General features: G+C 72.9%; 57 protein-coding genes and 1 tRNA gene (2 of these 58 cut by a window edge). 32 read left to right on the top strand and 26 right to left on the bottom strand.

The window, feature by feature from the left end; genetic code table 11:
* Nucleotides 1-147, top strand: partial view of a complex I subunit 5 family protein gene (locus BM419_RS03860; protein WP_020093426.1) — the end only. The gene continues 1,608 nt to the left of window position 1, outside the view; the window shows 147 of its 1,755 coding nt (coding positions 1,609-1,755); the start codon falls outside the window, past its left edge; its stop codon occupies nucleotides 145-147.
* A gap of 111 nt (nucleotides 148-258) precedes the next feature.
* On the opposite strand, the gene BM419_RS03865 is transcribed toward BM419_RS03860, so the two are convergent.
* From BM419_RS03865 to BM419_RS03875, 3 genes are all read right to left on the bottom strand, one after another.
* A tRNA-Thr gene (locus BM419_RS03865) sits at nucleotides 259-334 on the bottom strand.
* A 109-nt stretch (nucleotides 335-443) separates the two neighbouring features.
* Nucleotides 444-1,583: a 3-dehydroquinate synthase gene (aroB, locus tag BM419_RS03870; RefSeq protein WP_020093427.1), complete on the bottom strand. Its 1,140-nt coding sequence runs from the start codon at nucleotides 1,581-1,583 to the stop codon at nucleotides 444-446.
* A gap of 19 nt (nucleotides 1,584-1,602) precedes the next feature.
* Nucleotides 1,603-2,226 carry a shikimate kinase gene (locus tag BM419_RS03875; RefSeq protein WP_020093428.1) on the bottom strand — a complete coding sequence of 208 codons (624 nt, stop codon included), beginning with the start codon at nucleotides 2,224-2,226 and terminating at the stop codon, nucleotides 1,603-1,605.
* A gap of 244 nt (nucleotides 2,227-2,470) precedes the next feature.
* Here BM419_RS03875 and BM419_RS03880 point away from each other — a divergent pair, with 244 nt between their 5' ends.
* The 3 genes from BM419_RS03880 to BM419_RS03890 all read left to right on the top strand — a co-directional run bounded on the left by BM419_RS03880 (nucleotide 2,471) and on the right by BM419_RS03890 (nucleotide 4,212).
* Entirely contained in the window at nucleotides 2,471-2,623 is a 153-nt protein-coding gene (locus BM419_RS03880; RefSeq protein WP_012317685.1) for a hypothetical protein, read from the top strand.
* A complete protein-coding gene (locus BM419_RS03885; RefSeq protein ID WP_020093429.1) occupies nucleotides 2,620-3,564 on the top strand; it encodes a site-specific tyrosine recombinase XerD in 945 nt (314 codons plus the stop codon). Before BM419_RS03880 ends, BM419_RS03885 begins: the two co-directional genes overlap by 4 nt.
* A gap of 129 nt (nucleotides 3,565-3,693) precedes the next feature.
* Nucleotides 3,694-4,212, top strand: a complete 519-nt coding sequence (locus BM419_RS03890; RefSeq protein ID WP_020093430.1) for a MarR family winged helix-turn-helix transcriptional regulator — start codon at nucleotides 3,694-3,696, stop codon at nucleotides 4,210-4,212.
* A gap of 63 nt (nucleotides 4,213-4,275) precedes the next feature.
* Here the strand turns inward: BM419_RS03890 and BM419_RS03895 are convergent, their stop codons facing one another.
* Both BM419_RS03895 and BM419_RS03900 read right to left on the bottom strand, forming a co-directional pair.
* The gene (locus BM419_RS03895) at nucleotides 4,276-4,641 is read right to left on the bottom strand and encodes a c-type cytochrome (protein ID WP_020093431.1); all 366 of its coding nucleotides are present in this window, start codon (nucleotides 4,639-4,641) and stop codon (nucleotides 4,276-4,278) included.
* Nucleotides 4,642-4,851: 210 nt separating this feature from the next.
* A complete protein-coding gene (locus BM419_RS03900; RefSeq protein WP_026604971.1) occupies nucleotides 4,852-5,868 on the bottom strand; it encodes an NAD-dependent epimerase in 1,017 nt (338 codons plus the stop codon).
* Nucleotides 5,869-6,057: 189 nt separating this feature from the next.
* On the opposite strand from BM419_RS03900, the gene BM419_RS03905 reads away from it, so the two are divergent.
* From BM419_RS03905 to xseA, 7 genes are all read left to right on the top strand, one after another.
* Nucleotides 6,058-6,288 (top strand): hypothetical protein, encoded by a 231-nt coding sequence (locus BM419_RS03905; protein WP_020093433.1) that lies wholly within the window; start codon nucleotides 6,058-6,060, stop codon nucleotides 6,286-6,288.
* A 148-nt stretch (nucleotides 6,289-6,436) separates the two neighbouring features.
* A complete protein-coding gene (locus BM419_RS03910; RefSeq protein WP_020093434.1) occupies nucleotides 6,437-6,700 on the top strand; it encodes a hypothetical protein in 264 nt (87 codons plus the stop codon).
* A gap of 104 nt (nucleotides 6,701-6,804) precedes the next feature.
* Entirely contained in the window at nucleotides 6,805-7,062 is a 258-nt protein-coding gene (locus BM419_RS03915; RefSeq protein WP_020093435.1) for a DUF6894 family protein, read from the top strand.
* 67 nt (nucleotides 7,063-7,129) lie between these two features.
* Entirely contained in the window at nucleotides 7,130-7,336 is a 207-nt protein-coding gene (locus tag BM419_RS03920; protein ID WP_020093436.1) for a ribosome modulation factor, read from the top strand.
* Nucleotides 7,336-8,652, top strand: coding sequence for an MFS transporter (locus BM419_RS03925; protein WP_020093437.1), 1,317 nt, complete (start codon nucleotides 7,336-7,338; stop codon nucleotides 8,650-8,652). Before BM419_RS03920 ends, BM419_RS03925 begins: the two co-directional genes overlap by 1 nt.
* A gap of 182 nt (nucleotides 8,653-8,834) precedes the next feature.
* The gene (locus BM419_RS03930) at nucleotides 8,835-10,307 is read left to right on the top strand and encodes an MDR family MFS transporter (protein ID WP_020093438.1); all 1,473 of its coding nucleotides are present in this window, start codon (nucleotides 8,835-8,837) and stop codon (nucleotides 10,305-10,307) included.
* A gap of 109 nt (nucleotides 10,308-10,416) precedes the next feature.
* Complete coding sequence (xseA, locus tag BM419_RS03935; RefSeq protein WP_020093439.1) at nucleotides 10,417-12,117, top strand: exodeoxyribonuclease VII large subunit; 1,701 nt, start codon at nucleotides 10,417-10,419, stop codon at nucleotides 12,115-12,117.
* 49 nt (nucleotides 12,118-12,166) lie between these two features.
* Here the strand turns inward: xseA and BM419_RS03940 are convergent, their stop codons facing one another.
* Nucleotides 12,167-12,919: a GNAT family N-acetyltransferase gene (locus tag BM419_RS03940; protein ID WP_091924984.1), complete on the bottom strand. Its 753-nt coding sequence runs from the start codon at nucleotides 12,917-12,919 to the stop codon at nucleotides 12,167-12,169.
* Between the two features lie 125 nt (nucleotides 12,920-13,044).
* Here BM419_RS03940 and BM419_RS03945 point away from each other — a divergent pair, with 125 nt between their 5' ends.
* Both BM419_RS03945 and BM419_RS03950 read left to right on the top strand, forming a co-directional pair.
* Nucleotides 13,045-14,472, top strand: a complete 1,428-nt coding sequence (locus BM419_RS03945) for an alpha/beta hydrolase (protein ID WP_026604972.1) — start codon at nucleotides 13,045-13,047, stop codon at nucleotides 14,470-14,472.
* Nucleotides 14,469-16,016 (top strand): GMC family oxidoreductase, encoded by a 1,548-nt coding sequence (locus BM419_RS03950; RefSeq protein ID WP_042670578.1) that lies wholly within the window; start codon nucleotides 14,469-14,471, stop codon nucleotides 16,014-16,016. The genes BM419_RS03945 and BM419_RS03950 overlap by 4 nt, the downstream gene beginning before the upstream one ends.
* A gap of 6 nt (nucleotides 16,017-16,022) precedes the next feature.
* On the opposite strand, the gene BM419_RS03955 is transcribed toward BM419_RS03950, so the two are convergent.
* Nucleotides 16,023-16,739 (bottom strand): GNAT family N-acetyltransferase, encoded by a 717-nt coding sequence (locus BM419_RS03955; protein ID WP_020093443.1) that lies wholly within the window; start codon nucleotides 16,737-16,739, stop codon nucleotides 16,023-16,025.
* Nucleotides 16,736-17,362 carry an FMN-binding negative transcriptional regulator gene (locus BM419_RS03960; protein ID WP_020093444.1) on the bottom strand — a complete coding sequence of 209 codons (627 nt, stop codon included), beginning with the start codon at nucleotides 17,360-17,362 and terminating at the stop codon, nucleotides 16,736-16,738. Before BM419_RS03960 ends, BM419_RS03955 begins: the two co-directional genes overlap by 4 nt.
* A 98-nt stretch (nucleotides 17,363-17,460) precedes the next feature.
* On the opposite strand from BM419_RS03960, the gene BM419_RS03965 reads away from it, so the two are divergent.
* Complete coding sequence (locus tag BM419_RS03965) at nucleotides 17,461-18,966, top strand: MocR-like pyridoxine biosynthesis transcription factor PdxR (protein WP_091924987.1); 1,506 nt, start codon at nucleotides 17,461-17,463, stop codon at nucleotides 18,964-18,966.
* Here BM419_RS03965 and BM419_RS03970 read toward each other — a convergent pair.
* The 9 genes from BM419_RS03970 to BM419_RS04010 all read right to left on the bottom strand — a co-directional run bounded on the left by BM419_RS03970 (nucleotide 18,938) and on the right by BM419_RS04010 (nucleotide 28,152).
* Nucleotides 18,938-20,212: a hypothetical protein gene (locus tag BM419_RS03970; RefSeq protein ID WP_026604973.1), complete on the bottom strand. Its 1,275-nt coding sequence runs from the start codon at nucleotides 20,210-20,212 to the stop codon at nucleotides 18,938-18,940. The genes BM419_RS03965 and BM419_RS03970 overlap by 29 nt on opposite strands.
* 88 nt (nucleotides 20,213-20,300) lie before the next feature.
* On the bottom strand, nucleotides 20,301-21,326 hold the full coding sequence (locus BM419_RS03975) for an ABC transporter ATP-binding protein (RefSeq protein WP_020093447.1): 1,026 nt from the start codon (nucleotides 21,324-21,326) through the stop codon (nucleotides 20,301-20,303).
* Nucleotides 21,327-21,334: 8 nt separating this feature from the next.
* Complete coding sequence (locus BM419_RS03980) at nucleotides 21,335-22,390, bottom strand: ABC transporter ATP-binding protein (RefSeq protein ID WP_020093448.1); 1,056 nt, start codon at nucleotides 22,388-22,390, stop codon at nucleotides 21,335-21,337.
* Entirely contained in the window at nucleotides 22,387-23,322 is a 936-nt protein-coding gene (locus BM419_RS03985) for an ABC transporter permease (RefSeq protein ID WP_020093449.1), read from the bottom strand. The genes BM419_RS03980 and BM419_RS03985 overlap by 4 nt, the downstream gene beginning before the upstream one ends.
* 14 nt (nucleotides 23,323-23,336) lie before the next feature.
* A complete protein-coding gene (locus BM419_RS03990; RefSeq protein ID WP_020093450.1) occupies nucleotides 23,337-24,290 on the bottom strand; it encodes an ABC transporter permease in 954 nt (317 codons plus the stop codon).
* A 160-nt stretch (nucleotides 24,291-24,450) separates the two neighbouring features.
* Nucleotides 24,451-26,073, bottom strand: coding sequence for an ABC transporter substrate-binding protein (locus BM419_RS03995; RefSeq protein ID WP_020093451.1), 1,623 nt, complete (start codon nucleotides 26,071-26,073; stop codon nucleotides 24,451-24,453).
* A gap of 107 nt (nucleotides 26,074-26,180) precedes the next feature.
* Complete coding sequence (gene hpxZ, locus BM419_RS04000) at nucleotides 26,181-26,564, bottom strand: oxalurate catabolism protein HpxZ (protein WP_020093452.1); 384 nt, start codon at nucleotides 26,562-26,564, stop codon at nucleotides 26,181-26,183.
* Nucleotides 26,561-27,961, bottom strand: coding sequence for an AtzE family amidohydrolase (locus tag BM419_RS04005; RefSeq protein WP_020093453.1), 1,401 nt, complete (start codon nucleotides 27,959-27,961; stop codon nucleotides 26,561-26,563). Before BM419_RS04005 ends, hpxZ begins: the two co-directional genes overlap by 4 nt.
* Nucleotides 27,958-28,152 (bottom strand): DUF4089 domain-containing protein, encoded by a 195-nt coding sequence (locus BM419_RS04010; protein ID WP_020093454.1) that lies wholly within the window; start codon nucleotides 28,150-28,152, stop codon nucleotides 27,958-27,960. Before BM419_RS04010 ends, BM419_RS04005 begins: the two co-directional genes overlap by 4 nt.
* 767 nt (nucleotides 28,153-28,919) lie before the next feature.
* Here BM419_RS04010 and BM419_RS04015 point away from each other — a divergent pair.
* Nucleotides 28,920-29,300 (top strand): DUF6481 family protein, encoded by a 381-nt coding sequence (locus BM419_RS04015; protein ID WP_020093455.1) that lies wholly within the window; start codon nucleotides 28,920-28,922, stop codon nucleotides 29,298-29,300.
* Nucleotides 29,301-29,880: 580 nt separating this feature from the next.
* Nucleotides 29,881-30,168 (top strand): hypothetical protein, encoded by a 288-nt coding sequence (locus tag BM419_RS04025; protein ID WP_020093457.1) that lies wholly within the window; start codon nucleotides 29,881-29,883, stop codon nucleotides 30,166-30,168.
* Nucleotides 30,169-30,182: 14 nt separating this feature from the next.
* Here the strand turns inward: BM419_RS04025 and BM419_RS04030 are convergent, their stop codons facing one another.
* The 4 genes from BM419_RS04030 to BM419_RS04045 form a co-directional block, all read right to left on the bottom strand.
* Nucleotides 30,183-30,389 carry a hypothetical protein gene (locus tag BM419_RS04030; protein WP_020093458.1) on the bottom strand — a complete coding sequence of 69 codons (207 nt, stop codon included), beginning with the start codon at nucleotides 30,387-30,389 and terminating at the stop codon, nucleotides 30,183-30,185.
* 189 nt (nucleotides 30,390-30,578) lie between these two features.
* Nucleotides 30,579-31,244 (bottom strand): HAD family hydrolase, encoded by a 666-nt coding sequence (locus tag BM419_RS04035; protein ID WP_020093459.1) that lies wholly within the window; start codon nucleotides 31,242-31,244, stop codon nucleotides 30,579-30,581.
* A 154-nt stretch (nucleotides 31,245-31,398) separates the two neighbouring features.
* Entirely contained in the window at nucleotides 31,399-31,821 is a 423-nt protein-coding gene (locus BM419_RS04040; RefSeq protein WP_020093460.1) for a DUF2934 domain-containing protein, read from the bottom strand.
* Between the two features lie 109 nt (nucleotides 31,822-31,930).
* On the bottom strand, nucleotides 31,931-32,398 hold the full coding sequence (locus BM419_RS04045; protein ID WP_042675064.1) for a hypothetical protein: 468 nt from the start codon (nucleotides 32,396-32,398) through the stop codon (nucleotides 31,931-31,933).
* Between the two features lie 190 nt (nucleotides 32,399-32,588).
* Here BM419_RS04045 and BM419_RS04050 point away from each other — a divergent pair, with 190 nt between their 5' ends.
* From BM419_RS04050 to BM419_RS04100, 11 genes are all read left to right on the top strand, one after another.
* Nucleotides 32,589-33,155: a NifU family protein gene (locus BM419_RS04050; RefSeq protein WP_020093462.1), complete on the top strand. Its 567-nt coding sequence runs from the start codon at nucleotides 32,589-32,591 to the stop codon at nucleotides 33,153-33,155.
* Between the two features lie 288 nt (nucleotides 33,156-33,443).
* Nucleotides 33,444-34,118 (top strand): tRNA (adenosine(37)-N6)-threonylcarbamoyltransferase complex dimerization subunit type 1 TsaB, encoded by a 675-nt coding sequence (tsaB, locus tag BM419_RS04055; RefSeq protein ID WP_026604975.1) that lies wholly within the window; start codon nucleotides 33,444-33,446, stop codon nucleotides 34,116-34,118.
* Nucleotides 34,115-34,630: a GNAT family N-acetyltransferase gene (locus tag BM419_RS04060; RefSeq protein WP_012317649.1), complete on the top strand. Its 516-nt coding sequence runs from the start codon at nucleotides 34,115-34,117 to the stop codon at nucleotides 34,628-34,630. The genes tsaB and BM419_RS04060 overlap by 4 nt, the downstream gene beginning before the upstream one ends.
* A 4-nt stretch (nucleotides 34,631-34,634) precedes the next feature.
* A complete protein-coding gene (locus tag BM419_RS04065) occupies nucleotides 34,635-35,501 on the top strand; it encodes a lysophospholipid acyltransferase family protein (protein WP_020093464.1) in 867 nt (288 codons plus the stop codon).
* A gap of 343 nt (nucleotides 35,502-35,844) precedes the next feature.
* Complete coding sequence (locus BM419_RS04070; protein ID WP_026604976.1) at nucleotides 35,845-37,581, top strand: L-lactate permease; 1,737 nt, start codon at nucleotides 35,845-35,847, stop codon at nucleotides 37,579-37,581.
* A gap of 155 nt (nucleotides 37,582-37,736) precedes the next feature.
* Nucleotides 37,737-39,074, top strand: a complete 1,338-nt coding sequence (gene miaB / locus BM419_RS04075) for a tRNA (N6-isopentenyl adenosine(37)-C2)-methylthiotransferase MiaB (RefSeq protein ID WP_091924989.1) — start codon at nucleotides 37,737-37,739, stop codon at nucleotides 39,072-39,074.
* Between the two features lie 127 nt (nucleotides 39,075-39,201).
* A complete protein-coding gene (locus BM419_RS04080; RefSeq protein WP_244435166.1) occupies nucleotides 39,202-40,218 on the top strand; it encodes a PhoH family protein in 1,017 nt (338 codons plus the stop codon).
* Between the two features lie 2 nt (nucleotides 40,219-40,220).
* Nucleotides 40,221-40,700 (top strand): rRNA maturation RNase YbeY, encoded by a 480-nt coding sequence (gene ybeY, locus BM419_RS04085; RefSeq protein WP_026604977.1) that lies wholly within the window; start codon nucleotides 40,221-40,223, stop codon nucleotides 40,698-40,700.
* A 36-nt stretch (nucleotides 40,701-40,736) separates the two neighbouring features.
* Nucleotides 40,737-41,870 carry a hemolysin family protein gene (locus BM419_RS04090; RefSeq protein ID WP_020093469.1) on the top strand — a complete coding sequence of 378 codons (1,134 nt, stop codon included), beginning with the start codon at nucleotides 40,737-40,739 and terminating at the stop codon, nucleotides 41,868-41,870.
* A gap of 88 nt (nucleotides 41,871-41,958) precedes the next feature.
* Nucleotides 41,959-43,590, top strand: coding sequence for an apolipoprotein N-acyltransferase (lnt, locus tag BM419_RS04095; protein ID WP_106735920.1), 1,632 nt, complete (start codon nucleotides 41,959-41,961; stop codon nucleotides 43,588-43,590).
* Nucleotides 43,587-44,831 (top strand): MFS transporter, encoded by a 1,245-nt coding sequence (locus BM419_RS04100; RefSeq protein WP_020093471.1) that lies wholly within the window; start codon nucleotides 43,587-43,589, stop codon nucleotides 44,829-44,831. Before lnt ends, BM419_RS04100 begins: the two co-directional genes overlap by 4 nt.
* Here BM419_RS04100 and BM419_RS04105 read toward each other — a convergent pair.
* Nucleotides 44,783-45,259 carry a cupin domain-containing protein gene (locus tag BM419_RS04105; protein WP_020093472.1) on the bottom strand — a complete coding sequence of 159 codons (477 nt, stop codon included), beginning with the start codon at nucleotides 45,257-45,259 and terminating at the stop codon, nucleotides 44,783-44,785. The two genes, BM419_RS04100 and BM419_RS04105, sit on opposite strands and share 49 nt — an antisense overlap.
* Before the next feature lie 85 nt (nucleotides 45,260-45,344).
* A complete protein-coding gene (locus tag BM419_RS04110) occupies nucleotides 45,345-46,934 on the bottom strand; it encodes a catalase (protein ID WP_020093473.1) in 1,590 nt (529 codons plus the stop codon).
* Between the two features lie 136 nt (nucleotides 46,935-47,070).
* On the opposite strand from BM419_RS04110, the gene BM419_RS04115 reads away from it, so the two are divergent.
* The 5 genes from BM419_RS04115 (at nucleotide 47,071) to ilvA (ending at nucleotide 52,718) form a co-directional block, all read left to right on the top strand.
* Complete coding sequence (locus tag BM419_RS04115) at nucleotides 47,071-48,006, top strand: LysR substrate-binding domain-containing protein (protein ID WP_020093474.1); 936 nt, start codon at nucleotides 47,071-47,073, stop codon at nucleotides 48,004-48,006.
* Nucleotides 48,007-48,096: 90 nt separating this feature from the next.
* Nucleotides 48,097-49,587: an argininosuccinate lyase gene (locus BM419_RS04120; protein ID WP_020093475.1), complete on the top strand. Its 1,491-nt coding sequence runs from the start codon at nucleotides 48,097-48,099 to the stop codon at nucleotides 49,585-49,587.
* Nucleotides 49,588-49,697: 110 nt separating this feature from the next.
* A complete protein-coding gene (locus BM419_RS04125; RefSeq protein ID WP_020093476.1) occupies nucleotides 49,698-50,756 on the top strand; it encodes an AbrB family transcriptional regulator in 1,059 nt (352 codons plus the stop codon).
* Complete coding sequence (locus BM419_RS04130; RefSeq protein WP_020093477.1) at nucleotides 50,753-51,100, top strand: diacylglycerol kinase; 348 nt, start codon at nucleotides 50,753-50,755, stop codon at nucleotides 51,098-51,100. The genes BM419_RS04125 and BM419_RS04130 overlap by 4 nt, the downstream gene beginning before the upstream one ends.
* A gap of 25 nt (nucleotides 51,101-51,125) precedes the next feature.
* Complete coding sequence (ilvA, locus tag BM419_RS04135) at nucleotides 51,126-52,718, top strand: threonine ammonia-lyase, biosynthetic (protein WP_267965802.1); 1,593 nt, start codon at nucleotides 51,126-51,128, stop codon at nucleotides 52,716-52,718.
* 35 nt (nucleotides 52,719-52,753) lie between these two features.
* Here ilvA and BM419_RS04140 read toward each other — a convergent pair whose 3' ends face one another.
* From BM419_RS04140 to BM419_RS04150, 3 genes are all read right to left on the bottom strand, one after another.
* On the bottom strand, nucleotides 52,754-53,413 hold the full coding sequence (locus BM419_RS04140; RefSeq protein WP_020093479.1) for an MgtC/SapB family protein: 660 nt from the start codon (nucleotides 53,411-53,413) through the stop codon (nucleotides 52,754-52,756).
* A gap of 82 nt (nucleotides 53,414-53,495) precedes the next feature.
* Complete coding sequence (locus tag BM419_RS04145) at nucleotides 53,496-54,434, bottom strand: EcsC family protein (RefSeq protein WP_020093480.1); 939 nt, start codon at nucleotides 54,432-54,434, stop codon at nucleotides 53,496-53,498.
* Between the two features lie 25 nt (nucleotides 54,435-54,459).
* Nucleotides 54,460-54,908, bottom strand: the 3' end of a protein-coding gene (locus tag BM419_RS04150) for an AmpG family muropeptide MFS transporter (protein WP_020093481.1). 937 nt of this gene lie beyond the right edge of the window; only the last 449 of its 1,386 coding nucleotides appear in the window; its start codon lies beyond the right edge, outside the window; the stop codon is at nucleotides 54,460-54,462.

The following is a 54,908-nucleotide window of genomic DNA, read 5'->3' on the forward strand; positions in this document are numbered from 1 at the left end:
CCTGCGTTCGTGGTCCGGCCGGTCAGCGCGACGCAATCGGCGCCGACCCGCGTGCTGGAAATGCTCCATAGCGGCTTGATCGGCGATTACGCCGCCTGGCTCGCCGTGGGCGTGGCGGCGATCGCGGCCGTGCTGGCCATAGCCTGAGCGCGCCGGTCGCCGCGCGCCTCAGCCGAGGGGCTCACGCGGGCTCGAGCCGGCACAGGCCATCGGCCAGCGGCTCGCTCGAGTATGCTTTCGGGAAACGCCTGGGGGAAATGGTGCCGCAAGAGGGATTCGAACCCCCGACCCCCTCATTACGAATGAGGTGCTCTACCAGCTGAGCTATTGCGGCCCTGGCCCCGACGGGACCGTCGGCGGCGCGCGGTGACCGGCGCCGGACGTGGCAGGCTCATAGCGGCCCGGCCTGCGTTAGGCAAGGCCACAGCCGGCGCTCGCGGGCGTCAGGCGGCTTGGTCCGACGCCAATTCATCCTGCAGGAACGCCGCCACCTCCGCCCGGTCCACGCCGGGGGCGATGAAGCTCTGGCCGATCCCCCGAGCGAGGATGAAGGTCAGCGCGCCGTCGCGGACCTTCTTGTCCTGGGTCATCGCGTCGAGGAGCGCCTCGGCGTCGCCGCACCCGCCTGGAACGGCCTGCAGACGGGTCGGCAGGCCGGCGAGCGCGAGATGGTTGGCGACCCGGCCCGCATCCTGTCCCGCGCAGAGCCCGAGGCGTGCCGAGAAGCGGAAGGCGAGCGCCATCCCGATCGCGACGCCCTCGCCATGGACCAGGCGGGCGGAATCGTAGCCGGTCAGGCGCTCCAGGGCGTGGCCGAAGGTGTGACCGAGATTGAGCAGCGCACGCTCGCCGTCCTCCCGCTCGTCGCGGGTGACCACCGCGGCCTTGGCCCGGCAGCAGGCGGCGACCGCCTGCTCGCGCTCCGGGCCGCCGGCGAAGATCCCGCGCCAGTTCGCCTCGCACCAGTCGAAGAAGCCCGGATCGGCGATCAGCCCGTACTTGGCGACCTCGGCGTAGCCGGCGCGCATCTCGCGCTCGGACAGGGTGTCGAGGGCGGCCGTGTCGGCCAGGACGAGGCGCGGCTGGTGGAAGGCGCCGATCAGGTTCTTGCCCAGCGGCGCGTTGATGCCGGTCTTGCCGCCGACCGAGGAATCGACCTGCGCGAGCAGGCTCGTCGGCACCTGCACGAAGCGCACGCCGCGCCGCAGGGTGGCAGCCGCGAAGCCCGCGAGGTCGCCGACCACGCCGCCGCCCAGCGCCACGACGAGGTCGCCGCGCTCGACCTTGAGGGCGAGCAGACCGTCGCAGACCTCCGCGTAGCCCGCGTAGGATTTGGAGGCCTCGCCCGGCGCCACCGTCACCACGCCCGCCTGGAGGCCGGCGCGCTCCAGGCTGGTCCGCAGCCGCGCGGCGTAGAGCGCGCCGACCGTCGCGTCCGTCACGATCGCCGCCCGGCGGGCCCCGAGCGCGGCGACCGCGGTGCCGGCGGTGTCGATCAGCCCGCGCCCGATCTGGATGTCGTAGGCGCGGCCGGCGTCGAGGGGCACGTGGACGGTCAGGAGGTCCGGACGGGGCTCGGTCATGGATCGGTTCGCTCGGGTCTCACTGGGCGGCCACGGGGATGGATCCTTCGCCGCTGAGATGGGCATCCAGCGCCTCCAGCACGTCCTGGACGACCCGGTCGTGCGAGACCTCCCGCGAGATGACCATCACGTCGGCGGCGGCGTAGACCGGGTGGCGCACGGCCATCAGGTCGCGCATCGTCGCCTCGGGATCCTCGGTCTGCAGCAGCGGGCGGTTGCCGCGCTTGCGGACCCGCCGCATCAGCACGTCCAGATCGGCCTTCAGCCAGACGGAGACCGCCGATTCAGCGATGCGCGCGCGGGTCGCCTCGCGCAGGTAGGCGCCGCCGCCCGTCGCCAGGACCAGCGGGCCGGCCCGCAGCAGGCGCGAGATCACCCGCTCCTCGCCGTCGCGGAAGCTCGGCTCGCCGTAGATCGCGAAGATGTCGGGGATCGTCAGGCCGGCCGCGGCCTCGATCTCGATGTCGGCATCCTTGAAGATCAGCCCGAGGCGGCTCGCCAGACGTCGGCCGACGGTGCTCTTGCCCGCTCCCATGAGGCCCACGAGCACGATCGAGCGCAGGCCGAGCGCGCGGCGCAGACGCGCCTCGATCGGTTCCCCCGCCTCCTCCCCGCTCATGGCCTCCTGCATCGACTCCTGCATCGCATCCGTGCGGCGTCCCCGCCTCTCCACCGGCCCCCGCGCGCCTGTCGCCCGGGCAGCCTCACATCCTGCGGCAGGCTCTTAGCGCGATTCAAGCGGCCTGCGAAACGCATCCCTGTGTCGTCGTGGGCCTTGTCAGCGCCTCGTTCACGTGGTCGAACCCGGGCATCGGCGGCGGCTCGGAGAAGGCCTTCGCCCGCCCCCTCCCCGCCGCCAGCGCCCGTCTGCCCGAGGTTCGACCGACGTGCCGACCCTGTTCCGTTTCTTTGCCACCCTCGCGATCCTGGCGGGTCTGGTCTACGCGGCCATGTTCGCGCTCGCGCATTTCGTCCAGCCGACGCCGCGGGAGATGAGCGTGACCATCCCCGCCTCGAAGCTGCAGCCGGGCAACCGTTGAGCGGGCCGGAGGGCAGCGGCGACGCCGCCCGGGCGCCCCGCCCCGAGGTCGCCGAGTACCTCGACATGCTGGCCGCCGAGCGCGGTGCCGGGCTGAACACCCTGAGCGCCTACCGCCGGGACCTGGACGATTACCTCGACTATCTCGCGCGCTCGGGCACGGCGCTCGGCGACGTGGAGGCCGGCACGCTGCGGGCCTTCCTGATCGACCTCGAGACCCGGGGCCTGAAGGCGTCCTCGGCGGCGCGGCGCCTGTCCTGCGTGCGCGGTTTCCACAAGTTCCTCTACGCCGAAGGCGGCGCCGAGAGCGATCCGAGCGTCGCGGTGTCCGGTCCGCGCCGCGGGCGCGCGCTCCCCAAGGTCCTGTCCATCGCGGAGGTCGACCGGCTGCTCGCCACGGCGCAGGCGGCCGCCAGCGCCGATCAGGCCCCCGGCCCAGCCCGGCGGGCACGCCGGATGGCGTGCCTGCTCGAGCTGCTCTACGCCACGGGCCTGCGCGTCTCGGAACTGGTCGCCCTGCCCCGCGCGGCGGGCGCGACGCGCGAGCGCTACCTCATCGTCAAGGGCAAGGGCGGCCGCGAGCGCCTCGTGCCCCTGACCGATGCGGCCCGCACCGCGATGGCGGCGCATCTTCCGGCCGTGCCGGAGGACAACCCGTGGCTGTTTCCCGCCGACAGCGACAGCGGCTATCTCACCCGTCAGGCCTTCGCCCGCGATCTCAAGGTGCTGGCCCCGGCGGCGGGGCTCCACCCGGATCGGGTGAGCCCCCACGTGCTCCGCCACGCCTTCGCGAGTCACCTCCTGCAGAACGGCGCCGACCTGCGCATCGTCCAGGAGCTGCTCGGCCACGCCGACATCTCGACGACGCAGATCTACACGCACGTCCTCGACGAGCGCCTGAAGGCGATGGTCCGCGATCTGCATCCGCTGATGGATGGCTGAGCGCTGCCGGGCGGATGGTGTGGCAACTCTCGGTCGGTCGCCCCAATTGTATACGTTTAGCGAACTGCCTAGAAGTAGCCCCTCGCCATACCGGTACGCGAGCCAGCCTTTACCAGAGAGAGTTTTCCTATGTCAGGCCCCACGGCCTCGCAGATCGGCATCGAGCCGGATCGAGCGGGGCACACGCGTGCCGACCAGCTTTCGCAGCGGGAGCGGCAGCGCCTCGACAACCAGCTGTGCTTCGCGGTCTACGCCGCCGCGCACGCCTTCGGCCGCGCCTACCGCAACCTCCTGGGTCGCCACGAACTGACCTATCCGCAATACCTCGTCCTGCTGGTCTTGTGGGAGCAGGACGGATTGTCGGTCAAGGAGATCGGGAACCGCCTGTTCCTGGATTCGGGTACGCTGACGCCGCTCCTGAAGCGCCTGGAAGCCTCCGGGCGCGTGCGCCGCGCCCGCGACCGGGTCGACGAGCGTCAGGTCAGCATCTTCCTCACCGCCGCCGGCGAGGCCCTGCGCGAGGAACTCGCCTGCCTGCCCGACGAGGCGGGGGGCATGACCGGTCTCGATATCCAGGGCCGCAAGGACCTGCTTCAGGATCTCGTCACGCTCAGGCTGAGCCTGCAGGCCGGCCTCACGCCCGACTAGGACGCGGCCGGAGCCCCGGGAGCGGCCGGGCGGCCGCTCCCGGTTCGTGCCGATCTTCGCCTCTCAGGACTGCGTCTTGAGGTAGGCGATGACGTCGTTGATCTTCTTGTCGTCGGGGTAGCCCTGGAAGATCATCTTGGTGCCGGGCACCTTCGCCTTCGGGTTCTTCAGCCACTCGTGCAGGTTGGCCTCGTCCCAGGTGATGCCGGAGTTCTTCAGGGCGGCGGAGTAGTTGTAGCCCTCGTAGGTGCCCGCCTTGCGGCCGACGACGCCCTTCAGGTCGGGACCCACGCCGTTCTTCTGGAAGTTGTGGCACGCCTTGCAGGGGGCGAACGCCTTCTCGCCGGCCGCGGCGTCGCCGGCGTCCTGGGCCTGCGCGGCGAGAGGCATCACGACGGCAAGGACGGCGCCGAAAACGAGTGAACGCATGGATTTCCTCCTGTTGGCCGCCGCTTGGGCAGCGATGCGGGCAGAGCTTGCCTGCCTGGAACAGCTCTAAATGAATGTGCCCGGCGCGCGCAACGGCCCAGTCTGGGATAGCCGTCATCCGGGGCCGGTTGGCGGCTGCTGCGGGCCGCCGCCCCACTCAACACCGCGTGAACGGATTGGCTCCGTGCGACGGCGCGCGGCGCCGTTCCCTCAGATCCCGTGATAGGTCCGATACCAGTCGACGAAGCGCCCGATCCCGGTCTTCAGGGGCGTGGCGGGCCGGAAGCCGGCGTCCCGCACGAGGTCGTCGATGTCGGCGTAGGTCGCCGGGACGTCCCCGGGCTGCATCGGCAGGAGGATCTTCTCCGCCTTGCGGCCCAGGGCGTCCTCGAGGAGCGCGATCATATCCAGGAGCGCCACCGGCTCGTTGTTGCCGATGTTGTAGATCCTGTAGGGGGCGGAGCTGGTCCCGGGATCCGGCGCCGCGCCGCTCCACGCGGGGTCGGGCGCGGCCGGCCGGTCGGCCAGGGCCCGGATCCCCGCGACGATGTCGTCGATGTAGGTGAAGTCCCGGAGCATCCGCCCTTCGTTGAACACGCGGATCGGTTCGCCCGCCAGGATCGCGCGGGTGAACAGGTACAGCGCCATGTCGGGCCGGCCCCAGGGGCCGTAGACGGTGAAGAAGCGCAGGCCCGTCGTCGGCAGGCCGTAGAGATGGCTGTAGCTGTGCGCCATCAGCTCGTTCGCCTTCTTGGTCGCGGCGTAGAGGCTGAGCGGATGGTCGACGTTCTGGTGCACCGAGAACGGCATCGCGGTGACGCCGCCGTAGACGGAGCTGGAGGACGCGTAGAGGAGGTGTCCCACGCCGCCGTGGCGGCAGGCCTCGAGGATGTTCAGGAAGCCGACGAGGTTGCTCGCCGCGTAGGCGTGCGGATCGGTGAGCGAGTAGCGCACGCCGGCCTGGGCCGCGAGGTGGATCACCGTGCGGAACGCGTGGCGGCGGAACAGCGCGTCGAGGCCGTCGCGGTCGGCGAGGTCGAGGCGCGCGAAGCTGTAGCCCGGGAAATCCGCGAGGCGTTGCAGCCGGGCTTCCTTGAGGCGCACGTCGTAATAGGCGTTGACGCTGTCCAGCCCGACGACCTGCCGGCCGTCCTCGAGGAGGCGCAGGGCGAGCTGGTTCCCGATGAAGCCGGCCACGCCGGTGATCAGAACAGGTGGCAGGGACATGCGCGCGGACCGACGGGCTGACTGGCCGCCCGGGGGGCGAGCTGTAGCATGGGGTATGGGCGCGACAAATCGGTGCCCGACATGAGCCTGCCGACATGAGCCTGCCGACATGAGCCTGCCGACATGAGCCTGCCGACGCTCCGAGCGGCCTGTCGTGCGGGCGCGTGACGCGCTAGGCTCGCGGCTGCCGTGCAGCCCGATCCGAGACCGCTCCCCGACAGCCTGACCCGCCTGCTCACCGTGCCGGAGCAGCGCCCGGTCCGGGCGCGTCCCGAGCCTTCGCGGAGGGAGCGGGCTTCGGAGCCGCGCTCCGCACACGCGGCGCTGGAAGCGGCGATCCTCCGCGGCTTCGTGTTCGGTCTCTCGGGGCTCGTCTGGCTCGTCGTGCTGGCGCTGTCGGTCCGGCATATCGCGCACTGACCGTGCCCCGAGTCCCCCGCAGTCCCGGCGTGACGCTGTGGATATCGGTGGTGCGCCTGTTCGCCCGCGTCCTCAATCAGTACGCGAACAGCCAAGTTCGCTATTGAGGCGGCCAGACCGGGGGCGGCTCGACGGCGAGGATGGGACGATGTCTCTGACAGGGCGTTTCTGGTTCCGGAAGACCTGGACAGGGCGGCTGGTGCTCCTGGTCGAGGAGGAGCGCCCCCGCTGGTTCGGCCGCGGCTCCGGCAAGCCGCGCTGGCGCAACGCCAAGCTCCTCGATTTCGCCGAGCCCGAGCTGCGGCCGCTCATGGCGATGGAGAAGCAGCACCGCGCGGGCGGTTCCACCGGCCAGGTGCGGGCGCTGCGCCCGGTCCCGACCGCGCCGGCCGCGCGCGCCGCGCACGGCTGAGGGCCGAGGCAGGGGGGCGCGCCGCATCTGGTCCGACGCGCGGCCATCACCACCTGTCGTGGGTCGCTCCGCCCGGGGCGGCACCCCTGCAATCGGTGAAGACCATGCCGCGCTACTTCTTCCACACGCAGATCGGCGAGGACGTCATCTCCGACCCGACCGGGATCGAGCTTCGGGATCCGGACGCGGCCTGGGAGGCGGCGCGGGAGACGATCCGCGCCGCCCTGCGCCAGCCGCAGGATCAGGCCCGGCTGATGACGGCGTGCCTCGTGGTCACGGACGACGACGGCGAGGTCGTGCTGGAATTCCCGTTCAGCGAGGCCGTGGCGCTGCCCGCCGACGCGGACCCGACGCGTCACTGAGATCGGCGACGCGCGCGCTCCGCGCCCTACATCGCGCCGCAGCCCACCGGAACGGAGCTGCGCCCGTATGGATACGCCACCGAACGACCTCGATGCCCGCGCCCTCGGCCGGGCCGCGCCCGCCAAAGGGCTCGCCCGGGAAGCCTGCCCCTACGCGGAGGGGACGGAGGCGCGCGCGCTCTGGCTGGCCGGTTACGACGCGGCCCTGGCGGAGGGCGAGACGCCCGTGACCGGCGGTCTCGCCAAGCACCCGGTCGACGGGTCGGCCCGCTGATGGACGCCCGGACCGCACCGCATCCCGGCGCGCATCATTCGACTCTCGACCGCAAGTCGGTCGGGGCCGTCGTCCTGGGCAACGCCCTCGAATTCTACGACTTCACCGTCTACGCCTTCTTCGCCAAGCCGATCGGCGAGGCCTTCTTCCCGGCGAACGACCCGACCCACAGCCTGCTGGCATCGCTCGCCCTGTTCGGCATCGGCTACGTCATGCGGCCCATCGGCGGTGTGCTGATCGGCGCCTTCGCGGACCGGGCCGGCCGCAAGCCCGCGATGCTGATCACCATCGCGCTGATGGCCGTCGGCATGCTCATGCTGGCCGCCTGCCCCTCCTACGCGACGATCGGCGGCTGGGCGCAGGTCATCGTCATCGCCGGACGCCTCGTGCAGGGCCTCGCCCTCGGCGGCGAGGTCGGTCCCTCGACCGCCTTCCTGCTGGAGGCCGCGCCCCCGGACCGGCGCGGCTTCGTGACGAGCTGGCAGATCGCCAGCCAGGGCTGCGCCGCCCTGTTCGCCGGGATCATCGCGACCGCCCTGGCGCTCGCGGTCGGCGACCAAGCGATGGCGCAGTGGGGCTGGCGGCTGATGTTCGCCCTCGGCCTGTGCGTCGTACCGGTCGGCCTCATCATCCGCAGCCACCTGCCCGAGACCGCCGGCGCCGAGGAGGATCCGCACGCGGCGGCCTCGACGATGGCGGTGGTCGGCCGGCTCCTGCGCGAGCACGGCCGCCTGCTGGGCCTGACCTTCCTGGTCATCGCGGCCTCGACCGTGTCGAACGCGGTCGGCACCAACATGCCGGTCTTCGCAGGCGCGACCCTCGGCCTGAGCGAGACCGCCGCCACGGCGGTGCCGATCGCCCTCGGGCTCGCCTCGGTGATCTTCCCGCTGCTCGGCGGCTGGCTGGCCGACCGGTACGGGCGGCGACCGGTGATGATCTGGCCGCGGGCGCTGATCCTGATCCTGGCGGTCCCGGCCTTCGCCTGGGTGGTGCGGGCGCCGAGCGCTGCCAGCGTCTACGCGGTCACCTTCCTGCTCTCGGCGCTGTCGTCCATCAACGCGGCGGCCGTGATCGTCGGCATTCCCGAGGCCCTGCCGCGGGCGGTGCGCAGCGCCGGGTTGTCGATCGTCTACGCGGTCTCCGTCTCGGTGTTCGGCGGCAGCACGAACTACGTGGTGAACTGGCTGATCGCCGCGACCGGCGACCGGCTCGCGCCGGCCTACTACCTCGCCGCGTTCAGCCTCGTCGGGACGATCGCCGCGTTCCTGCTGCCCGAGACCCGCGGAAGGGACCTCGACGCCGACGCGGAGGCCTGAGTCGGTCGCGCCGGGGCGTTCCGCATTATGTATGCACGTGCTGCATCAGGGCGGGTCATCCATGCGCCCATCGCGGGGCCGACACCGAGCGGATGTGCGCCCGCGCACGGATCTCGCCGCGGAGAGGCCGGTTGCCCGAGCCAACGCTAGGTGTGCAGGCGCGGCGGGCCTAGATCGGCCCGATGCCCAAGTCCCTCGAGACGCGCCGCCCGCTGGTCCTCGCCGCGGTGATGGCGTCGATGTTCATGATCGCCATCGAGGCGACGATCGTCTCGACGGCGATGCCGCAGATCGCCGGTCATCTCGGCGACCTTCACCTCTACGCCTGGGTGTTCGCGTCCTTCCTGCTGACGCAGACGGCCACCACGGTGGTGTTCGGCAAGCTCTCGGACCTCTACGGACGCCGGCCAGTCCTGCTGTTCGGCATCGCGGTGTTCCTGGCGGGCTCCCTCCTGTGCGGGCTCGCGTGGTCGATGCCCTCGCTGATCCTGTTCCGCCTCATCCAGGGCGTCGGCGCCGGGGCGATCCAGCCGGTGAGCCTGACCGTCATCGGCGACCTTTACGCGGTGCGGGAACGCGGCAAGGTCCAGGGCTACCTCGCGAGTGTCTGGGGGATCTCGTCGGTGGCCGGCCCGCTGGTCGGCGGCCTGATCATCGGCCACCTGAGCTGGCCCTGGATCTTCTGGATCAACCTGCCGATCGGCGTGATCGCGGCCGGCCTGTTCCTGTGCTTCCTCCACGAGGGCGTCGAGCGCCGCCCGCGCCAGATCGACGCGATCGGTGCGGCCCTGTTCACCGCCGCCATCGCGGCGCTGATGATCGCGCTGACCGAGGCGGGCGAGTCGGCCGAAGCCGCCCTGTGGCCGGCGGTGGCCTTCGTGGTGGCCGCGACTCTGTTCGTCGTCCAGGAGCGGCGCGCGCCGGACCCGATGCTCGACATCCGCCTGTGGTTGCAGCGCCCCATCGCGACCGCCAACACCGCGACGCTGCTCTCCGGCATGACGGTGATCGGGCTCACGGCGTTCCTGCCGATGTACGTGCAGGGCGTCATGCGGCAGTCGCCCCTGATCGCCGGACTGACCCTGACCCTGATGGTGCTCGGCTGGCCGATCGGCGCCACGACGGCGGCGCGCAGCTTCGTGCGGTTCGGCCTGCGCCCGATCCTGCTGGTCGGCGCGACGCTCCTGCCCCTCGGCGCGGTCGCCTTCGTGGCTCTCGGGCCCGATACCTCCCCGGCGGTGGCGGCCTGCGGCTCGGTCGTGATGGGGCTCGGCATGGGCTTCCTGTCCACGGCCGCCATCGTGATCATCCAGGACAGCGTCGCCTGGGCGCAGCGCGGGGCGGCGACGGCCTCCAACATCTTCTCGCGCAACCTCGGCTCGACCCTCGGCGCGACCGTCCTCGGGGCGGTGCTGAATTACCGGCTCGCGAACCCGTCGAGCGGCCCGGCGGTGAACTCCGATCAGCTGCGGCGCCTGCTCGACGATCCGGCAAGTCTCGGGGCCGGCGGCGAGGCGATCCGGGCCGGCTTGGAGCACGCCCTGCACGGCACGTTCTGGACGGTGTTCGCCGTGGCGGGGCTGACCCTGCTCCTGTCGCTGCTGGTCCCGCCGGTGGCGATCTCCGACCGGCCGCGCGAGCTCGCCGTCGAGTAGGGGGCGGCATTCGCCGAGGGAGAGGCGCCGCAGGCGCGGCGCCGGCCGAGCGATCCCGTCTCCACAGCGGGCCTTTGACTGTCCCGCCGGAGGCCCCTAGCGTCGGCTCATGCCCCTCGTGCCGCCCCCGCGCCCCGCAGCCCAGCAAGCGGCGGACATCCCGCCGACCAGCGTGCTCAACGCCAACCAGCCGGAATGGTCGGTCGGCGAGCTCGCGGGCGCCCTGAAGCGCACCCTCGAGGACGCCTTCGGGCACGTCCGGCTGCGCGGGGAGATCTCGGGGTATCGCGGCCAGCACGGCTCGGGCCACGCCTATTTCTCCCTGAAGGACGGGCAGGCGCGGATCGACGCGGTGGTCTGGAAGGGCGTGTTCGGACGCCTGCGCCAGCGGCCGCAGGAGGGGTTGGAAGTCGTCGCCACCGGCCGCATCACGACCTTCGCGGGCAAGTCCTCGTACCAGATCGTCATCGAGAGCCTGGAGCCCGCGGGGCTCGGCGCCTGGATGGCGCTCCTGGAGGAGCGCAAGAAGCAGCTCGCGGCCGAGGGCCTCTTCGCGCCGGACCACAAGCGGCCGATCCCCTACCTGCCGCGGGTCGTCGGCGTCGTCACCTCGCCGACCGGCGCGGTGATCCGCGACATCCTCCACCGGCTGGAGGACCGCTTTCCCCGTCCGGTCCTCGTCTGGCCGGTGCGGGTCCAGGGCGACGGCGCGGCCGAGGAGGTCGCGGCCGCGATCCGCGGCTTCAACGCCCTCCCGGCCGGGGGGCCGATCCCGCGCCCGGACGTGCTCATCGTGGCCCGCGGCGGCGGCTCGATCGAGGATCTCTGGGCCTTCAACGAGGAATGCGTCGTCCGCGCCGCCTTCGCGAGCGCGATCCCGCTGATCTCGGCGGTGGGGCACGAGACCGACACCACGCTGATCGACTACGTCTCGGACCGCCGCGCGCCGACCCCGACGGGCGCCGCCGAGATGGCGGTGCCGGTCCGCGCCGACCTGATCGCCACGGTGGCGGACCTGTCGGCCCGCGGCCGGGGGGCGGTCGGGCGCCGGATCGACCGCGACCGGTCGGACCTGCGCGCCCTCGGACGCGCCCTTCCGAGCGCCGACGCCCTGCTGGCGGCCAAGCGCCAGCGGCTCGACCTCGCCGAGGCGCGCCTCGCCCCGGCGCTGGCGGCGGGCGCGAGCCGCCACCGCGCGCGGCTCCAGCTGCTCCTCGACCGGATGGCCCGCCGCTCGCCCGACGTGGCCCTCGCCAACGCCCGCGCCCGGCTGGCGCGGATCGACCACCGGCCGCTCCACGCCCTGCGCAACGACGTCCAGCGCAAGGGCGAGGCCCTGGTCCAGCTCGGGCGCCGCCTCGTCGTCGCACGCGAGGCCAGCCTGGAACGGGCCCGGGCGCTGCAGGCGCGCCGCACCGACCGGCTCCTCGCCTTGTCGGAGCGCCTCGCCCAGGCGGGCGCGCGCGGGATCGAGCGTCGTCGCGACCGGCTCGACGGTCTGGCGGGCCTGCTCGGCTCACTCAGCTACCGCGCGGTGCTCGACCGGGGCTACGTGCTGGTACGCGACGCCGCGGGGCTGCCCGTCCGCCGCGCCGCGGAGGCGGCGGCCGCCCAGCGCCTCAGCCTGCAATTCGCCGACGGGACCGTGACGGCCGTGCCCGATGGGACTGCCGATCCGTCCCTGTCGGCCGCTCCATCCCCGTCCGCGAAGCCCGCCCGGCGCGGCGGCGCGGCCGCGCCGGCGACGGCCGGCAAACGGACCGGCGCGAGCCCCGCCCCGACGCGGCAGGGCTCGCTGTTCGACGCCTGAAACGGTCGCCGCGGCCGGATGTAAGGGCCGGCCCGCGACCCCCCGCGTCTCAGCCGGGCTCCGGTCCGACCCGGTAGTGATAGCGGTACAGTTCGCGCTCGAATCCGAGTGCTCTGTAGAGCGCCCGCGCCGGCGTGTTCGCGGCCACGACCTGCAGGCAGGCGGCCCGGGCGCCCTCCCCGCGGCCCCAACGCAGCAGCGCGCCGACCGCGCGCCGGGCATGGCCGCGGCCGCGCAGGGGTTCGGGCGTCGCCGCCGCCTCGATGACCATCAGCTCCCGGTCGAGCACCCCGAAGGCGATGGCGCCGATGCCCCCCGCGGCCGCTGCCGCCGCGAAGGCCCGCGGCAGGGCCAGGGCGGCGACGGTGTCGCGGAACACCCGCGCGGCCGCTTCATCCGCGCGGTTCACCGCGTCGCGCAGGGCCAGCCAGTCCGGCCCGGGCGCCGCGGCGACCGCCACGGCCGGATCGGGCGCAATCGGCAGGTCGTCGAGACTGCGGATCAGCGTGCAGGTCTCGTCGACCACATCGTAATCGCCGCCGGCGAGGAGCGGCTCCATCTGCGGGGCGATGGCCGGCACGCGGAAGATCGGGCGCTGCCCCAGGCGGCCGTAGATCGCGCGCGCCGCCGCGATGGCCGGTCCGGGCGCGCCGCTCCCGCGCATGGGGTTCACGGAATTCTGCCGCTTCGAGCGGCCGCCGGCGGCGCGCAGCAGGTAGCCGTGGACCAGGAGCTCGCGCGGGCTCGGCCAGGCGTTGAGGCAGGCCTCCTCCACGCGCCAGGCCTGTTCGAGATCCGCCATCGCCGCCTCCTCCGATGCTCCTGATCGCACGCGGCCACGACTCGGCCAATGAGTCCGAGACAAGACTTCGGCCATGCGGCGTCGCGTACGCTTGAAGCATTCCGGCGCCGCGCGATGTCTCGCCGATGTCCGAGCCCGAAGTCCTGTTCTGCCTGCACTTTCTGGGCGGAAGTGCCCGAAGCTGGGAGCGTCTCGCGCGCGCCCTCGACGGGACGCCGTTGACTTGCGTGCCCGTAGACTTGCCGGGCTTCGGCGATGCCGCCGGCACGCCGGGCTACTCCGTCGCCGCCATGGCCGATCACGTGGCCGAGGCCATCCGCGCGCGGGCTCCGGCGCGCTACGCGATTGCCGGCCACAGCATGGGGGCCAAGGTTGCGCTGGCGCTCGCGCGCCGGGCCGAGGATGGCGAGGCGGGGCTGGCGGGGCTCACCGACCTCGTCCTGGTCTCCGGTTCGCCGCCGAGCCCGGAGCCGATCCCGGAGGACCGGCGCGCCGACATGCTCGCTTGGATCGACGCGGATCCCGAGACCCGGCGCCGCGAGGCCGAGGCCTTCGTGCGCGCCAACGTGGGCGACGGCCTGGATCCCGAGAGCGAGGCGCGGGCGGTGGCCGATGTCCTGCGGGCCGAGCCGGCCGCCTGGAAAGCCTGGCTCGAGGAGGGCGCCAACGAGGATTGGTGCCGCCGGGTCGGCGTCCTGCGCACCCCGGCGCTGGTCCTCGCGGGGTCCGAGGATGCCGACCTCGGGCCTGACGCGCAGCGGGCCCTCACGGCGCCCCACCTCGCGCACCATCGTCTCGTCACCGTGGACGGCGTCGGCCACCTCCTGCCGCTGGAGCGGCCCGCGGCCCTGGCCGACCACCTGCGCGCCCATCTCGGTGACCGGCCCCGGCCGCCCGTCGAGGCCGGCCCGGCGGTGCCGCCGGACTACGCGGCGCTGATCGCCTCCGAGCGCGTGAACAGCCGCCTCCGTGAGGCGCTCGCGGAACGCGCCGCGCCGGGCGATCCCGCCTATCGGCCGGCGGCCCTCGACCCGGTGGAACTCGCGATCCTGCGGGCCGCCCTCGCCCGCGTCGTGCCGGTGCCGCACCTCGATCTGGCCGGCCGCCTCGACCGGCGGCTTTCCTCCGGCGACGGGGACGGCTGGCGCTTCTCGGCCCTGCCGCCGGACGCGGAGGCCTACCGCGCCGCCCTTCGGACGCTCGACGCCGCCGCCCGCATCGCCCGCAACCGCCCGTTCGTGACCCTCGACGCGGCCGAGCAGGACGGGCTGCTCACCCTGTGCGCGCGCGCCGCGCTGCAGGTTCCGGAGAGCCTCGGCGGCCGCCTCGACGCCGACCGGATGCGGTTCTGGTTCGAGGATCTCCGCGCCGACGCGGTCCGCCTCTGGCTCGGCCATCCGGCGGCCCTGGCGCGGATCGGCTTCTCGGGAATCGGTGCCGGCGGCGACCGGCCGGGCGAGATCGCGGACGGCCTGCCGGGCTTCCACGCCGTCGGACTCGACGCGCCGGAACCCTGGGAGCCGCGGGCGCTGCGGACGGAGGCGGGACGATGAACCTCGCGGGGATGCGGACCTACCGCGCGGACGAGGCCGTCGACGCGGTCGTGGTGGGGACGGGCGCCGGCGGCGCGCCGCTCATCGCGCGCCTCGCCGCGGCGGGGCTGAAGGTCGTGGCCTTGGAGGCCGGACCGAACTTCACCCCGGAGCGCTTCGCCTTCGACGAGACGCTGGCCGACGAGATCTACTGGACCGAGGAGCGGCTGAGCGGCGGCTCGACCCCGGAGGCCTTCGGGGCGAACAACAGCGGGACCGGCGTCGGCGGCTCGACGCTGCACTGGGGCGCCTTCGTGCCCCGGGCCGACGCCCGCGACCTCCGATTACACACGGAGAGCGGCGAAGGGGTCGACTGGCCACTGTCCTACGAGGACCTGCTCCCGTTCTACGAGCGGGTCGAGCGCTTCCTCGGCGTCTCCGGCGCGCAGAGCTATCCGTGGGATGCCGGCCGCCGTTATCCCCTGCCCCCCGTCCCGCGGAACGGGCCGGCGCAGATCATGGCGCGGGCCTGCGAGGCCCGCGGCATCCGGTGGGCGGACGCGCCCGCCGCCGTGGTCTCGCGGGACTTCCAGTCCGAGGACGGGCCCCGCCGCAACGCCTGCATCAATTGCGGCTTCTGCCACCAGGGCTGCCGCACGGGCGCCAAGGCCAGCATGGACGTGACCTACCTACCCTACGCGGTCGCCCGCGGCGCCGAGATCCGGGCCGAGGCCTTCGTCCACGGCCTGGAGCGGGGCGCCGACGGCCGGATCACCGGCGTGGTCTACCGGCAGGACGGCGCGGAGCGGCGGCAGCGCTGCGGCGCCGTCTTCCTCTGCGCCGGAGCGGTCGAGACGCCGCGCCTGCTGCTCCATCTCGGCCTGGCCAATTCCAGCGGCCAGATCGGGCGCAACTACATGGGGCACGTGGCGACCCAGGTCTGGGGCACCTTCGACCACGAGGTGCGCATGAACCGGGGCTATCCGTCCTCGCTGATCACCGAGGACTTCATCCGCGCCGGCGCCGACTTCGCCGGCGGCTACCTGATCCAGAGCCTCGGCGTGGTGCCGTTGACCTTCGGCAACTCGGCGGCGCGGGGGCGCGGCCTGTGGGGGCAGCCGCTGCTCGACTACCTCGACCGCTACAACCACTTCGCCGGCATCGGCATCAACGGCGAGACGCTGCCCTGCGACGCAAACGTGCTGACCCTCGCCGACGAGACCGACGCGCACGGGATGCGCAAGGCCCATATCAGCTTCGGCTACAGCACCAACGAGAACCGCCTCAACGCGCACGCCACCAAGGTCATGCGCGATCTCTGGGAGGAGGCGGGGGCCGACGACGTCTGGGTGCTGGAGCGCGTCGCCCACACGCTCGGGACCTGCCGGATGGGCCGCGACGGGACGAGCGCCGTCGTCGACCCGCACGGCCGCAGCTTCGACATCGACAACCTGTGGATTTGCGACGGCTCGACCTTCCCGAGCTCGCTCGCGGCGAACCCGGCCCTGACCATCATGGCGCTCAGCCTGCGCAGCGCGGAGGCGTTCCTGGCCGGCGGCCCCTGAGCCGGCTCAGCCCGCGGCGGCGCGCAGGTCCGCGAGCCCGCGCCGCTGCCGGCCCGCCCCGTCGAAGTTCGACGGGTCCAGCCACGCCGCGAAGCCGGCGCGCACCCGCGGCCACTCGGTATCGGTGATGGAGAACCATGCCGTGTCGCGGGAGCGGCCCTTCACCACCACGGCGTTGCGGAAGATGCCCTCGAAGGTGAAGCCGAGCCGCAGCGCCGCCGCCCGGGACGGGGCATTGAGGCTGTCGCATTTCCACTCGTAGCGCCGGTAGCCGAGCTCGTCGAAGGCCCGGGCCATCATCAGCGCCATGGCCTCCGTGGCGGCGGGCGCCCGCTGCAGCCGGGGGCCGAAGTGGAGGTGGCCGATCTCGATCACGCCGTTGGCGGGATCGATCCGGAGATACGAGGCGATCCCGAGGGCGTCGCCGCTCGCGTGATCCAGGATCGCGTGGAACAGCGGGTCCTCGCTCGTCTGCTGCCGCGCGAGGCGCGCCAGGTAGGCCTCCGCGCTCTCCGGCATTTCGTCGCCGAGATAGGTCCAACCGCGCGTGTCGGGGGCGGCCCTGTAGGTGGCGTAGAGTGCGTCCGCGTGCGCCGCGGCGTCGAGCGGCACGAGCCGGCAGAAGCGGCCCTCCAGGGGCGTGCGCGGCGGCCGCGGGCGCGGGCTCCAGTCCGGCAGCGCCGGGCCGACGGGCTGGCCGAAGCCGTTGAGGCGCGCGCTCACAGCCCGCTCCGCTCGGCGACCAGCCCGGCGAGACCCGCCTCGCCCTCGGCGCGCAGCCCCGCGATGACCCCGTGCCGGTCGGCCTCGGGCCTGTTCTGGCTCATCTTCCACTTCCCCTCGACCCGCGTGATCGGAATCTCGATGCCGATGATGCCCCGAACCTGCGCGGCGACGAACGGCGCCGGCGCGTCCGCGACCGCCCACGGCTCGGCCCGGGACGCCTCGCGCAGGGCGGTGAGGTCGGCGATCTGGCGCCCGAGCCAGTCGGCATCCTCGATCATCCGCGGCCGGCCCCAGGCATGGACGGTGGCGTAGTTCCACGTCGGGACCACCCGGCCGTGCTCGCGCTTGCTCGCGTACCAGCTCGGCGTGACGTAGCCCTGCGGCCCCTGGAACACGATCAGGCACTCCTCCGCCGCGGCGAGATCCTGACCCTGCGGGTTGGCGCGGGCGAGATGCGCCCGCAGCACCCCGTGGGGACCGTCGTCGTCCAAGAGGAACGGGATCGGGTTGGCGGTCAGGCCACCCGCGCCGGCGGTCACCAGCAGGCCGAGGGGGTTGGCGCGGATCAGCGCGTGCTGCGCGGCGCGTGAATCGTCCCGGAAATGGGGCGGCTGGTACATGGGCCTGTCCTGCGGCGATGTTGCGGATCCGGGCTTGACCGTTCGGCGGTCCAGGCGAAAGGTCCAATTCTCGCGCTGTGACTGGACCAGTTTTCCGCATGGCCCGGGCTCCCCTGCCCCTGACGCTCACCCTCGACACCGCGGCCGCGGCGCCGCTGCACGCGCAGCTCCGAGAGGGCCTGCGCGCCGCGATCCTCGAGCGCCGGCTGCCGCGCGGGGCCCGGCTCCCGGCCTCGCGGGTCCTGGCCGCCGACCTCGGCTGCGCGCGCGGGACCGTCGTCCTGGCGCTGGAGCAGCTGACCGCGGAGGGCTACCTGACGGCGCGGCCGGGCTCCGCGACGCGCGTCGCCGCGACCCTGCCGGACGACGCGCTGCCCGCGCCCGGCCTGCTCCGACGCCCGGGGGACGAGCCGGCCCCGACCCTGTCCCGTCGGGGCACCCGCCTCGTGTCCGCGCCGCCGCGGCGCTACATGGCGGGTGCGGGCGTGCCCGACGCCTTCGCGCTGGGCCGGCCGGCGCAGGACGCTTTCCCCTTCGAGGTCTGGGGTCGCCTGCTCCAGGCCGAGTGGCGCCACGGCCCGACCGAGCGGCCGGACCCGCGCGGCTCGCCGGCCCTGCGCGCCGCCATCGCCGCCTACCTGGCCCAGGCGCGCGGCGTCGCCTGCGAGGCCGACGACGTCATCGTCACCGCGGGTATCCGACAGAGCCTGCGCCTGCTCGCCGAACTGCTCCTCGATCCCGGCGAGACCGCCCTGGTCGAGGAGCCCGGCTTCCCGGGCATCGCGCAGGCCCTCGCCGGCGCCGGCCTGAACCCGATTCCCGTCCCGGTCGGTCCCGGGGGCCTGTCGGTGGCCCTGGCCGCCGCGGGGGCGCCCGGCGCGCGGCTCGCGGTGGTGACGCCGGCCCACCATTACCCCCTCGGGCACGCCATGAGCCTGGAGAACCGCCTGGACCTCCTGGCCTGGGCCGAGGCGGGCTCGGGCTGGATAGTGGAGGACGATTACGACGGTGCCTACCGCTATGCCGGGCGCCCGCTCGCGCCGCTTTGCGCCCTCGATCGCGGCGGCCGGGTGATCTACGTCGGCAGCTTCTCGAAGCTGCTGCTGCCCGCCCTCGGCCTGAGCTACCTTGTGCTGCCCCGCGGCCTCGTCGCGCCGGTCAATCAGGCGCTGGCCGAGACCGGTCCCGCCCCGCCCGGGATCGGCCAGTGGGCGCTGGCGCGCTTCATCGAGGACGGCCACCTCGCCGGCCATCTGCGCCGGACGCGCCGCCTCTACGCCCTGCGCCAGGAGGCGCTGATCGAGGCCGCGCGCCGCCACGCCGGGGACGTCGCGGCGATCGCCGCCATGGAGGGCGGGATGCACGTCATCGCCCGGCCGGGGCCGGCCTGGGGCCCGGCCCTCACCGACGTGGCCGCCGCGGCGGCGCTCGGCCGCGCGGGGATCTCGGCGGTCGCGCTCTCGGCCTACCACGCCGGACCGGCGGAGCCGGGCCTGCTCCTCGGCTACGCCGCCGTGCCCGAGCGGGCGATCGAGCCGGCGGTGCGGCGCATGGCGGAGGTCCTGCGGGCGGCGGTCAGTGGAGGATCGCGCCCGTCTCCATGAACCGGTTCAGCCGCTCGATCAGCGGCGCGACCATCACCCGCTCGTACTGCGGCAGCAATCCGCGCCGCGCGTGGGCCACGTTGGCCTCGGCCTGCTCGCGGGCGAGGCGGTGCCAGCGCGCCCGGTCGTCCCGGCACGCGGCCCAGGCGCGCTCGATCGACCGGAACACGAGCGGCAGCCGCTCGGCCGGGTCGGACACGAGGTCGTAGTGGTGGTCGATCAGGCCGCCGAAGGTCTCGAAGCCCAGCTCGGACAGCCGCGCGACGGCGCGCGGCGCGCCCACCGTCACGAAGGGCAGGCCCGTCGCCGCCGCCTTGATCGACTTCTCGGTGATCCGCTCGACGCCCGGCTCGAAGAAGTCGGTCTCCGAGATGACGGTCAGGTCGCACGCCGCGTAGGCCTGCGTGTCGAGGGTCATGACCATGTCGGTGCCCTGATCGGCATCGATCCGCCGCGCCCGGCGCGGGATCCAGCTGCCGACATCGGCGAGCAGCGGCCCGAAGGCCGCCTCGATCTCCGGCGGGGCGTGGAAGACGTCGATGCCGCCCGCCTTCGGGTTGTCCTCGCCGATGCCGTGGAAGGAGATCAGCCCGTCGCGGTCCAGCCCGCTGAGCTGGAACCAGCGGTAGAGCAGCACCCGGTGCCAGCGCAGGGCCGCGTTCTGGCAGAGGAACCGGGCCGGGCCGGCGGCGCGGGCGAAGGGCGCGTAGCCGGTGCGGTCGAGGGGGTGCTGTGGGAAGAGCCGCGGACCCTCGGCGTCGTCCAGCCAGAGGGCGACCTGGAGCGGGAAGAACTCGAAGGTCCAGAACCGCAGGCCCTCGCCGTAGAGCCGCTCGTAGTCGAGCCGCAGCAGCCGGTTCTGCGTGACCAGGATCACCCGCTCGCGCGGGATCCCGCGTTCTTCGAGGTTCCGGTGCAGCGCTTCGAAGGTCGGCGCGTGCAGGCCCGGCCCCTCGTTCGAGAGGTCGAGGAGCAGCGCGGCGCGCCCGGCGCGGAGGTTCTCGGCGTCCCCCGGTTCGAGGAGGTCGAGGCGCCCGTTCGCCTCCGGGAAGCCCAGACGCACGAAATCGAGGACCGGCAGGCAGAGGACGTGGTTCGCCGGGCCGGGTTGGGCGGTCACGGTGACCCGCTTGCCCAGCCAGCCGAGGGCCGCCGGCAGGAAGTGCCCGGCCTCGCCCCGGGGCACGAGCAGGATCTCGGACGGGACTGGCCCGGATAGGACTGGCCCGGATTGGACTTGGCTCATCGTGACGCCCGCGCGGCCGGTTCGGACGCGGTCCGCCGCCGCGGGACCGCGCCGAGCCGGATAAAGCCTCGGCGCGGGGGCGTCGAGGTCAGGCCGGGACCGGCTCGGCGGCGCGCACCGGGGTCGGGCCGGCCCGGTAGGCCGCCGAGGCCTCCTCGGTCCGCCAGCAGGCGACGCGGTGGCCGGGGACGATCTCGGCGACCGGCGGCATCTCCCGGCGGCAGCTTTCCTCGGCCAGGAAGCAGCGCGGCGCGAACGGGCAGCCCGGCGGGCGGTTGGCGAGGTCGGGCGGGCTGCCGGGGATGGTCTGGAGCCGGGAGCCCTTGGCGAGCGCCCCCTCGGCCCGGCTGCGCAGCAGGCCGATCGTGTAGGGGTGGTGCGGGTTCAGCACCACCTGATGCGCCGTGCCGGTCTCGACGATCTTGCCCGCGTACATCACGGCGATCCGGTCGGCGACCTCGACCGCCGCGCCGAGATCGTGGGTGACGATCACGATCGACAGGCCGAGGTCGCGCTGCAGCTCGCGGAGCAGCAGCAGGACCTGGATCTGCACCGTGGCGTCGAGCGCCGTGGTCGGCTCGTCGGCGAGCAGGACCTGCGGCCGGCAGGCCAGCGCCAGCGCGATCATGGCGCGCTGGCGCATGCCGCCCGACATCTCGTGCGGGTAGTTGTCGAGCCGCCGCTCCGGGCTCGGGATCCGCACCCGCTCGAACAGGGCGAGCGCCCGCTTCCGCGCCGCGTCCTTGGAGATCGTCTCGTGGCGCAGAATCGCCTCGGTGATCTGCCGGCCGACCGTGTAGACCGGGTCGAAGGCGAGCAGCGGCTCCTGGAAGATCATCGAGACGTCGCCGCCGCGGAAATCGGCGAGCTGGCGCCGGGTCAGCGCCTGCACGTCCTTGCCGGCGGCCCGGATGCCGCCCTCGATCCGGCTGCGCCCCTCCGGGAACAGCCGCAGGATCGCCCGCAGGGTCACGCTCTTGCCGGAGCCGGATTCGCCGATGAGCGCCAGCGCCTGACCGCGCTCCAGGCTCAGGTCGACGCCGTCGACGACCTGCACCTTGCCGAAGGCGACGCGCAGGTTCTCGAGGGCGACCGCGGGTTCTGAACCGGACATCGGGGTGCTCATGCTGCCAGCGCGCCCGCGGGCGCCGCGGAATGGCCGGAACCCGGCTGGCGGGCGAGGCAGGCGACGCGGTGCAGCGGCCGGATCGTGTCGAGGGGCGGCTTCGTCCGGCCGCAGACGTCCTCCGCCAGGGCGCAGCGCGGGTGGAAGCGGCAGCCCGGGGGCGGGTCGATCGGGTTCGGCGGGTCGCCCGCGAGTAGCGCCGCCTGGGTGCGGTTGTCGGGATCGAGCGACGGCATCGAGGCGAGCAGCGCCTCGGTGTAGGGGTGCGCCGGCGCGTCGAGCACCGTGTCGGACGGGCCGATCTCGGAGACCCGGCCGAGATACATCACCATCACCCGGTCGGAGATGAAGCGCACGACGTTCAGGTCGTGGCTGATGAAGATGTAGGTCAGGCCGAACTCGGCCTTGAGGTCGAGGAGAAGGTTCAGGACCTGCGCCTCGACCGACTTGTCGAGCGCCGAGACCGCCTCGTCGAGGAGCACCAGCCGCGGCTCCAGGGCGAGCGAGCGGGCGATGTTCACCCGCTGGCGCTGGCCGCCGGAGATCTCGTGCGGGTAGCGGCCGGCGAAGCGCTTCGGCTCCAGCCCGACCCGGGCGAGCAGCCCGCGGGCGCGCTCCACCGCCTCGCGGGCGGGCACGCCGTTGACCTTCGGGCCGAAGGCGATCGACTGCTCGACGGTCATGCGCGGGTTGAGGGACGCGTAGCTGTCCTGGAACACCATCTGGGCCTGGCGGCGGTAGGACCGCCAGGGCATGGCGCGCTCGCCGACCGGCTGGCCGTCGTACAGCATCGTGCCGGAATCGCGCTCGATCAGGCCCATGAGCAGCTTGGCGGTCGTCGACTTCCCGCAGCCGGATTCGCCGACGATGCCGAGCGTCTCGCCCTTCAGGACATCGAAGTCGACGCCGTCGACCGCGCGGACGACCTGCTTCTTGCCCCCGGCCTTGCGGACCGGGAAGTGCTTGACGAGGCCCGAGACCGACAGGAGCGGCTGAGCGGGTCCGCCGCGGTCGCGGGCGAACGGGTCGGGGGCGTCCGGGATGACGCTCACTGGCGAATCTCCATGGCGGACCGGAGCCCGTCCGAGAACAGGTTGAAGGCGATCGAGACGATGAAGATGCAGACGCCCGGGAGGGCGGCCACGACCGGATTGACGTAGATCGCGGTGCGCAGGGTGTTGAGCATCAGGCCCCATTCGGGCTCGGGCGGGCGCACGCCGAGGCCGAGGAACGAGAGGCCGGAGGCCAGGATCATCGAGACCGAGATCAGGCTGGTCGCGTAGACGAAGATCGGCCCGACGACGTTGCCGAGCACCTGCACGCGCATGATCGTCAGGGCCGAGGCGCCCGACAGCTTGGCGGCGTCGATGTAGTCGCGCTTGCGGATGCCCGTGGTGACGCTCTCGGCGACGCGCGCGATCTGGGGCACGAACACGCAGGTCAGCGACACGATCGAGTTGAAGATGCCGGCGCCGAGCGCCCCGGACAGCGCGATCGCCAGCAGCACCGACGGGAAGGCGAAGAACACGTCGATGGTGCGCATCAGGATCGTGTTGGTCCAGCCGCCGACGTAGCCGGCGAGGATCCCGATCGCGGAGCCGATCACGAAGGCGATCAGCACCGGCGTGACGCCGATGAACAGCGACAGCCGCGAGCCCAGCATCAGCCGGCTGATCATGTCGCGGCCGAGCTCGTCGGATCCGAGCCAGTAGGTGGCGTCGCCGACGTGCCTGAGGCGGCGCAGCATGGAGCCCTTGTAGGGGTCCATCGGGGTGATCCAGGGCGAGAGGATCGCGATCAGCACGACGATCAGGATCACGGCGCCCGCGCCCATGGCGACGGGGTCGCGCACGAGCCGGTGGCCGACATGGCCCCAGAAGCCCCGCGACGGGGCGAAGGCGGCCTCGGGCCCGTGGGTCACGTCCTCGGCGGCGAGGACGCCGCCGTCGAGGGCCACGGAGGCCGCGGTGACGGGAACGGTCATCGTCGGGCTCCGGCTCAAGCGCGCTCGATGCGCGGGTCGAGGGCGGTCTGCATCACGTCCACCAGCAGGTTGAGGAGCACGAAGAACATCGCCAGCACGAGGATCGAGCCCTGGAGCAGGGGCAGGTCGCGCTGGAAGATCGCGGCGTTGAGAAGGAAGCCGGTGCCCGGCCACGCGAACACGGTCTCGACCAGGATCGAGCCGCCGAGCAGGTAGCCGAGCTGCAGGCCCATGATGGCGAGCGCGGTCGGGGCGGCGTTGCGCACGACGTGGCGGAACACGCCGCGCTCGTCCATGCCCTTGGCGCGCAGGGCCTCGACGAAGTCCTGGGACAGGATGTCGGCCACCAGCGCCCGGACCGTGCGGGCGATGATGCCCATCGGGATCACCGACATCGTGATCGCCGGCAGGATCAGGTAGCGCAGGTGCTCGAAGTCGGGCCGCCAGTTTCCGGAGCCGTCGGGCCCGGCCCCGGTGGGCGGCAGCCAGCCGAGATTGGCCGAGAACACGATCACCAGGACCATGCCGAGCCAGTAGTGCGGCACGCTCACGCCGAAGACCGACACGGCCGAGGCGGCCCGGTCGGCCAGCGAGTTGCGGTGATAGCCCGCCACGAAGCCGAACAGGGTGCCGAAGGTGAAGCCGATCACGGTCGCCACCGAGGCGAGGATCAGGGAGTTCACCACGGCGCGGCTGACCTCGCCGAGCACCGGGCGGCCGGTGGCGATGGAGGTGCCGAGATCGCCGTGCAGCACGTGCCAGAGCCAGATCAGGTACTGGACCGGCAGCGGCTTATCGAAGCCGTAGGCCGACCGCATCTCGTCGATGGTGGCCTGGGTGGCGTCGGCGGGCAGGACCGCGCTCAGGGGATCGCCCGGCGCGAGGTGGACGAGGAGGAAGCAGACGACGCTGACCCCGAACGCCACGGGCGTCACGTAGACCAGTCGTTTGAGGATGTAGAGCAGCATTCAAGGGCCTGTTGTCTACTCAGCCGAGACTATTCCCCTCCCCCTTGTGGGGAGGGGTCAGGGGTGGGGGTGGTTCAGGAGGCACCGCAACGCCCTATCCTGCACCACCCCCACCTCCGGCTCCTCCCCACGAGGGGGAGGAGAGAGGCGCCCCGTTACGCTACCGCCCCGCGGTCGCCATCGTAATCTTCGAGAAGTCCTGGAACCAGTTCTGCGCCTGGACGAAGCCCTTCACCTTGGGGCTCATCGCGCGCGGATTGACGTCGTGCGTGATCATGATGAACAGCGCGTCGTCGACGTACTTCTCGTGGACCTTCTCCAGGACCTTCGTCTGCTCGGCCTTGTCGAAGGTGTTGCGGACCTGATCGAACAGCTTGTCCATCGCCGGATCGCAGTAATAGCCCCAGTTCGTGCCGTTCGGCGGGGCGAAGTTGCACTGCAGGTGGCGGATGAAGCCGGTGAAGGGGTCCTGGATGAAGTACGAGTAGTTGATCGCCGAGACGCCGCGGGAGATGTCGGCCTTGGCCCCGGCCCGCCAGATGTTGATCAGCGTGTTCCACTCCACGACCTCGTAATCGACCTGGATGCCCACGTCGGCGAGGTTCTGCTGGACGAACTCGTTCATCGGCAGCGGCTGCATCTGGCCTGAGCCCGAGGCCGAGATCGCGACCTTGAGCTTCAGTGGCTTGGCCGCGCTGTAACCCGCCTCGGCCAGCAGCTTCTTGGCGGCCTCCGGGTCGTACTTGATGTCGAAGGTCGGGTGGCCGAACCACTGGTGACCGGGCGGCATGAAGCCCTTGGCGGGGATCGCGAGGCCGCCGAGCAGCTCCTTCAGACCCTCGCGGTCGATGGCGAGGTTCGCGGCCTTGCGCACGCGGATGTCGTTCCAGGGCGAGCCCTCGACCCGCGACAGGTGCCACGTCCAGTTATGCGGGTAGGCGTTGGTGACGATGGTGAAGCCGGCGCTCTTCAGCGAGGCCACGGAATCCGGCGCGGGCGCCTCGATCCAGTCGACCTGTCCGGAGCGGAGGGCGGCGGTCCGGGCGTTGGCCTCCGGCAGCGGGATCAGCACGAGCTTGTCGAGCTTCGGCACGCGGTCCTTGTCCCAGTACTCCTTGAACGGGACCATCTCGGCGCGCTCGCGCGGGGCGAACAGGGTCAGCTTCCACGGGCCGGTGCCCGAGGGCTGCTTGGCGAAGGCGTCCCAGGACTTGCCGAGCTTCTCCCACTGGGCCGGCGACGACATCATGATCCAGGCGATCTGGTAGGGCAGCGTCGCGTCGGGGGCCTTGGTGGTGATCTCGACGGTCAGCGGGTCGACCGCCCGGTAGCTCGCGACCGCCGGGATGCGGGTCTTGCCCTGCGCGGACTGGCGCGGGTCGTATTGCGGCGCGTCGGCCTTCAGGAGCTTGTCGAGGTTCCAGACTACCGCGTCGGCGGTGAAGTCCGAGCCGTCGTGGAATTTCACGCCCGGCCGGAGCTTGAAGGTCCACTTGGTCTTGTCGGTGGCGTCGACGCCCCAGCTGGTCGCGAGTCCCGGCACGAGGTCGGAGGCCAGCTCGGCGCTCGACAGGTCCCAGTTGATGAGGCCGTCATAGACCGTGTAGCCCATGAACCGCATGCCCTCGCCGCCGTTGTCGGTCTGGCCGGTGGTCAGCGGGATGTCGGAGGCGGTCATGCCGATCCGCAGCGTCCCCTGCGCGAGGGCAGCGGTGCTCGCGGAGAGCGCCAGGGCACCGGCCAGCGCGCCACGGGCGCCGAGTTTTCTCAGACGGGACAGCATCTTGGGTCGGGTACTCGCGTTGGTCCGCGCCAGACGGCGCGGAATACGCTCGACCGTATGCAAGCCCGCGGCCACACGCCCCCGCCGGGGCGCGGGCCGCTCCGCGGCTAGTCCGCGTCGATCAGGCTCACGTGGGCTGCGACCACCCGCCAGCCCTCCGGGAAGCGCGCCCAGGTCTGGCTCTGGCGACCGATCTTCCCCGGTGCGCTGGCGCGGGTGAACAGCGTCATCGCGGTGGCGAAGTCGCGCCCGTAGGTGGTGATCTGCGTCCGCGCCAGGGTCCGCTCCAGGCCCACCGGGGAGCGGGCCCGGCGGAAGGCGCGGATCGCGTCCATGCCGTAGAGGTTCTCGCCGATCCCGTAGCGGATGGTCAGCGGATCGTCCCGGAACAGCGCCTCCAGGGTCGGGACGTCGTTGGTGGTGAGCGCCGTCTCGTAGGCCCGGAACGCGGCCGCGACCTCGGCCTTCACGGCGGGATCGTCGATGATCATCGGGCAAGCTCCGCGATGGGCGCCGTGCTGACGCCGGTCCGTTCGAGATAGCGCGCCGCGCGCAGGACGAGATCCTCGCGCCAGGGTGCGGCGATGATCTGGACGCCGAGCGGCAGACCGGCGTCGAGCCGGACCGGCGCCGCCACGACCGGGAGGCCGATGAAGCTGACCGGCTGCGTGAACACGCCGATATTGGCGCGCACCGGCAGCGTCACGCCGTCGAGGACGAAGTGGGTCTGGCCGCCCCTCGGCGCGCGGCAGGGCGTGGCCGGGGCCAGGATCACGTCGACGGTCTCGAACAGCTTCAGCACCCGCGCCCGGTACCAGCGGCGGAACCGCTGCGCCCGCTCCACGTGGGGCGCCGGGATCATTGCCCCGGCGATCAGCCGGTCGCGCACCGCCGGGTCGAAATCCTGCGGCCGGGTGCGGAGACGGTCGAGGTGGAGCGTGGCGCCCTCCGCGGCGGTGATCAGGTAGGCGGCCGCGCGGGCGCGGTGCGCCTCCGGCAGCTCGACGGTGCGCCGCGCGCCGAGCGCCTCGGCGGCGCGCGCCACCGCCGCGAAGGCTTCCGGATCGCCGTTGCGGGCGAAATGGCCGCCGGCCACCGCGACGCGCAGGCCGTCGATCCCCGCCTCGAGCCGCGGCAGGACCGGCTCCGCCGGGCGGAGCGTCGCCACCGGATCGTCCGGATCGGGGCCCTGCATGGCGTCGTAGGCGAGCGCGAGATCGGTCACGCTCCGGGCCATCGGGCCGAGATGGTCGAGGCTGCCCACGAAGGGGAAGCTCCCCGCGCGGGTCAGCCGGCCGTAGGTCGGCTTGAGACCGTAGCAGCCGCAGAACGCGGCGGGGACGCGGATCGAGCCGTTCGTGTCCGAGCCCAGCGTGAGCGGCACCATCCCGGCGGCGATGGCCGCGCCCGAGCCGCCCGACGAGCCGCCGGTCATGTGATCCAGGGCGTGCGGGTTGTGGGCGTCGCCGTCGTGGATGTTCTCGCCGGTGAAGTCGTAGGCGTACTCACCCATGTTGAGGGCGCCGACGAGGATCGCCCCCGCGGCCTCCAGGCGCCGGACCAGGGCGCCGTCCCGCTCGGCCGGCGGCCGCTCCCGGTTGATCTTCGATCCGGCGCGGGTCGGCAGGCCGTCGATGTCGATCAGGTTCTTCACCGCGAACGGCACGCCGGCCAGCGGGCCCGGCAACGCCCCCTCGCGGCGCGCCGCGTCCTGCGCGTCGGCCCGGGCCAGGGCGCGGGCGGACAGCACGTCGGTGAAGGCGCCGACCCGGTCGTCGAGGCGCCCGATCCGGTCGAGCGCCGCCGTGACGGCCTGCCGCGCGGTGGTCCGGCCATCGGCGATCGCTGCGGCGATCGCCGTTGCCGTCGAGGGATCGCTCGCGCTCACGCTTCGAACCTCGGGGCCGCGTCGATCTCGTCGGCGAGCGGGAAAGCCTCCACCAGCTCGGCCGCCGCGGCCAGGACGCGCAGATTCGCGGTCACCGGGGCGATCCACGCGGGGTCGAGGGTGAGGCCGAGCAGGGCCGCCGCGGCCGCGGCGTAGCTCTCGGGATCGTACGGGGGGCGGGTCTCGGACATGGAACTCCTCAGGCCGATCGCGCGGGACGCGATCGATCGCGGCAAGCAGGCCCTGTGCCGCGAGCCCGCGCGCAGTGCCGCGAACCGGCGCGCCTGCGTGCCTAGATCATAGGCAGACAGGGACGTGCTGGCGATGGATTCGATGCGCTCCGATCCGCGTGCACAAGAATTAGGCGGCGGCGGGAGGACCTTTTCTGGGCACGCCCGTGCGCCGGAGCGGAATCGCGACCCCTCGCGGGATCGAAGGTTCGGCAACGGATACGCTGTCGATTTTGCAGGTCTGCCTTGTGATGGAAGTATAGGTCCGTCCAGCGGACAGCTGCGCGACGGGCGCCGGGCGAACACGAATCTTGTCTTCGCCCGGCGCGCGACCCATCTAGGGCTGGCAGGCAAGTCCAGGGGATGGATGCGCGCCCACCTGTCGAGCACCGAAGCCTCTGCCGGCCGCCGGCCTGAGGTATTTCCGCACCGCGGGTCGAAACTCTTACAGAGTGGGCCGGGATTGTCGCCGGACCGGCCGCCTGCGCAGGTCTCGCCGATTGCATCTCGTGTGAAGCTCTGTTTAAGGGCTCTGCGATCTTCGAACAATGGTCCGACCCGAGCGTTCAGACGCAGGCCGAACGCTCGGGTCGGACCATCGGTACAGCCGGTGGATCGGTGCGGTTCCGGGGCGCGGGGATGGCGTCGGAACCTGCAGACTCCGTACGTGCCCGGCCCCGCCGGATGTCCCTGCGACACGCGAGACGTACCCAACTGAGAAAGGTCAGATGAGCGCATTCGACTACAGGAATTTCGACGACCGTCGCCAGAACTCGCAGAACGCCAAGGCCGCCCTGCTGGCCAAGTTCAAGGCGCGCCCCCCGTCCGACGACCCCGAGGTGATCGCCAAGGCGAAGGCCCGCGCCGAGGTCGCCAAGGCCCGCGAGGAGCGCTCCCGCGAGCGCGAGGCCGCCCGGATCGCCGCCGAGCGGAAGGCCGCCGAGGAGAAGCGTCAGCGGGAGGAGGCGGAACTCGCCGCCCAGATCGCCCGCGAGGCCGCCGAGCTGGCCGCCGCGCAGGAGCGCAAGTCGGCCGACCTGGCCGCCAAGAAGGCCCAGCGCGACGCGCGCTACGCGGCCCGCAAGGCGAAGGTCAAGACCAAGCGCTGAGCGCAGGCCGTCGGCTCACCCGAGCTTCGGACGCCCAAGACGCCCGCCCGCAAGGCGGGCGTCGTCGCGTTCGGGGGGGCGTGTCCGCACCCGGCAACCAACGCGCGCGGCAACGCGTTGAGGGCGGCCGAACCGCGACGCGCCCGTCCGGCGCGGGCAGCCGAGGCCGCGATGCTTTCCCGATCCCGACTGGTTCTCCCCGCGGTCCTCGTCCTCGCCGCGCTGCCCTTCGCCGTCGCGCCCCGGACGGCCCGCGCGCAGGGGGCGGACTCGGTGATGGCCTGCGAGACGCTGATCGCCGCCCGGCGGATCGACGAGGCCTCGGGCAGCGGTGGCCCTGCCCCCACGGAGGCCGGCTGTCGGCGGATCCCGCGCAGCGCCATCGGCACCGTGGAGCAGCGGGCCCTGATCGGCGGGGCGCCCTACGAGTGCCTGACCGTCGCCGGCGGGGGCCGTGCCGCTGGATCGTGCCCTGACGCGAAGGCTGTCGATTATTGCCGGAGCCCGCACTCTGACCAAGCTTCACGGGTGATCGAGACGCTCTATCTGTGTCTCGAGCGAGTGAGGTCCGAACGTCAGTATGCCGAGTACCCTGGCAAGCACGCGCGTATCGATCGTGGCAGCGACTTGGATCGTCTCGGCCCTGGCCGGCGGGGCCGCCCGCGCGGAGCCGCCGATCCGGAGCCCGGAGGACGCGGCCTGCCGCAACGAGGCCCGCGCGAAGGTGTTCTCGGCGCCCAACCCGCAGGGTCTCGAACTTGAGGAGATCGGGCGCCGGATCTACTTCGCCTGCATGGACCGCGTCGCGAAGGCGGCCGCACCGGCGGCGAAGCGGGGTGGCCGGCGCCATCGGCACCGGCGGCATTGACCCGCGACGCGGGGTCAGGCGTCGAGCGGCGCGCCGATCCGGGCGCGGAGCCGCAGCCGCAGGGCCTCGTTACCGCCTTCGGCGTCGAGGGCGGCCATCAGGCGGAGCAGCTGGCTGAGCGGGGTCGACCGGCTCTCGACCGCGTCGGCGATCTGCTCCGGCAGCGACTTGGCGACCGGTACGAAGCGCGGTGCCGGGCTGGCCTGGTGAGTCTGGGGCATGCGAGGCGCTCGTCCTTCGAAGGAGTCCAGATTGGCGGGCGGGTCGCTACGCCTTTCGATCGACGGGCACCAGTCCTTTTCGCGTGAATACGTAGCCGGCATCGCTCCGCGTCACCGCGCTGCAACAGCGCGGCGGGAATGTGTGGATGATGCCGGACCCGCCGCGGAATCCGCTTGCCGGGCCGGCGCTCAGCCGCCCGTCAGCGGCGACTCCGCGAATCGGTCGAGCAGATCCTCGGGGTCCCGGTAGATCGCCGCGCAGCCGGCCGCCCTCAGGTCCGCCTCCGGAAAGCCGCCGCAGAGGAGGCCGACGGTGCGCAGGCCCGCCTTCGCGGCGGCCTCGGCGTCGTAGGGGGTGTCGCCGACGACGATGATCGCGTCGGGCGGGACGCCGTCGAGCTTCGCCAGGGCGGCCTCGAAGATGTCGGGGTGCGGCTTGGACCGGTCCGCGTCGTCCGAGCTCGTGGCGACGTCGACGAGGTCGCCGATCTCCAGGATCTCGGTGTAGTGCTCGACCTCGGAGCGCTTGCCCGACGAGGCGAGCGCGATCTTCAGCCCGGCGGAGCGGATGTGCTCGAACAGCGGCCGGACACCCGGGAACGGCCGGACCTCGGACAGGTAGCGCCGTTTGAACAGGTCGGAGCGGTAGGCCTCGATGGTCTCGCCCTCCCGCGCGATCCGCTCCTCCGACAGGAAGACCGGCATCAGCTCGTCGCCGCCCTTGCCGATCTGCCGGCGGACTTCGGCGAAGCCGGTTTCCACGCCGAAATGCGCGAAGGCCTCCACCCAGGCGCGGGCATGCAGGTCGACGCTGTCGAGCAGCGTCCCGTCGATGTCGAAGATCACCGCGCGCATCGCAGCCCCGTCGCGGAGCCCTGCGCCCGCATCAGGCCGGACAACCTACCGGCGCCCGGCCTGTTCCGCGCCGGGCCCACGAACGACGGAAGCCCGCCCCTGCGCGAGGGGCGGGCTCCGGGAGAGGCCGTGGTGGCGCCGCGGCGCCGACCCTTCAGTGCATCGAGGCCGGGGTCCGGGCGGGCTTCGCCTTGGCGGCGAGGCCGGCGGTCACCGCGGCCTTGGAGGCGCGGGCGGGCTTCGGGGCCGCCGGCTTCGCGGCGGCCTTCACGGCCGCGGGCTTGGCAGCGGCGGTCTTCGACGCGGCGGTCTTGGCGGCGGGCTTGGCAGCGGCGGTCTTGGTGGCAGCGGTCTTGGCGACCGGCTTGGCGGCGGTCTTCACCGGCGCGGCCTTCGCGGAGGCCTCGACGGGCTTGGCGGCCTCGACCGTCTCGGACGCGGCGGCGGCGAGCATTGCGTTCGCGCGCAGCTCGGACTCGGCGCGGATCCAGTGGGCCGCAGCGTGCCCGTGAATCCGGCCCTCGTTCTCCCAGATGTAGTAGGCGCACTCGCGCACGTGGTGCTCGCTGATCAGCATGCGGTCGATCTCCTGTCCGTCCCGGGGACGACGATGGGAGAGCCGGGTTAAGCGTCGGTTAACCCTGCCGCCGGCGACCGGTCGCGGTGCGCGCGCGCTTCGGGCCGCCCTACTGGGCGATCCCCAGCACCCGCCGCGCCTCGGTCAGCAGCACGGCGTGCCGGGCCGCGCCCGGACCCTGATCCGGCGCCTCGCGGCCGGCCCGGGCGATCAGGTCCTGGAAGCGCCGCCGGTCGAGGGCCCGGTGCCCGATGCTGGCGAGGACCGCGCCCAGGACGATCCGGACCGCCTCGGTGCGCTCGTCGGCCATCGCAGCGGCTTCGGACGCGGCCGCGTTCGCCTGCGCGTCCACCTGCGTCTCGGCCCGCGCGGTCGCGGCCGCCTCCGCGCGGGTCTGCGCCTCCGCGAGCGCCGCGGCGAAGCGCTGCCCCTCCTGCCAGGCCTGGTCGTGCTGATGCGTGCGCAGCGCGAGCAGCACCTTGAGCGAGGCCGCTTCCGCGCGCGCCGCGTCCAGCTTGGCTTGGGCCTCGCGCAGATCCTTCAGCAAGTCCTGCGCGAGGGTCTGGTCCGCGGTCATGTCCACTGCCGGCTCCTCTGGCGTTCGACGGCGTTCGTCCTGTCGCGCCGTCGGCCGAATGTCCACTCTCGCGCGCCGGCGGGACCGGACGACAGGTTGAGAAAATCCGATCGCCGGTCCACATGGGAGGCGGCGCCTCGCGGCGCCTGTCCCGGCCGGCCTTGAACCGGCGCAGCGGAGTATCGCCACCATGTTCATCCAGACCGAAGCCACGCCGAACCCGGCCACCCTGAAGTTCCTGCCCGGCCGCGTCGTGCTGGCGGAATCGACCTTCGAGGCGCGGGACGCCGAGGCCGCCGCCCGCTCGCCCCTGGCCGCGGCGCTGTTCACCGTCCCGGGCGTGGCGGGCGTCTATTTCGGCCACGATTTCATCTCGGTGACCAAGGCCGAGGACGGCTCGGACTGGGCGCAGGTCAAGCCGGCGGTGCTCGGCGCGATCATGGAGCACTTCCAGTCCGGCGCGCCCGTGATGGCCGAGGGCGGCCACGGCGAGATCGAGCCGGGCGACGAGTTCTACGACGAGGCGGACCACGACACCGTCGTGACCATCAAGGACCTGCTCGAGACCCGGGTGCGCCCGGCGGTGGCGGGCGATGGCGGCGACATCACCTTCCGCGGCTACAAGGAGGGCGTGGTCTATCTGGAGATGAAGGGGGCCTGCTCGGGCTGCCCGTCCTCCACGGCGACCCTGCGGCATGGCGTGCAGAACCTGTTCCGGCACTTCCTGCCGGAGATCCGCGAGGTCCAGGCGATCTGAGGATTTGCGCCCGCGCCGCGGTGCGGGCGGCACGCCGGAGGGCCGGAACGGCACTCGGCTGCCCCCCGGCTCCCGCCTTCGCGGCGGAGCCGGGGGCCGGTGCGCCGGACCCGTCCGAGGCCGCGGGCGCGCACCGGCGCAAGCCGGCAACACTCCACCGGTGATCCGCCCGGTGCGGGCGCCCCGCCGCTGACGAGGCGGCGGTTTTGCTCTAACGCTGGAGGCTCTTCGCGCCCGTCGCGGCGCAGGGAGGCAACCGTCGGCGCGGACCGGCCTGTGGGAGTGAGCGTGCGTATCCTGGCCATCGACACAGCGCTGGACACCTGCGCCGCCTGCGTCATGGCGGAGGAGTCCGAGGCGCCCCTCGCCGCCGAGTCGCTGCCCATGGCGCGCGGCCACGCGGAATCCCTGCTGCCGCTGATCGAGCGGGTGATCGCCCGGGTCGAGGGCGGATTTGAGGCGATCGACCGGGTCGCCGTGACGGTCGGACCCGGCAGCTACACCGGGCTGCGGGTCGGCCTGTCGGCGGCCCGCGCCATCGGCCTCTCGACCGGCAAGCCCGTCGTCGGCGTCGGCACCCTCTCAGCGCTCCTCGCGCCGCTCCTGGCCGACACCGTCGCGGGCACGATCGCCGCGGTGATCGACGCCCGCCACGGCGCCGTCTACGTGCAGGCCCTCGGGCCGGGCGATGGCCTCGCGCCCGCGCATCTCGCCGTCGAGGCGGCGGCCGAGCAGCTGGGCGACGGCCCGGTGGTGCTGACCGGCTCCGGCGCGCCGATGCTGGCCGCCGCGCTCGCCGCACGCGGCGTCGCGGCGCGCGTCGCCCATGTCGGCGGTCCCGATATCGCGGCGGTGGCCTCCCTCGGCCTCGTCGCCGACCCGGCGCAGGCCCTGGCGCGGCCCCTCTACCTGCGGGGGCCGGATGCCCGGCCGCAGGACCACGCGCGGATCGCACGGCGATGACGCGCCCGCTGCCCTTCTGGCCCTTCGACTGGTGGTTCGCGTGGTGGGACGCGCTGACCCCGGAGCCCTACGTCGCGCCGCTCCGCGACGCCGCGCAGGCCCCTGCCCTCGCCCGCCTCCACGCGACCGCCTTCGCGCGGCCCTGGGACGCGCACGAGTTCGAGCGGATGCTCTGCGAGCGCTCGACCCACGCGCACGCCCTCTGGCGCGCGGGCGTCCTCCAGGGCTTCGTGCTCTCGCGCCGGGCCGCCGACGAGGCCGAGATCCTGACGGTCGTGCTGTCCCCGGCTCTGCGCGGCGGCGGCCACAGCCGCAAGCTGCTCCGCGAGCACCTGGCGAGCCTCGCCCTCGACGGCGTCGCCCGGGTGCATCTGGAGGTCGACGAGGGCAACGCTCCCGCGCTGCGGCTCTACGCCCGGCACGGCTTCCGGCAGGTCGGTTCGCGCACCGGCTACTATCTCAAGGCCGACGGCAGCCGGGCGACCGCGCTGACGATGAGCGCCGACCTGTGACGCCGTGAGCCGCCTCGGCATCGCCTGGCGCGTCGCGGCCCTCGCCCTCGCCTTCGCTGTGCTGGGACCGCCCCACTGGATCGCCCTGCGCCTCCTCGGCCGCCGCGCGACCCTGGCGCCGATCCTGTTCCACCGCGTCTTCCTGTGGCTGTTCGGGGTGCGGGTCACGCAGAGCGGGACGCCCCCGGCCCCCGGCGAGGCGGCTCTGGTGCTCGCCAACCACGTCTCGTGGCTCGACATCATCGCGGTGGGCTCGCTGCGGCCGCTCTCCTTCGTGGCGAAGTCCGAGATCGCCGGCTGGCCGCTGATCGGCGTCCTCGCGGGGCTCCAGCGGACGATCTACATCGACCGGCAGCGCCGCGGCGCGACCGCGAGCGTCAGCACCGCCATGGGCCACCGCCTGGCCGAGGGGGAGCTGGTCGTCCTGTTCGCGGAGGGGACCACCGGCGACGGGACCCGGCTCCTGCCGTTCCGCTCCTCCCTCGTCGGCGCCGCCCGCGCGGCGCTGCAGGCCGAGGCCGGGCGCGGACGGGTGCGCCTCCAGCCGCTCGCCATCGCCTATCCACGGCGCAACGGCCTGCCGGTCACGCGCGCCGAGCGCGCGGAGATCGCGTGGTACGGCGACATGGAGCTGGTGCCGCACCTCGCGACCTTCGTGCAGGGCGGCCCCATCGACGTGCACGTGGTCTGGGGCGCGCCGATCCCCTTCGAGGCGACCACCGACCGGAAGGTCGCCACCGCGGCCGCCGAAGCCGAGGTGCGCGCGGCCCTGCGGGGCGCCGGCACGGGCGCCGGCACCGCCCCGGCACCCGACACGCGGCCGGCCGCCCCGGGGATCGGTCTCCAGGGGCCGGAGATCGCGCCGGTCTGAACCCTCGGCGCTGCGCCGGACGCTGCTCCCGCGTCGGGATCCGGAGCCGGCGCGCCCGCGACCCCGGCACCGTGGGAGGCGCGCGCGGCCTGCTTTTCCACGCCTAAGCTCCTGGACGCGAACGGAATCCTGTCTCAGATCCAGATTTTACGCCTGGTCCGGACGGGTCTGATTCTTTCGAGACCAGCTCGTCGCTGTTCGACCGGGCGGATCCGCCGATCCGCGCGAGAGTAAGCCGGTGGAATCACCGTCAGAATACATGATTCAACGCATTGAGCGGCCGGAACACGTCTGCTAGCTAGGCCGCAATCCGGAACAGACGGAAATTATTGGAGGACGCCCGGTGCAAACCTGGAACCAGGTTTACGACCCGTTCGGGAGCCCGTGGCTCTCGACGCTCGCCGCTTCAGTGCCGGTCATCGCACTGCTCGCCATGATCGCCAGCGGGCGCGTGAAGGCCCATATCGCGGCGGTCATCGCCCTCGGCCTCGCCATGCTGGTGGCCATCGTCGGCTTCGGCATGCCGACCGATCTCGCCACCCGCGCCGCCATCCTCGGGATGGTCACGGGCTTCTTCCCGATCGGCTGGATCATCCTCAACGTCATCTTCCTCTACCGGCTCACGGTGGAGAAGGGCTGGTTCGCGATCCTGCAACAGTCGGTGGCGGGCATCACCGCGGACCGACGCCTCCAGCTGCTCCTGGTGGCCTTCGCGTTCGGCGCCTTCTTCGAGGGCGCGGGCGGCTTCGGCACGCCGGTCGCCGTCACGGGCGCGATCCTGATCGGCCTCGGCTTCTCGCCGCTCGCCGCGTCCGGCCTGTCGCTGATCGCCAACACCGCGCCGGTGGCCTTCGGGGCGCTCGGCGCGCCGATCCAGGGCCTCGCCTCGGTCACCGGCTACCCGCCCGAGATCCTCGGCGCGATGATCGGCCGGCAGCTGCCGCTGTTCTCGCTGATCGTGCCGTTCTGGCTGATCTGGGTGTTCGCGGGCTTCCGCGGCATGATCCGGGTGTGGCCGCCGATCCTGGTCTGCGGCGCCTCCTTCGCGGTCGCGCAGTTCCTGATCTCGAACTACGTCAACCCGTGGATCGTCGATATCGGCGCCTCGCTCGCCTCGATGCTCGCGCTGGTGCTGTTCCTGAAGGTCTGGCAGCCCAAGGAGATCTGGTCGTCGCCGGCCCTGCGCGGCCACGATCCGTCGCTCGCCGTCGCCGGTCCGCGGCCCGTGGCGCTCGGCGCCGGCGTGCCCGGCACGCCCCCGGTCCATACCGGCGCCCGCACCGCCTCGCAGGGCGAGATCCTGATGGCCTGGGTGCCGTGGATCATCCTGTCGATCGTCGTGGCCGTCTGGGGGACCGGCTGGTTCAAGGGCATCGTCAACCCGCTCTTCACCTGGAAATACGAGGTGCCGGGCCTGCACAACGTGATCATGAAGGTGCCGCCGGTGGTGGCCAAGCCGGTGCCGGAGGGCGCGGTCTTCCTGTTCACCTACATGTCGTACACCGGCACCGGCGTGCTGATCGCGGCGATCATCTCCGGCCTGATCATGCGGTTCTCGCCGCTGCGCCTCGTCACCGCCTACTTCGAGACCATCTGGGCCCTGCGCTACTCGCTCATCACCATCGCGGCGATGCTCGCGCTCGGCGTCCTCACCCGCTACGCGGGCGTCGACGCCACGCTCGGGCTGGCCTTCGCGGGCACCGGCATCCTGTACCCGTTCTTCGGGACGCTGCTCGGCTGGCTCGGCGTGGCGCTCACAGGTTCCGACACGGCCTCGAACGTCCTGTTCGGCGGCCTGCAGCGGATCACCTCCGAGCAGCTCGGCCTCTCGGGCGTGCTGATGGCGGCGGCGAACTCGTCGGGCGGCGTGATGGGCAAGATGGTCGACGCCCAGTCGATCGTCGTCGCCTCCACGGCCACCGGCTATTTCGGCCAGGAAGGCAAGATCCTGCGCTTCGTGTTCTGGCACTCGATCGCGCTGGCCTGCCTCGTCGGGCTGTTCGTGATGCTGCAGGCCTACGTGCCGTTCTTCCAGCAGATGGTCATCGACCTGCCCGCGGCGGCGCCGGCCGCCCACTGAGGCCGGTTCGACCGCGACAGCCTCTGACCGGCCGCCCTCGGGCGGCCGGTCGCGTTTCGGGCGCCGCGACGGCCCCCGCGATCCGTGCTACAGGCCGCGTGCCGGGCCCCGCGGGGCGGGTGCAAGGATCATCGGACGGTTCGGGACGGCGCGCGTTGAAGAAGGCTTTCGTCAAATCCTACGGTTGCCAGATGAACGCCTACGACGCGGCCCGCATGGCCGACGTCCTCGGCGCCGAGGGCTACACGGCGACCGACACGGTCGAGGACGCGGACGTCGTCGTCCTCAACACCTGCCACATCCGCGAGAAGGCCGCCGAGAAGGTCTATTCCGAACTCGGCCGCCTGCGCGTGCTCAAGGGTGAGCGGAAGGCGCAGGGCCTCGACACGCGCATCGTGGTCGCGGGCTGCGTCGCCCAGGCCGAGGGCGCCGAGATCCAGGCGCGCCAGCCCGCCGTCGACGTGGTCGTCGGCCCGCAGAGCTATCACCGGCTGCCGGACCTGCTGGCGCGCTCCCGCGAGCGCCGCGTCGTCGACACCGAGTTCCCGGTCGAGGACAAGTTCGACCACCTGCCCCGCCGGCGGACGCTGGGTTCGTCGGCCTTCCTCACCGTTCAGGAGGGCTGCGACAAGTTCTGCGCCTTCTGCGTGGTGCCCTACACGCGGGGCGCGGAGGTCTCGCGCTCCGTGGCGGCGGTGCTCGCCGAGGCCGAGAAGCTCGCCGACGGGGGCGTCCGCGAGATCACGCTGATCGGCCAGAACGTCAACGCCTATCACGGCGACGGCCCCGACGGCGCGCCCGCGGGCCTCGCCGACCTGGTGCGCGCGGTGGCGAAGATCCCCGGCATCGCGCGGATCCGCTACACGACGAGCCACCCGGACGACTTCGACGACGCCCTGATCCGGGCGCACGCCGAGGTGCCGGCCCTGATGCCCTACCTGCACCTCCCGGTGCAGTCGGGCTCCGACCGGATCCTCGCCGCGATGAACCGCAAGCACACCGGCGACCAGTACCGCCGGCTGATGGACCGGATCCGCGCGGCGCGGCCCGACATCGCCCTGTCCTCCGACTTCATCGTCGGCTTCCCCGGCGAGACCGACGCGGACTTCGCCGAGACCCTGCGGCTCGTGCGCGACGTCGGCTTCGAGAGCGCCTTCTCGTTCAAGTACAGCCCGCGCCCCGGCACGCCGGCCGCCGACCGCACCGATCAGGTGCCGGAGGCCGTGATGGCGGCCCGGCTCGCCGAGCTGCAGGCGCTCCTCGACGGCCAGCGCCACGCCTATCAGCGGGCGGCCGTCGGCCGGGTCTTCGACGTTCTGGTCGAGAAGCCCGGGCGGCACCCCGGTCAGGTCGCGGGCAAGACGCCGCACCTGCTGGCCGTCCAGTTCGACGCCGCGCCTCACCATATCGGACAGGTCGTGCCCGTGCGGATCACCGAGGCAGGGTCCAACAGCTTGTTCGGGGAACTCGTCTCCGCGGCTGCGGCGGCGTGAGGAGCGGAGCGGTCGGGATGATGGCGAGGATGGCGGCTTGAGCGCGTCGGACGGTGCGGGCGCGCGCGGCGCGCTCAAGGGGCGCGGCCCGGCGGCGCGGCCGGCCGGATCGGACGAGGCGGTCGAGGTGCCGCTGACCTTCGACGACAACCGCCTCGCGAGCCTCGTCTTCGGCCAGTACGACCAGAACGTCGCCCATATCGAGCGCCGGCTGGAGGTCACCGCCACCGCGCTCGGCAACCACCTCGTCATCAAGGGACCGGCCGACGCCGCCGAGACGGCGCGGCGGGTGTTCCAGAAGCTCTACGCCCGGGTGCGGACCGGCGGCAGCACGCTGACCCTCGGCGACGTGGACGGCGCCATCCGCGAGGCCACCGCGCAGGCGACCCTGTTCCCGGCCGAGGTCATCGCGGCCGAGGCCGACAGGCCGCATTTCGAGCAGATCGCCACCCGCAAGCGCGGGGCCGTGCGGGCGCGCAACCCGGCGCAGGACGCCTACATCAAGCTCCTGCGCACCAACGAGCTGGTCTTCGCCGAGGGCCCGGCCGGGACCGGCAAGACCTGGCTCGCCGTCGGCCACGCCGTGTCGCTCCTGGAGCAGGGCCATGCCGAGCGGCTGATCCTGTCCAGGCCCGCGGTCGAGGCCGGCGAGCGCCTGGGCTTCCTGCCGGGCGACATGCGCGAGAAGGTCGATCCCTACCTCCGCCCGATCTACGACGCCCTGTACGACTTCATGGAGGCCCGCCACGTCGATCGCGGCCTCCAGACCGGCCAGATCGAGATCGCGCCGCTCGCCTTCATGCGCGGCCGAACCCTCACCAACGCGGTGGTGCTGCTCGACGAGGCGCAGAACACCACCTCCATGCAGATGAAGATGTTCCTCACCCGCCTGGGCGAGGGCTCGCGCATGATCATCACCGGCGATCCGAGCCAGATCGACCTGCCGCCGGGCCAGAAATCCGGCCTCGTGGAAGCGGTCAGCGTGCTGGAGGACGTCGAGGGGATCGGGCACGTGCGGTTCAAGGACGTCGACGTGGTCCGCCACGACCTCGTCCGCCGGATCGTGACCGCCTACGAGCGCGCCGCCCACGGCAGCGCGGAGGCCGACCGCAACCCGAATCCCCGCCGCCGGCCCCTGGCGTGACCATGCCCCACGAGATCGACCTCGCCGTCGAGGACGCGCGCTGGGAGACGGCGGTTCCGGACCTCGAGGCCCTCGTCACCCGCGCCGTCGAGGCCGGGCTCGCCGTCGCCCCCGAGAGGCCGGACGGTCCCGTCGAGGTCAGCGTCCTGCTGACCGACGACGCCGCCGTCCGGGAACTCAACAGGACCTGGCGCGGCAAGGACAAGCCCACCAACGTCCTGTCCTTCCCGGCCGCCCCGCAGCCGCGGCATGCCGGGACCGCCGCGCCCCTCGGCGACGTGGTCCTTGCGTACGAGACCCTGGTGCGCGAGAGTGCGGAGCAGTCGAAGCCGCTCCAGAATCACCTCGCCCACCTCCTCGTCCATGGCACCCTGCATTGTCTCGGTCAGGACCACGAGATCGGCGAGGCCGAGGCCGATGCCATGGAAGCCCTCGAGGTCGCGGCACTCGCGACCCTCGGCATCCCGGATCCCTATGCCTGAGCGCGCGACGTCCGAGCGACCCCAGACCCGAGAGACATGAGCAACGATCGAAGTCGCGGCGCGGCCCTGGCCGCGCCCAGTTCCACCGAGGGCGAGTCCCAGCACCGGGAGCCCTGGTACGACCGCCTGCTCCAGGCGCTCCATCTCAAGCCGCGCGATTCGCTGCGCGAGGGTCTTGAGGAGGCGCTGGCGGAGCCGGACGCCGGCGAGAGCGGCCTCACCCCACTCGAGCGCGTCATGCTCAAGAACGTCCTCGGCCTGCACAAGGTGCGCGTCGACGACGTGATGGTCCCCCGGGCCGACATCGTCGCCGTCTCGAACGACACGAGCCTCGGCGAGTTGCTCAAGCTGTTCCGCACGGCCGGCCATTCCCGGCTGCCGGTCTACGGCGAGACCCTCGACGATCCCCGCGGCATGGTCCACATCCGCGACCTCGTCGACCACATCGCCGCCAAGGCCGAGCCGGCCCGCCGCAGCGCGCCCGCCGTCTCGAAGCCCGCCGAGGTCGCGGCCGACGGCGCGGCGGACGCGCCGGCCGCGCCGCGCCCGCGCCGGCCGGCGTCGCGCCTGCCGCGCGGCCTGGACCTCGGCAAAGTCGACCTGACGACCACGCTGGCGGCGGCGCGCATCCAGCGGCCGGTCCTGTTCGTGCCGCCCTCCATGCCGGCGATCGACCTGCTGGTGCGGATGCAGGCGACCCGCACCCACATGGCGCTGGTCATCGACGAGTACGGCGGCACCGACGGGCTGATCTCCATCGAGGATCTGATCGAGGTCGTGGTCGGCGACATCGAGGACGAGCACGACGTTGCCGAGGACAAGTACGTCCAGCGCGTCGAGGGCGAGGGCGAGGTCTTCGTGGCCGACGCGCGCACGCCGCTGGCCGAGGTCTCCGAAGTGACGGGCGTCGACCTCGTCGCGGCCGTCGGCGAGATGGCCGAGGAGATCGACACGCTGGGCGGCATGATCGTGACGCTGGCGGGCCGCGTCCCGTCGCGCGGCGAGCTGATCGCCGGCCCCGGGGACCTCGAGTTCGAGGTGCTCGACGCCGATCCGCGCCGCCTGAAGCGGCTCCGGTTCCACAAGGGCGCGGCGCGCATCGGCAACGTCGTGCCGCTCGCCCTGCCGCCGCCCGCGAACGCCCCGGTCGCCGAGACGCCGCACCCGTGACGGTCGCGGCGTGACGGGTCTGGTGGACGGTTTCGCCCGGTCGCCCGCGGCGGCCGGCGCACCGATGCGCGGGCCGATCCCGGGTCCCATGTCCGATCCGGAGCGGGCGCGCGTCCCCGGCGCGGTGCTGGCGATCGCGCGCCTGACCGGCTGGCGCCGGCTCGGGTTGGCGTGGCTCGCCGGCGCCCTGGGCGCGCTGGCCATGCCGCCCTACGGGCTCCTGCCGGCGCTCGCGGTCTCCCTGACGGTCGCGGTCTGGCTGCAGGACGGGGCTGCGGCCGGTCGGACGACGGTCCGGAGATTCGCGCCCTGCTTCCTCATCGGCTGGGCCTGGGGCTTCGGCTACCTCACCGCCGGTCTCTGGTGGCTGGGCCAGGCCTTCCTGGTCGAGGCCGACGAGTTCCTCTGGGCCCTGCCGCTGGGCGTGATCGGCCTGCCCTTCGTCCTCGGCCTGTTCTACGGCGCCGGTTTCGGCGCCGCGGGCCTGCTCTGGGGGCGGGGCGCGGCGCGGATCGCCGCCCTGGCCTTCGGGCTCGGCGCGGCCGACTGGCTGCGCGGCCACCTGTTCACGGGATTCCCCTGGAACACCCTCGGGATGGCGCTGGCCCAGAACCTCTGGCTGATGCAGGGGGCGGCGGCGATCGGGCTCTACGGCCTGGGCATCCTGGCCGCGCTGGTCTGCGCGGCGCCCGCGACGCTCGCCAGCGGCGCGAATCCGCGCGCCCGGTTCGGGCCGAGCGTCGCCGCCGCGATCGTGCTCGCCGGCCTGGCGCTCTACGGGGCCGAGCGGCTCGGTCCGCCCGACCCGGTGGTCGCGGGTGTCCGGCTGCGGCTCGTCCAGCCCAACCTGCCCCAGGACGCCAAGTTCAGGCCCGAGAACCGGGCCGACATCGTCGACCGCTACATCGAGCTGAGCCAGCGCCCGACGGAGGCCGGTGCGCCGGAACCGACCCACATCGTCTGGCCGGAATCGGCCTTCCCGTTCCTGATCCAGCGCGACCCCGACGCCCTGGCCAAGGTGGCGGCCGGCCTCAAGCCCGGGCAGCACCTGATCACCGGGGCGGCGCGCGCCGAGGAGCCGCTGCCGGGCGAGCGCCTGCGCTTCTACAACGCCGTCCTGGTGATCGGCCCGGACGGCCGGATCTCCGACAGCTACGATAAGGTCCACCTCGTCCCGTTCGGGGAGTACCTCCCCGCGCCCCTCGACGCCGCCCTGCGGACCGTGGGGCTGCGCCAGTTCGTGGCGATCCCCGGCGGGTTCTCGGCCGGGACGCTCGCCGGGCAGCGGATCCTGACGGTGCCGGGCCTGCCGCCGGTCGCGGCGACCATCTGCTACGAGGCGATCTTCCCGGGCGCGATCCTGCCCGCCGGGCACGCCGCGCCGTCCCCGCAGCCGCCGGGGCTGATCCTGAACGTCACCAACGACGCGTGGTTCGGCGACACGCCGGGGCCGCGCCAGCACCTCGCCCAGGCGCGCCTGCGCGCCGTCGAGGAGGGTCTGCCGCTCGTGCGCGACGCCAATACCGGGATCTCCGCGGTGATCGACCCGCACGGCCGCGTCGTCGCCCGCACCGCGCTCGACACCGAGACCTGGCTCGACGCCGACCTGCCCGCCCGCATCGTCGGCGGCACGCTCTACGGTCAGTTCGGCGACGCCGCCTTCGCGCTGATGCTGGCCGCCTGCCTGGGCGGGGCCGTGATCGCGCGGCGGCGGCCGTGAGCGCGGACCGGGCGACCGCCAACCGGTTCCTGCTCGGCCTCGCGCTGATGCTGGTCGCGTTCAACCTGCGCCCGGCGCTGAGCACGGTCGGCCCCCTCCTGGCGACGATCCGGGACGGCACGGGGCTCGGCGCCGGCGGCGCCGCCATCCTCACGACGCTGCCGGTCCTGTGCCTCGGCATCGCCTGCGCGCTGGCCGCGCCGCTGATCCGCCGGATCGGGCCCGACCTCGCCGTGCTCGCCGGCTCGACCATCCTCGTCGCCGGCCTGACGCTCCGCGGTCTCGGCGGCCTCGTGCCGCTCTTCGCCGGCACGGCGCTCGCGGCCATCGGGATCGGGCTCGACAACGTCCTGCTGCCGGCGCTGGTGAAGCGCGATTTCGCCGGCAACGGCGGCCTGATGACGGGCCTCTACACGATGACCCTGTGCCTCGGCGCGGCCGCGGGCGCCGGGGCCTCGGTGCCGGTGGAGCACGCCCTCGGGGGCGGCTGGCCCTCCGCCCTGGCGATCTGGTCGCTGCCCGCGCTGGTGGCGGCCTTCGTGTGGATCCCGTTCGCCCGCCGGACCGCCTCGACCGCCGCGCCCTCGGCCGGGCGGCTGCTCCGCAACCCGCTCGCGTGGTGGGTGACGGGCTTCATGGGCCTGCAATCCTCGCTCGCCTACATCCTGTTCGGCTGGCTGCCGCTGCTGCTGCAGGGCCGCGGGCTGACGCCGCTGAATGCCGGGCTCTACGCCTCGCTGGCGACGCTGGTGCAGGCGCCGGGCGCCCTGCTCGTTGCCATGCTGGCGGCCCGCGCCCGCGACCAGCGCGCCTGGATCGTCGTGATACCCGGCCTGACGGCCGCCGCCTTCGTGGTCCTCGCCTTCGGGGCGGAGTCCCTGCGGATCCCCGCCGCCTGCGCGCTGGGCTTCGGAATCGGCGGCTGCTTCGGGCTGGGCCTGACCCTGATCGTGCTGCGCGCCGCGGACGCGGCGAGCGCCGCCGGCCTCTCGGCCATGGCGCAGGGCATCGGCTACACCTGCGCCGCGCTGGGGCCGCTGGTCTTCGGTCTCGCCCACGAGGCGACCGGCGGCTGGGCCGTGCCGGGCGCCCTGTTCGTCGGCATCACCGTCGCGGCGATCCTGATCGGGCTCGCCGCCGGACGCGACCGGAAGGTCAGCGCGGCCGAACCCGAGCCGCGGGATCCGGACGCTCAGCCGCTGACCGAACTCCAGCCGGCGAACCCGGCCAGCGGTTCCTGATCGTAGCGGGCCATCAGGTCGGTCATCGCGGCGTCGTCGTCGAGCCGTCCCTCCGCGGCGAGGCGGGCCAGACCCTCGAAGAAGCCTTCGCGGCCGAGCGCCGGCGCGAAGCTCAGCGTGAAGCGCACCGGGCGGTCGCCGCGATTGGCGAAGGCGTGCGCGACGCCGGGCGGGATCAGCGCGAAGTCGCCGGGTCCGAGGTCGTGGTCGGCACCGTCGACGTGGAGCGCGAGCCGGCCCGCCTCGATCGAGAAGGTCTCGGTCAGTCGGGCGTGGCGATGCAGTCCCGCGCCCGGCGTCCGGGGATCCATCGCGACGCGGTAGATGCCGAGGCCGTCGGCCGTCTCGTCGCTGCGCGCGAGATAGGAGACCCGCATGCCGCCGATGACGGCGTTCGGGCCGGGCCCGCGGTGCACGACACTCGCCATCTTCGCCCCCGTCCGTTCCGCAAACGAGAACCCCGCGCGGCCGGGTGACCGCGCGGGGCTGTGTCGATGAGCGCGCGCGCGAGGCTTACTCGGCGGCGACCCGGTGCGCCTGCGAGCCGTCGGTCAGGGTCTCGGACTGCAGGCGCTTGCCCGGCGCGGCGCGGCCCGGCAGCGGCGGCAGGGCCTTGGCCTTCTCCAGATCGATCCCGGCGCCCTCGGCGACGCGGCGGCCGTAATCCTCGTCGGCATGCCAGAAGTGCCAGACCATCCGCAGCTGGATCGGCTCGGGGCACTGCTTCATGTCGGCCACGAGGTTGGCGATCAGGTCGTCGCGCTCCCAATCCTGGAACGAGCGGTACCGGACGCCGGCCTGGGTGTAGTCGTCCTCGGTCCGCGAGGTCTGGTAGCGGCCGAGGCGGCCCTCCACCGGCTGGTGGTAGTCCTTGGCGGGCTTCGGCGCCTCGCGCAGGCCCTCGGCCAGCGTCGACGGCTCGTAGTTGATGTGCTTGTTCGGGCCGGTGCCGTCGACCGTGTAGGCCATCTGACCGTCGCGCTGGTTCGAGTAGACCTTCACGCCGGGCTGCGGCGCGTTGATTGGCAGCTGGAGGTAGTTGGCGCCGACGCGGTAGCGCTGCGTGTCCGAGTAGGACAGCGTCCGCCCCTGCAGCATCTTGTCGTCCGAGAAGTCGATGCCGTCGACCAGCACGCCGGTGCCGAAGGCGGACTGCTCGACCTCGGCGAAGAAGTTGTCCGGCACGCGATCGAGCACCATGCGGCCCACCGGCAGCAGCGGGAACTGGTCGACCGGCCACAGCTTCGTGTCGTCCAGCGGGTCGAACGACAGGTGGTCGTTCGGGCCGTCCGGCATGATCTGGACGCAGAATTCCCACTCGGGGAAATTCCCGGCCTTGATGTTGTCGTACAGGTCACGGGTCGCGTGGCCGACATCCTTGGCCTGGATCTCGGAGGCCTGCTGCGAGGTCAGGTTGCGCACGCCCTGCTTCGGCTCCCAGTGGAACTTGCAGAGCACCGCCTCACCCTGGTCGTTGACCAGCTTGTAGGTGTTGACGCCCGAGCCTTCCATCTCGCGGTAATTGGCCGGGATGCCCCAGGGCGACTTCAGGTGCGTCACCATGTGGATCGACTCGGGGTGCTGGGCCACGAAGTCGAAGAAGCGCCACGCCTCCTGCCGGTTCGTCACCGGGTCCGGCTTGAACGCGTGGATCATGTCGGGGAACTTGATCGCGTCGCGGATGAAGAAGACCTTGAGGTTGTTGCCCACGAGGTCCCAATTGCCGTCGACGGTCTTGAACTTGACCGCGAACCCGCGCGGGTCGCGCTCGGTCTCCGGGCTCTCCTTGGCGCCGGCGACCGTCGAGAAGCGCACGAACATCGGCGTCTTCACGCCGGTCTCGTTCAGCACGCGGGCGCGGGTGTACTTGGAGGCCGGCTCATCGCCGATCTTGCCGTAGGCCTCGAACCAGCCGTGGGCGCCGGCGCCGCGGGCGTGGACGACGCGCTCCGGGATCCGCTCGCGGTCGAAGTGGGTGATCTTCTCGATGAACTGGTAGTTCTCGAGCGTGGCCGGGCCCCGCTCACCGACCGTGCGGGTGCTCTGGTTGTCGCGGACCGGATGGCCCTGGCGGGTGGTCAGGATCGGGCGTTGATCGCTCATGCGTACCGTCTCTCCGTACTGCGAAGGCTCTCGGTGGACAGCGGAGTCAGCCTGGAACCGTTCTGGTGAAGGGTTATGACCGGGGCGTGACCCCGAGGCAAATGCATCGTCACAAAGGTTCTGATAGACGCAGCCTATGAATCTGGCCGGCCTCTCGCTCCGCGATCTCGAATACGTCGTCGCCGTCGCCGACGAGGGGCATTTCGGCCGGGCTGCCGAGCGCTGCAACGTCAGCCAGCCGACGCTGAGCGTGCAGGTCCGTAAGCTGGAAACCGCGCTCGGCCTGACTTTCTTCGAGCGCTCGAACCGGCGGATCCTGCTCACCGAGGCGGGCCAGGCCATCGTCCGGCAGGCGCGGGTCGTCCTGGCGGAGGCGCAGCGGCTCCTGGCGCTGGCCAGCGAGGGGCGCGGCTCGCCGCTCACCGGGCGTCTCGTGCTGGCGGCGATCCAGACGCTCGGCCCCTACTTCTTCCCGCTGGTGCTGCGGCCCCTGCGCGAGCAGTACCCGCTGCTGATGCTCTCGCTGTCCGAATCGCGCACGGCCGACATCGTCGAGGGTCTGCGCGACGGCCGCATCGACGCGGCCCTGGTCTCGCTGCCGCTGCCGTCGCACGGGCTCGCGGTCTCGCCGCTGTTCGTCGAGCCGTTCTGGCTCGCCTGCCCGGCCGAGCACACCCTCGCCCGGGGCGGCGCGCTCTCCGCCAACGAGATCGCGGGGCCGGACCTGCTGCTCCTCGACGAGGGCAACTGCCTGCGCGACCAGACGATCGCCGCCTGCGGCGCCGGCTCCTCGGTCGGCCGCCACGCGACCAGCCTGGAGACGCTCCGCTCGATGGTGGCGGCGGGCGCCGGATACACGCTGCTCCCGGCCCTGGCGGTGCCGGCGAGCCCCGATCCTAGCGGCCTGACGGTCACCCGCGCCTTCGACGTCGACGGGCCCGGGCGGACCATCGCGCTGGTTTGGCGCGCGAGCGATCCGCGGGCCGCCGGCCTCGCGAGCCTGGCCGCCTTCTTCCGGGCGCACGCGCCAGCGGGCACGGCCGCCTGCCGCGACGGCGAGGCCGTCGCCTGAGCCGCCGCGGACGCCCACCTTGAGCGGTTGTGAATAGGAAGAGGAGCCGCAACCGGTCTATCAGGACGGGTGACGACAGGGAGCGGCTCGATGCGGCGCACGATGGTCTGGGCCGTACTGGCGCTGCTGATCCCCGCGGGCGCGCGCGCCGAGCCGAAGGACAGCTTCGCCCGGATCGACCAGATCAACCGCGCCTCCCTGGTGATGACGGTGGAGACCGGCATCGTGCCGCGGGCGCTGGGCGCGACCGTCGCCCGCGCCCTCGACCAGGTCGCCGCCGACGCCGCCAAGCCGGGCGCCGAGCGGCCGGACGATTACCTGCGGATCGAGCCGCTGATCACCGCCATCGCGGGGGCCGACGCCACGCGGATGCATTCCGGGCGCAGCCGCCAGGACATCATCCCGACGGTGCTGAAGCTCGAGCAGCGCGACCGTCTCCTGAACCTGGCCAAGGCGCTCGACGAGACCCGGGCGGCCCTGCTGGCAGTGGCCGAGCGCGAGGCCGACACGATCGTCCCGGCCTACACCAACGGGGTGCAGGCCCAGCCGACGACGCTCGGCCACGTCTACCTGGGCTACGCATCCGTCCTCGCCCGCGACGCGGACCGCCTCCGGGAGAGCTGGGCGCGGCTGAACCTGTCGCCCCTGGGCGCGGCCGCCCTCGGCACGTCGAGCTTCCCGGTGGATCGCGAGAGGCTGGCGGCGCTGCTCGGCTTCGACGCGCCGGTGGAGAACAGCTACGATTCCGGCCAACTCGCGCCCATGGACATGGGGCTCGAGCTGACCGGGCTCGCGGCGAACCTCGCCACCACGGCCGGCAGCTTCGCGCAGGATCTCTACGCGCAGTACCAACAGACCCGGCCCTGGATCCTGCTGCGGGAGGGCGCGCTCACCGGGCCGAGCAGCATCATGCCGCAGAAGCGCAACCCCGTCGCGCTCTACAGCCTGCGCATGAAGGCCAGCGACGTCGTGGGGGCCGCCCAGGCCTTCGTCATCATGGCGCACAACGTCGATTCCGGCATGCCGGACTACAAGCGCAACCAAGCCGAGCCGCCGGGGCGGACCCTGGCCGAGGCCGCCGAGATGTGCCGGCGCTGGACGCGCGTCCTCGACGGGCTGGTCGTGGACCGGGCGCGCGCCGCCGACGAGGTCGCGGCGGACTACTCCACCACCACCGAGCTCGCCGACACGCTCCAGCGCGAGGCCGACGTGCCGTTCCGGCTCGGCCACCACTTCGCGTCCGAGCTCGTGAGCTACGGCCGCAGCCACGACCTGCGCCCGGCCGACCTGCCATTCCCGGAGGTGCGGCGCATCTACGCCGAGGCCGCGGCGGGGTCGGGGCTGAAGCCGGACCTGCCCCTCGACGAGGCCCGCTTCCGGGCGGCGCTGTCGGCCCGCGGCATGATCGACGCCGCGAAGGGGCTCGGCGGCCCGCAGCCCGCGGAGGTCCGGCGGATGCTGGGCGCCGCGCAGACGCGGCTGCGGACCGACCGCGACTGGCTCGACGCCCGCCGCAAGGGCCTGGCCGACGCCCGGGCGCGCCTCGACGCCGCCTTCGCGGCCCTCACGCGCGAGCCCTGAGTTCCGCGCGGGGGCGCCGTGCCGAAACTCTGCCGTGACAGGGCCAATATTGCGGTATAGCGCGCGCCTGACGCCTGCCGGCTGAAGCGGGCCTCTCCCGATCGGTCGCCTTGCCCCCTCTCCGCACCCTCGGCCTCTGGGCCGCCCTCGCCGCCGCGTCGGCGGCCGTGTCATACGGCCTGATGCAGGCGCAGTTCCCGGCCGCGCTGCTGCTCGGGCCGATGATCGCGGCCATCGCCTTCGGCGTCGGCGGCTCGCGCCTGCGCGTCCCGCGGCCCGCGTTCCAGGCCTCCCAGGCGGCGATCGGCTGCCTCGTCGCGCACGCCGTCACCGGGCAGATCGCCCAGACCCTGATGGAGGACGGGCCGCTCATCGTCGCGGTCGTGCTGGTCACCGTCGCGGTCAGCGGCCTCGTCGGCTGGATCCTGACCCGCCTGCGCGTGCTCCCCGGGACCACCGCGGCCTGGGGCTCGTCCCCCGGCGGCGCCTCCGCCATGGTGGCGATGGCCGAGGATTTCGGCGCCGATCCGCGCCTCGTCGCCTTCATGCAGTACGTGCGCGTCGCCGCCGTGGTGTTCTCGGCCTCGCTGGCCGCCCGCTTCCTGATGGAGGCCCCGGTCCCGGGGGCGTCGGCCGGCGCCGGCGAGGTCACCGGTCCGCTCTCGCTGCTGGCGACGCTGGCGGTCGCCGTCGTCGGCGCGGGCGCGGCGCTCGCCCTGCGGGTTCCGGCCGGCGCGCAGATCGGGCCGATGGTGCTGGGCAGCCTGCTCCACGCCACCGGGCTCGTCCGGATGGCGCTGCCGGTGCCGCTCCTCGAACTCGCCTACGCCTGCATCGGCATCTACGTGGGCCTGCGCTTCACCCGCGAGACGCTGCGCCTGACCGTCACCGCCCTGCCGGGCATCCTGGCGGCGACCTTCTCGGTCATCGCCCTCTGCGCGGCGTGGGGCTGGGGGCTGACCCTCCTGCTGCCCATCGACCTGCTGACCGCCATCCTCGCCACGAGCCCCGGCGGCCTCGACTCGGTGGCGATCATCGCGGTCGGCTCGAAGGCGGACGTCTCCTTCGTGCTGGCCGTCCAGACCCTGCGCCTGTTCGTGGTGCTGCTCACCGGCCCGCTGCTCGCCAAGTGGATCAGCCGGTCCGTGCCGGAGGCCGCCATCCGATGAACGCCTTGGTCCTCGCCTTCCTCAATTCCTGGCGCGGCCTGCGCCACGGCGCGCGCACCGAGCGGGCCGTGCGCCAGGAACTCGTGCTCCTGGCGCTCGGGATCCCGGTCGCGCTGTTCCTCGGCGCGACGCTCTGGGTGCGCGTCGCCCTGATGGTCAGCCTGCTGCTGATGCTGGCCGCGGAGTTCCTGAACACCGCCGTCGAGAAGCTCTGCGACCACGTCCATCCGGGCCATCACCCGATGATCGGGACCGTGAAGGACCTCGCCTCCGCCGGCACCTTCATGGCGCAGATGGCGGCGCTGCTCGTCTGGGTGGCGGCGCTGGTGGACCGTCTCGGCTGACCTGCCGCGCGCGGGGCGCGCTCGCATCCGCGGGCCGGAGGGTCTATCTGGCCGGCATCGCCCCGCGCATCGGCCGAGACTGCACACCGTGACGGACTACATCCGCAAGATCCTCACCGCCCGCGTCTACGACGTCGCGATCGAGAGCCCCCTCGATCCGATGCCGCGCCTGACGCAGCGGCTCGGCCGGGCGGTTCTGCTCAAGCGCGAGGATCTCCAGCCGGTCTTCTCGTTCAAGCTGCGCGGCGCCTACAACAAGATGTCGGGCCTGCACCCCGACCAGATCGCCCGCGGCGTCGTCTGCGCCTCGGCGGGCAACCACGCCCAGGGCGTCGCCCTCGCCGCCGCCAAGCTCGGCGCGCGGGCCGTGATCGTGATGCCGCGCACCACCCCCTCGATCAAGGTCGATGCCTGCCGGGCGCGCGGGGCCGAGGTCGTGCTGCACGGCGACGCCTTCGACGAGGCCCTGGCGCAGGCCAAGATCCTCGAGGACGAGCAGGGCCTGACCTTCCTGCACCCCTTCGACGATCCGGACGTGATCGCCGGCCAGGGCACCATCGGCAAGGAGATCCTGGAGCAGCATACCGGCCCGATCGAGGCGATCTTCGTGCCGGTGGGCGGCGGCGGGCTGGCCGCCGGGATCGCCACCTTCGTGAAGTACCTGAGGCCCGGCACCAAGGTGATCGGCGTCGAGCCCGAGGACGCCGCCTGCATGGCCGCCGCGCTCGCGGCCGACACCCGGGTCAGCCTGCCGAGCGTCGGCCTGTTCGCCGACGGTGTCGCCGTGCGGCAGGCCGGCGAGGAGACCTTCCGGCTCTGCCGCGAGCATCTCGACGAGGTCATCACCGTGGACACCGACGCTATGTGCGCCGCGGTCAAAGACATCTTCGACGACACCCGCGCGGTGTCCGAGCCCTCCGGGGCGCTGAGCCTCGCCGGCGCCAAGATGTACGCCGAGCGCGAGGGCGGCGACGGCACGCTGATCGCCATCTCGTCGGGGGCGAACCTGAACTTCGACCGCCTGCGCCACATCGCCGAGCGCGCCGAGATCGGCGAGCAGCGCGAGGTCCTGATCGGCGTGACCATCCCGGAACGTCCGGGCGCCTATCGCGCCTTCATCCAGGCCCTCGGCCCGCGCGCCGTCACCGAGTTCAACTACCGCCACGCCCCGGGCTCCGAGGCGCAGATCTTCGTGGGCATCAACGTCGGCGGCGGCAAGCGCGAGAAGCAGGCGCTGATCGGCTCCCTGCGCGACGCCGGCTACCGCGTCCTCGACATGAGCGACAACGAGATGGCCAAGGTCCATGTCCGCTACATGGTCGGCGGCCGGGCCGTGGGGGTGGCGCACGAGCGCCTGTTCCGCTTCCAGTTCCCGGAGCGGCCGGGCGCGCTGATGAAGTTCCTCGAAGCGCTGGGCCCGGACTTCGACATCACGCTGTTCCACTACCGCAACCACGGGGCCGATTACGGCCGGGTGCTCGCCGGGATCGCGGTGCCGCCGGCCGAGCGCGCCCGCTTCGACGCCGTCATCGAGGCGCTCGGCTACCCGGCCACCGACGAGACCGAGAACCCGGCCTACCGCCTGTTCCTCGACGGCGAGGGCGCCGGGACGCTCTGAGCCCCGGCGGCGGCACGCCCCCGCGTCACCCGCCGTCAGCTCTCCGCCACGTCGACGGAGGTGACGTCCGGCATCGCCCGCAGCTTCGCCGCGATGGTCTCGAAGCTCGTGCGCGACAGGCGCACGAAGGTGACGGTGACCTCGTCGAGGTCCGGGTCGGGCCCCGGATGGACCGTGAAGGTCCGGACGCGCGAGGCACGCTCGCCGGTCGCCGCCTGGAGGGTGTCGATCGACATGGTGCCGCGCTTGGCGGTCAGCCGCAGCGTCTGGGCGCGCATCCGGTCGCGCCAGCGCTCCTCGAAGGGCTTCACGCCGGCCAGGATGCCGACGATCAGTGCCGTCGCGGCGAGCGCCGGCACGTAGAGGCCGCTGCCGATCGCCAGCCCGATCGCCGCCACGCCCCAGAGGCTCGCGGCCGTGGTGAGGCCCTTCACCACCTCGCCGCGCAGCAGGATCGTCCCCGCGCCGAGGAAGCCGATGCCGGAGACGACCTGCGCGGCGATACGGGACGGGTCGAGGACGACGTGCTCGGCGCCCAGCACGTCGGCGAAGCCGAAGGCCGAGACCAGCATGATCAGGCAGGAGCCGACGCAGACCAGCATGTGGGTCCGCAGGCCGGCCGCCCAGAGCAGGCGCTCGCGCTCCAGGCCTACCACGCTGCCGAACAGGGCCGCCAGTGCCAGCCGGGCCACCATCTCGCCGTTGCCGATCAGAGCCGCCTCCGTGCCTCCGCCCCGCGCGGATCGCGCGGATCCTTGCGGCTTTAGCGTGGGCGGATCAAGCGATCCCGAGGGCCGCCTTCTCGACCTCGTAGGCGGCCCGCACGGCGGCGGCCCCGTAGGCGCGCTCCAGGCGGCGCACGGTGAAATGCGCCCGCGCGGTCGACTGGAAGTGGTTCATGAAGGCGGTGTTGACCGCCGCCCCGCCGAAGGCGCCGAGGATCGGCACCGCCTGGGCGGCGACCTTCTGGGAGGCCACGAGGCCGAAGCGCGCGGCGATCTGCGCGGTGAAGCGGATCAGCGCCGGCGCCGACTGGTCGAGGAGCGTCTTGCTCCCGGCGTAGCGCGCCGCCTCCGACAGGGTCTTGGCCAGCGCGGCGCGGACCGCGAAGTAGCCGCTCTCGGTGAGCGCCGAGCCCGCCTCGGTCTCCGCCATGGCCCGGCCGCCGAGGGCGAAGACCTGCACGCAGGCGAGCGCGCCCTCGGGGGTCTCGAGATCCTCCCCCTCCTCCCGGGCGATCTCGGCGATCGAGCGCAGCATCAGCGTGGTCGAGACCGGCAGCTCGACCGCCAGCGTCGCGAGGCCGAACGCGCCGCCGACCGCGCCCGAGAGCGCCGCCATCGCCTTGTGCTTGGCGTCGCCCGAGCCGAGCAGCCGCGTGAGACGGCTCTCGGCCTTCGCGGCCACGCCGCCGAGACCCTCGCCCTCGGCGGGGACGAGTTCCTTGCGCGGCAGCGTCGCCAGCGCGACGCGCAGCGCGCCCCGCATGGCCACCTCGGTGCTGCGGCTGACGGCCTCGGTGACCGGGGTCGGCAGCGATCTGCCGATGATGTCGAGGGGCGCGCCGGCCGCCGCGGAGAGCCGCGCCGCGAGGCTCGGACGCTCCAGCACCTGCACGGCGCGGCGCAGGGCGGCGAGATCCGCGTCGCTCAGCGCTATCTCTGGCGTCTCGGCCGGCAGCGTCTCGCCGGCGCGGGTGAGGTCGCTCGTGCTCATCCGTCGATCCCTGGATCTGTCCCGCTCACGCGGCCCCGGGGGCGCGCGCCGTGGTAGGAAGCTCGGGCCCCGGGATGCGGTTCCCCGGCTCCTGGGCGTCCCGCGCCGGGGCCGCGGCCTCCACCCGACCGCTCCGGCGCCCGACCGCGAGGCAGAGCACGAGGACGGGGATTCCCACGAGGGAGGTCATGACGAAGAAGGCCGGGTAGCCGATCGCCGCGACCACGAAGCCCGACGAGCCCGCGATCAGCTTGCCCGGCAGCGCGTAGAGCGAGGAGAACAGCGCGTACTGCGTCGCCGCGTAGGCCGGGCTGGTGAGGCTCGACATGTAGGCGATCAGCACGATCCCCGCGAAGGAGCCGCAGAAGTTCTCGATCGAGATGGCCACGGTCAGGCGCCAGATCTCGGGCGCGCCGGCCGCCAGCCACGCGAAGGCGAGGTGGGAGGCGGCGGCCAGGAAGGCGCCCAGCAGCA

It is taken from the genome of Methylobacterium sp. yr668 (assembly GCF_900116245.1).
In the GTDB taxonomy this organism is placed as follows: domain Bacteria; phylum Pseudomonadota; class Alphaproteobacteria; order Rhizobiales; family Beijerinckiaceae; genus Methylobacterium.

Coding starts and splice junctions, on each gene's coding strand:
- aroB (WP_020093427.1), bottom strand. CDS start 1,583: ATGACCGAGCCCCGTCCGGACCTCCTGACCGTCCACGTGCCCCTCGAC.
- BM419_RS03875 (WP_020093428.1), bottom strand. CDS start 2,226: ATGCAGGAGTCGATGCAGGAGGCCATGAGCGGGGAGGAGGCGGGGGAA.
- BM419_RS03890 (WP_020093430.1), top strand. CDS start 3,694: ATGTCAGGCCCCACGGCCTCGCAGATCGGCATCGAGCCGGATCGAGCG.
- BM419_RS03895 (WP_020093431.1), bottom strand. CDS start 4,641: ATGCGTTCACTCGTTTTCGGCGCCGTCCTTGCCGTCGTGATGCCTCTC.
- BM419_RS03900 (WP_026604971.1), bottom strand. CDS start 5,868: ATGTCCCTGCCACCTGTTCTGATCACCGGCGTGGCCGGCTTCATCGGG.
- BM419_RS03910 (WP_020093434.1), top strand. CDS start 6,437: ATGTCTCTGACAGGGCGTTTCTGGTTCCGGAAGACCTGGACAGGGCGG.
- BM419_RS03915 (WP_020093435.1), top strand. CDS start 6,805: ATGCCGCGCTACTTCTTCCACACGCAGATCGGCGAGGACGTCATCTCC.
- BM419_RS03920 (WP_020093436.1), top strand. CDS start 7,130: ATGGATACGCCACCGAACGACCTCGATGCCCGCGCCCTCGGCCGGGCC.
- BM419_RS03925 (WP_020093437.1), top strand. CDS start 7,336: ATGGACGCCCGGACCGCACCGCATCCCGGCGCGCATCATTCGACTCTC.
- BM419_RS03930 (WP_020093438.1), top strand. CDS start 8,835: ATGCCCAAGTCCCTCGAGACGCGCCGCCCGCTGGTCCTCGCCGCGGTG.
- xseA (WP_020093439.1), top strand. CDS start 10,417: ATGCCCCTCGTGCCGCCCCCGCGCCCCGCAGCCCAGCAAGCGGCGGAC.
- BM419_RS03940 (WP_091924984.1), bottom strand. CDS start 12,919: ATGGCGGATCTCGAACAGGCCTGGCGCGTGGAGGAGGCCTGCCTCAAC.
- BM419_RS03945 (WP_026604972.1), top strand. CDS start 13,045: ATGTCCGAGCCCGAAGTCCTGTTCTGCCTGCACTTTCTGGGCGGAAGT.
- BM419_RS03950 (WP_042670578.1), top strand. CDS start 14,469: ATGAACCTCGCGGGGATGCGGACCTACCGCGCGGACGAGGCCGTCGAC.
- BM419_RS03960 (WP_020093444.1), bottom strand. CDS start 17,362: ATGTACCAGCCGCCCCATTTCCGGGACGATTCACGCGCCGCGCAGCAC.
- BM419_RS03965 (WP_091924987.1), top strand. CDS start 17,461: ATGGCCCGGGCTCCCCTGCCCCTGACGCTCACCCTCGACACCGCGGCC.
- BM419_RS03970 (WP_026604973.1), bottom strand. CDS start 20,212: ATGAGCCAAGTCCAATCCGGGCCAGTCCTATCCGGGCCAGTCCCGTCC.
- BM419_RS03975 (WP_020093447.1), bottom strand. CDS start 21,326: ATGTCCGGTTCAGAACCCGCGGTCGCCCTCGAGAACCTGCGCGTCGCC.
- BM419_RS03985 (WP_020093449.1), bottom strand. CDS start 23,322: ATGACCGTTCCCGTCACCGCGGCCTCCGTGGCCCTCGACGGCGGCGTC.
- BM419_RS03990 (WP_020093450.1), bottom strand. CDS start 24,290: ATGCTGCTCTACATCCTCAAACGACTGGTCTACGTGACGCCCGTGGCG.
- BM419_RS03995 (WP_020093451.1), bottom strand. CDS start 26,073: ATGCTGTCCCGTCTGAGAAAACTCGGCGCCCGTGGCGCGCTGGCCGGT.
- hpxZ (WP_020093452.1), bottom strand. CDS start 26,564: ATGATCATCGACGATCCCGCCGTGAAGGCCGAGGTCGCGGCCGCGTTC.
- BM419_RS04010 (WP_020093454.1), bottom strand. CDS start 28,152: ATGTCCGAGACCCGCCCCCCGTACGATCCCGAGAGCTACGCCGCGGCC.
- BM419_RS04015 (WP_020093455.1), top strand. CDS start 28,920: ATGAGCGCATTCGACTACAGGAATTTCGACGACCGTCGCCAGAACTCG.
- BM419_RS04025 (WP_020093457.1), top strand. CDS start 29,881: ATGCCGAGTACCCTGGCAAGCACGCGCGTATCGATCGTGGCAGCGACT.
- BM419_RS04030 (WP_020093458.1), bottom strand. CDS start 30,389: ATGCCCCAGACTCACCAGGCCAGCCCGGCACCGCGCTTCGTACCGGTC.
- BM419_RS04035 (WP_020093459.1), bottom strand. CDS start 31,244: ATGCGCGCGGTGATCTTCGACATCGACGGGACGCTGCTCGACAGCGTC.
- BM419_RS04040 (WP_020093460.1), bottom strand. CDS start 31,821: ATGCTGATCAGCGAGCACCACGTGCGCGAGTGCGCCTACTACATCTGG.
- BM419_RS04045 (WP_042675064.1), bottom strand. CDS start 32,398: ATGACCGCGGACCAGACCCTCGCGCAGGACTTGCTGAAGGATCTGCGC.
- BM419_RS04050 (WP_020093462.1), top strand. CDS start 32,589: ATGTTCATCCAGACCGAAGCCACGCCGAACCCGGCCACCCTGAAGTTC.
- BM419_RS04060 (WP_012317649.1), top strand. CDS start 34,115: ATGACGCGCCCGCTGCCCTTCTGGCCCTTCGACTGGTGGTTCGCGTGG.
- ybeY (WP_026604977.1), top strand. CDS start 40,221: ATGCCCCACGAGATCGACCTCGCCGTCGAGGACGCGCGCTGGGAGACG.
- BM419_RS04090 (WP_020093469.1), top strand. CDS start 40,737: ATGAGCAACGATCGAAGTCGCGGCGCGGCCCTGGCCGCGCCCAGTTCC.
- lnt (WP_106735920.1), top strand. CDS start 41,959: ATGTCCGATCCGGAGCGGGCGCGCGTCCCCGGCGCGGTGCTGGCGATC.
- BM419_RS04105 (WP_020093472.1), bottom strand. CDS start 45,259: ATGGCGAGTGTCGTGCACCGCGGGCCCGGCCCGAACGCCGTCATCGGC.
- BM419_RS04110 (WP_020093473.1), bottom strand. CDS start 46,934: ATGAGCGATCAACGCCCGATCCTGACCACCCGCCAGGGCCATCCGGTC.
- BM419_RS04115 (WP_020093474.1), top strand. CDS start 47,071: ATGAATCTGGCCGGCCTCTCGCTCCGCGATCTCGAATACGTCGTCGCC.
- BM419_RS04120 (WP_020093475.1), top strand. CDS start 48,097: ATGCGGCGCACGATGGTCTGGGCCGTACTGGCGCTGCTGATCCCCGCG.
- BM419_RS04130 (WP_020093477.1), top strand. CDS start 50,753: ATGAACGCCTTGGTCCTCGCCTTCCTCAATTCCTGGCGCGGCCTGCGC.
- BM419_RS04140 (WP_020093479.1), bottom strand. CDS start 53,413: ATGGTGGCCCGGCTGGCACTGGCGGCCCTGTTCGGCAGCGTGGTAGGC.
- BM419_RS04145 (WP_020093480.1), bottom strand. CDS start 54,434: ATGAGCACGAGCGACCTCACCCGCGCCGGCGAGACGCTGCCGGCCGAG.